The sequence below is a fragment of the Gorillibacterium terrae genome (assembly GCF_051594785.1).
GTDB lineage: Bacteria > Bacillota > Bacilli > Paenibacillales > NBRC-103111 > Gorillibacterium.
On the sequence record NZ_JBPPGI010000001.1, the window covers coordinates 2,061,609 to 2,117,863 of the forward strand.

The window sequence follows — 56,255 nt, forward strand, 5'->3', positions numbered from 1 at the left end:
ATACCGGTCGCTTCGATCAGGACGTTCTCTCCGGGCTCCAGCTTCACGGAGTACCCGACAAGTCCTTCAGCCAATTGGGTGAGTCTGGGATCTACCATAAGGTTCTACTCCTTTTTTTCTCATAGTGTCCCTTCTGATCCGCACATCGCGAACGGGAACTTATCTATTCTATCACGGATCGGCGGAAATGAAAGCGGACCGGGCGGGGGCCGCCCTTAAGGCCGTCTCACTCCCAATCCGGCATTTCCGTCGTACCGGGGAGATCCAGAAGCTCGGGGACGGTCACCAGCCTATAGCTGCGAGCGTTCAGCTCGTCGATGATCCGAGGCAGCGCCCGAATGGTCCCCCCTAACCGTTCTCCCGCTCCCCCGCCCGCATGCTGGAGAACGATCACCCCCGGCCGGATGCTCTTCATCACGTTGGCGTAGACCCGATCCGACGGCAGATTGCGCCAGTCGAGCGAGTCCGCGCTCCAATTGACGGTATAATAGCCGTGTCGGCCCAGCCACAGCAATTGCCGTTCGCGGATCTCGCCGTAGGGGGGGCGGACCAAGTTGGGGCGATTCCCGGTGAGCTCGGTCAAGATGGAGCTGGTCCTCTCGATCTGCGCATGAAAGCGGGCATCGCTGAGCCGAGTCAAGTCGGGGTGATCGTAAGAATGCCCGCCGACGACATGCCCCTCCCGAATCATCCGCCGTACCAGATCGGGATGCTTCTCGGCGCGGGAGCCGACCACGAAGAAGGTAGCTTTAACCCCGCGGGCTTTCAGCACATCCAGAATTTGCGGCGTAAACCGCGGATCGGGGGCATCGTCGAAGGTGAGCGCAATCTGACGCTTGGCAGGGTCTCCCCGCAGGAAGAACAGCCGGGGATACTTTGCCGTCAGTTGGGCCAGGCTCAATTCGCCCGTCCGCTGCGTTCGCACCGTTTCCTTCGGCTGCTCGCCGATCAGGAGGCCAGGCCCGGACAAGACTAGGGTTGCGGCCAACAGGGCCGCCTTCAGATGGAGCATCGAGCATTCCTCCTCCTTGCCGGATTCCAGTTGCCAAACACCCCATTAGCCTGCCCGAACCTTCCTACGGAAATGTAAGAAAAACCGGATTTTCAATCGTGAAGATTTTTTGAAATCGCTTACTTTAACCGTTTTTTCCCTTTCTTTTTGCCGAGTTGGTGATATAATTAATTTGTAAGCCTGATAAATGGAGGTTATCCACTATGAGTTTCCAAACGGTCTTGGACGAAAGAAAAGTGCAGCTCGGCGCGCAAATGTTTCAGCTCGTCTCCGCCAAAGTCTTGATGCTCCTCGACTCCGGACAGATGGATGCCCGCTCGTTCGGCGAGATGGCCAAGGCGGAAGGAATCACCGACCTGGGCAGCCTGCGGGACGGTTTCCTCCGCGAATGCTCCCGACACCATCTGAGCCGCAACGAAGCGGAATATCTCTTTGCCAGCACCAAGCGTCTGGTCGAGAGCAAGATGAAATTTTAAACCAACCCCTTCCTAAATAAAACGGCATTCAAACGCTTAAACGTTTGAATGCCATTTTCTTTTTGCGCGCTGCCGCCGAATTCGGGTGCAATAAAAGGGAACGTACATTCCCTTTTATTGCAGTGATTCGTCCCCGTGTACCCGGGATAACGCGTTTGCGTTCTTCGGACTAAGTCCAGACGGAACGGCCGTTACCGGCTAACCGAAGCGCCCAGCTTGTGCTTGATCTCCCGAATGAACGCCGGTTCGTCCTTGGGCGTGCGGGAGGTGATGAAGTTGCCGTCCACGACAACCTCCTCGTCGACGAAGTTGGCTCCGGCATTGACCATATCGTCCTTCAGCGGCGGATAGCTGGTGATCGTACGGCCCTCCAGCAGTCCGGCGCTGATCAGAATCTGCGGACCATGGCAGATCGCCGCAATCGGCTTACCGGCTTCGTTCAGCTCCTTCACGAAGCGGAGAATGCTTTCGTTCGTCCGAAGCCCCTCCGGCGAAGAACCGCCCGGAATCACCACGGCGTCAAAATCGGCAGCCTTAACGCTCTCAATGGCTTCTTCCGCCTGATAGGAGGCTTCCCCATTCTTTCCTTTCAGCTCTTCTCCCTTTTTCAAGCCGATGATCAGGGTATCGTGTCCGTCGCTTTTTAATGAGTCATACGGCACCTTCATCTCTGAATCCTCGAAGCCGCCGGCCAGCAAGAATGCGATTTTGCTCATGATCTTCACTCCTCTTGAAGGTAATTTGGAACAAACACCTTCTTTATTTACCCCTAAACTACGCGCGTTCAAACAAAAAAAGCCCGGCCGGCGCCGGGCTCTTCCTGTCTATTCATCCAGAACGGCGCTCATGTGGGCCTTGGTGATGGACCAGTGCGAAGCGTTCCAATAAGGCTCCTGCTTCTTCAGGCAGATGATCTGCGGGGATTCGTGCTTGATGCCGGTATCCTCCGCGATCCGGTTCGACACCGGGCGCGATTCGATCACCTTCACTAGGTAATACTGGGCATTCGGGTCCGGCTTGTCCGCCAGATAGCTCTCGAATTCCCGGTACGCGTTAGCGCTGACCGGGCAGGTGGTGCTGTGTTTGAACACCACCACGGTTTGGTCCTTGGATTCGTCCCGGGCTTTCGCCCATTCGTCGGCGGTCGTCAGTTCCGTCCACTTCATGATCGCATCCTCCTTCGGATTAGGATTTGTCCGCATAATAATGATGGTGAAGCTCAAAGCCGCTGCCGCCGATCTCCAGAATTCCATACGAATACCGGCTTTCGCGGCGCTTGTCGCATGCCGAGCCGGGGTTGAACAGCAGCACGCCGTCCAGCTCGCCTTTCCAGGGCTTATGGGAATGCCCGAAGACGATCAGGTCCACGTCCTCCTTAGCAAACGCGCGGCGGGCGTTCTCCTCGGTCGGCCGGGAATACCCGTCGCCGTGAATGAGGCCGATTCGCACGCCTTCCACGGTGACGATCTTACGCCGTCCCCATCGGGCGATCAGGTCCGGCCCGTCATTGTTGCCGGCTACTCCGTCGACCGGAGCGATCTCGGACAACCGGTCGATGACGAAGGGAGCGGTCCAGTCGCCGGCGTGAAGAATCAAGTCCACCCCCTGCAAGCCGCGCACGAGCTCCTTCGGCAGCTCCTGCCCGCGGTGGGGCATGTGGGTATCGGAGATCAGGCCAATCCGTTTGCTTTCGCTCACCGGGCTCATCCTTTCCTATCGCAGCTTCGGAGCTTCCTCCGACTCGGAGCCATTCTTCTCCAGTATACCGGGAACCCGTTTCCTTCACAAATACGGGCAAGGCGCCCCGCCTCGGATAACCGAAAGCGGGGCGCCTTGCAGGGTTGCCCGAGCTGCTTAGCAGATCGGCACACGCAGGATAATGACCAGCAGGACGAACAGCACGAGAACGTACTCCAGGTTGCTGCGGACGGGTGCGACCGGGGTACAGGCGGAAACGGCAGCTACGGGCATGATCGGCATGTTGCTGGTGTACGGCGAGACCATGGGGGCATTTTCATACGGCGAAACCATCGGGGCATTCGCGTACGGAGACACCATCGGCATGTTGGCGTAGGGAGTCACGGCTCAACCTCTCCTTTGTCAGTGGACTGTGCGGAACACACGATATCCTATGTCAGGAGCGGAAGGGCGCTTGTGCACCCACCTAGGACCCGGCCCAAATATTAAGCGTTCGCCTCTGTCCGGACCGTACGGGCAAACCATTCCCAGCCGGAGCCGACGTCTTCCGGTTTGTGGGCATCCGAACCGAAGACGAACGGAATGCCTTCCTCGCGGCATACCGCAAGCAGCCATCCGGGAACATAAGCCTCCCCGCAGGTGGGAACGCGGAAGCCCGCGGTGTTTACATCCAGGCCGATGCCGTATCGCTTGAGCGCGGGAACCAGCTTGCGAAGCCTCTCGTCAAGCTGCCCGGGGTCCATGGCCGGAAGCGCCGTCTGAAACTTGCGGATCAGGTTGACATGGCCCAGCCGCTTGCCGCAGGACAGGCTTCCCGCCCATTCCACGGCCTGCTCGACCTGATCGAAGTAAGCTCCTACTACCGCTTCCATAGAACCATAATACGAGAGCAGGTTATCGCGGAAATCCTGCGGCGTATAGTCAATAGAGCGCATTCCGCCGCGGCCCCGCAGGTAATGCACGGAGACCAGGAGATCGTCCAGCCGGCCTTCCGTCTGTTCCAGCAGCCGTTCGGAATAGCCGGTGTTCCCTTCGAGATAATCCAGCTCCAAGCCGACCCGAATGTCCAGACGGCCCTCATAGCGCCGTTTTACCCCGAGAGCCGCTTCCATATACCCGGGAAGCTCCTCCTCCCGCATCGCCAGCTCGCGCATGAGCGGCTCGTCGGGAATCCAGCCGGCGGGCAGCGGCGGATGCTCGCTGATCGTATAGCGTTCGAACCCGTGCTTCAGGGCTTCTTCGAGGTAGGCTTCCATGGGAGCGGGGCTGCCATGCCGGCAGAAATTCGTGTGGGTGTGCCCATTCCATTTGAGCAGGGATTCGTATGAGTTCATATCAGTCTCCGTCCAGCAGGTTACCGATCCCGCCGAGGATGCTCCCTTCTTCCTTGCGTCCTCCCATACGGGAAGCGGAAATAATCTTGTCGGCCATTCGGCTGAAGGGCAGCGACTGTACCCATACCTTGCCGGGGCCCTTCAAAGTGGCAAAGAACAACCCTTCTCCGCCGAACACGGCCGTCTTGATGCCTTTGACAAATTCGATATCATAGTGAACCTCCTGCGTCATCGCCACGAGACACCCGGTATCGAGTCTCAGCGTTTCGCCCGGAGCCAGGGTTTTCTCCAGCACGAAGCCGCCGGAGTGGACGAAGGCCAACCCGTCGCCCTCCAGCTTTTGCATAATGAAGCCTTCTCCGCCGAAAAAGCCGACTCCCAGCTTCCGCTGGAACTCGATCCCCACGGATACCCCTTTCGCGGCGCACAGGAAAGCGTCCTTCTGACAAATGACCTTGCCGCTATACCTTCTCAGGTCAAGCGGAATGATCTTACCGGGATAAGGAGCGGCAAACGTGACGCTCTTCCGTCCATAGCCCCGGTTGGTATAATGCGTCATGAACAGGCTCTCGCCGGTAAGCAGCCGTTTGCCTGCGCCCATCAGCTTGCCCATCAAGCCTCCCGATCCGGCCGAGGACCCGTCTCCGAAGATGGTCTGCATCTGGATGCCGTCTTCCATCATCATGAAGCTTCCGGCTTCGGCGACGACGCTCTCGGAAGGGTCCAGCACGATTTCCACGCATTGCATTTCTTCCCCTAGGATCTGATAATCAATTTCATGAGCGTTCATGGCTCATCTCCCCTTCTCATTCGGCTGGGCGAAAATAATCCTCCTCCAGCGCTTTCAGCTCCTGAAGCGCCCGGCTGGCGTAATTCCACTGCTCCTGCAGACCGCGCACCTCGCGATCGAGCGCCGATCGGAGAGAGGCTCGGTAATCGGGAATCTCTCCGCTGTACAGCACCACCGTCGGCAAGGGCATGAGCGCGATTTCCTGAAAAGCCAGCGCGCGCCGCTGGTGAAACAGAAGCACATCCGCCCTCCCCGGGTGATGCAAATCGCCCTGAGCCGGGTGTTTGAGCACGGCGAGCACCCGCACGGCGGCTTTGCGCTCGGACAGCTCCATCACTTCGCCGATGTATTCCCCGCTCTTGAAGGACGCTCTAACCCGGTCTCCTACTGTGATCACTGGCATATCCGAATTCCTCCTCATGGCATCATCCGGATGGTCTCTCTCCTGGCTGGTTTCTCTCTCTAGGCCTTGCCGTAACGGGCTTCAAACGCGGCCTTGCCCTCCGCGACTTCGTCGAAGGGAAGTCCTCCCTGCTCCAGCTCTTCCGGGTTGCGATCCAAGAGCCCGGCATAAAAGCGCTCCCCGATGGATGCGGCAGGCCCATCCTCGCTCTGCTCCGCCAGATCGAACAGGCAATCCTCCGCAGCGGCGAATTGGCGGGCGCTCACGTAGTGCCCGAGCAGCCGTTCCAGCAGAGAAACCGGCAGCTCGTAATTCTTCAAGGTCTCATGCAGCTCTTGAACCGTCTCCTTGCCCATGTCGGAAGGCTGCTCCTCCAATTCGGATACCCCGAGCGCGAGCAGCAACCCCTTCCGGTAGCGGCGGACCGCTTCCTCGTCGTCGCCCAGGCTTTCGTGAAGCAGGCCCTCCTCCTTGAGGATTCGGGCCAGCGCCAGAACCTTCTCCGCCTCCAGAAAGCCGTTCGTCGAGAACATGGACAAGAGGTCTTTGTCCGAGAGGGCGTTCAGCAGCTTCGAGTTCATTCGGAAGTACCGTCCCAATAGATCGTCGATCTCGGAAAAAGCCAGCTCCTGCTTCTGCTGCTTCTTCAAGTCCGAAACCGTAGCGATCATCTCGGTCAAATCCTGGATCATTCGTAAAATCGTATCGCGCTGAAACATGAGTTGACCTCCTTGCGGCAGCTGATCATTCGTATGTACGCGGATGAGGGCGGTGCGGTTTCAGGAGAGACGGGCCAGCCGAACCAAACTCTCGGCGATATGCTCCAGGAAGCCGGGCATATCCTGGATGACGCCTTCGTCGAACCGGCGGCGGAAGTCAATCTCGATGGAGTTGAGGTAGCCCTCCGCTTCTCGGCCATAGAGCTGGGACAGCGTCTGAGCGATCGCGGGACCGGGTCCCCACAGCTCTCTCAGAATCTCCTCTGCCCGCTTGCATTCCCGGACAGGATCGGTTACCCGGCATATAAAAACAAGCCCCAAGCCGCAGCCCGGACGCCGGTCCCTCAGTTCGAGGATCTCCGCCGCCAGGTCCTCCGTGCCCGCCGAGAGGGTGAGCTTCGCTTCGGGCAGCGGGAGCCGGACGGAGCGGATCAGCTTCAGCCGAAAGGTCCGGGACATGGCCGCCAGGTCCAGCAGGTCCTCCCGGCCACCGATATACCATCGGCCGCCTTCGTCCAGCTCATAGGCGGCTCCTTCCAGAACCACTTTCACATTCTCGTAAACGGTGGGATCGAACATGGCTCTCCTTCCTTCTCCGGCGGCTCCTCTTTGGCTATAATGATGCTTTATCTTGCCTAGACGCAGCGGTTGTCATACAATAACACTATATCACAGATGAAGCAGGTGATAGTATGGCAAACACTCCGCAAGATCAAGAGACCACCCAAGAGGACGGACAGTCGGAACCGAAGAAAGTCAGCCTCGCCGAAGCGATCCGCAAGCAGCTGGAGCAGAAGAAAAAGAACCAGCAGGCGGACAAGGGTTCCCATCAGCGGGCCGGCAATATGTCCGCCAAGAGTCAGATGACCAAGAAAGTCAACAATCAGCGACGCCGCACCGGCGGAAGCTAACCGCGCTTCATTCGTCCGTTGCCGCAGAACGTTTGCAGCGGACCCGTCCCATGGCCAAGTTCAGGACCGTTCCCCTTTCGGGGGGACGGTCCTGATTTGATAGAGGCCGCTTTTGCATCTCAGGCGAGGCTCAACTCTTCGTAATCGAGGGCGTTCCGCGCTTGCTCGACCAGAGCGAACCGTTCCGGCGGCAACGCGGATAAATAAGCTCCCAAGTGCCGCCCCCATTCCGCCTCGGGATCGCCGCCGTCGCGAATGGCTTCGGCCAGAGTCGCCTGCTCCTCCCGGAGCGCCTCCCGGTAGACGATGGCGCTCAGGATCGCCAGCTCCGAATTCCCCAAGCCTCGGAAGAGCTGAGCATATTCGTTTCCGTACAAAACACCCATGTCCAGAATATCCAGGTAATCGTGCAGGGAAACGATTCGGCTGAGAATCAGCCTTGCCTTCTCCTCCCCGTTCCCGCACTCTTCCAGTGTATGCAGCAAGCTCCTCATCTCAGCATCGCTCATCCGGTCCTCCAAGCTCGCCGTAAACGAAGCGGAGGCTTCCGGCTCGGGAAGCAGCGGGACGAGGAGCCGGTCCAAACGACCGAGCGCGCCGGCATGCGCGATCCGCTCGGCCAGCTCCCGGCCGCAGGCGGCGGCATAAGCCGCAAGGTCGGAGTCCTGCCGGCTCAGTTCGCAGCGGATGGCCTCCACGGCCGATAGAACCTCGTCCCGGATAGGGGCGGCGGTGGAACCCGACCAACGCCGCTTAAGCCCGTCGAGCTTTTCCGGCGGCAGAAGCAGCTTCTCCCTCGGAGTGCCGCAGAGGTATCCGGCGATCCTCTGCCCGAGCATCAGCTCGAACAGGTTAAACAGCTCCAGCCGGTAATCGAACCGTCCCATACGGCCGTATCCGGCCAGAAGCGCGAGCCGTTCGTCCGGAGCGAACCGGCGGCAAAACCGCGTTTCCAGCTCCAATCGTTGCAGGTAGCCCCGAATGTAATAGACCCCGCTCAATCCGGACACGTCCAGCGCCAAGGGATAATCGATGCTCGCCATCGTGTTCCCCGCATCGAAGACGGGATCGTATTTCCGGAAGAACAGCGGCAGCGCTTCGTCCAGGGTCAGCCGATATGCATCGACAGGCAACTCCAGCCGCCTCCGGCTTACTTCCAGGTAGAGGCGCTTCGTCTCATCTAGGTCATTTTTCACCCGGGATATCCCGCGTTCATGCAAGTCCCTGAACGGCGTCCTTCGCAGGAGGGCCAGCGCGGTTTCCGGTCCGCTCTGCTCCGTAAGACATGCGTCGATCGCATAGAGGAGCGAACCCAGCAGCGTCTGAGCCGTCTCGGCCGGAACCGAAGAGCTTCGACCGCCCGTGTACCGCCGAATAAGTTCGCCCAGGACGGGCATCAGCGCGGCTTGAATCGCCGCCGCCTCCGACTCGCTCATACGGCCGGTTCGGAGCGCCATATTGACCAAGGCGTTCAGTACGGAATGTGCTTCCGGTTCCTGCTCACACAGCTCGGCAAAGGTGAGCGGCAAGTCCGATTCTTCCTGCCTTATCAGTTGGTTCATTCTTCTCCCTCCGCTTCTCTTCGCGCAAGCTCCAGCCGCAGCTTTCCCGCATATAGCTCCACTCGGTCGCGCAGCAGCTCGATCGACCCCTGGCACACACCGTCATACCAGTGGCGAAGAAGCTCCAGCAATCGGTCATCGCTGAGCCGGTCTTCCGTCTCGTTGCGCGCATAATAGAACAGCTCCAGCAGTTCTGGCAGGGTTGAGCCCGGGCTGTTCTTCTCCAGATACGGCGAACCGCCAAAGGCGCGCAGCAGCTGCTTGAGCGGCCGAATATCCAGCTCCACCCGGCCGTAAGCGGCAAGAGACCGGCGTCGTGCCGCAAGCAACAGACGAGCTTCCTCTGCCGTGAGTAGGATGGTGGAAGTTCCTTCGCGGCTTCCCAGACGGAGAAGCTCGCGGACTTGCTCTTCCTCGGCGGCGGCGTTGAGTCCGTTCCAGATCAGGGAAAGTTTCACGCATATCCTTCCTTTCGCCATGGGCTTGCGGGTTTGGGAGAAGCTTATCGTTGCGGTTTTGGTACAATCATTTCGGAAGCCCAGAAAAATACTGTTGACATTTCATTTGAAATATGATACAATATAATTTTATAATTTATTCGAATATTTATTATATCATATTCTCCTTGTGCGTCAATCTCCCTTCAGGGAGGACGAAACCCAAGCGAACCTAAAAACGCCTGCTCTCCTTTTTGGAGGGCAGGCGTTTTTCCGTGTATCCAGTTCTGCTTGCTTACGCGTAGTACTCTTCCCGCAGCTTGAGCACATCGGGATTTTCCAGGTACTCGTCGAAGGAAGACAGCCGGTCGATGATTCCCTTCGGGGTAATCTCGATAACCCGGTTGCCGACGGTTTGCAGCAATTGATGGTCATGGGAGACGATCATCAGCGTTCCGTCGAAATCGGACAAGCCGTTGTTGAGCGAGGTGATCGATTCCAGGTCCAAGTGGTTGGTCGGCTCGTCAAACAACAGGACGTTCGAGCCGGTGAGCATCATTCGCGCGAACATGCAGCGGACCTTCTCTCCTCCCGACAGGACGCTCGCCTTCTTCACCGCTTCTTCTCCGGAGAAGAGCATGCGGCCGAGGTAGCCGCGGATGAACTGCTCATCCTGCTCCTTGGAGTATTGGCGCAGCCAGTCCACCAGGCTCATCTCGACGCCGTCGAAATACTTCGAGTTTTCCTTCGGGAAGTAAGCCTGCGTCGTGGTCACGCCCCAGGAGAAGCTGCCGCTGTCGGCTTCCAGCTCGCCCGTCAGGATCTGGAACAGCGTCGTCTTGGCGATGCCGTCCGGACCGGCCAGCACGACCTTGTCGCCCTTGTTCAGCACAAAGCTGACGTTGTCGAGCACCTTCACGCCGTCGATCGTCTTGGTCAGGTTTTCGACGGTGAGAATCTGCTTGCCGGCTTCGCGCTCGGGCTTGAAGTTGATGAACGGATACTTGCGGTTGGACGGCCGGATGTCTTCCAGCGTGAGCTTCTCCAACTGCTTCTTGCGGGAGGTCGCCTGCTTCGATTTGGAGGCGTTCGCGCTGAAGCGGCGGATGAACTCTTCCAGCTCCTTGCGCTTTTCCTCGATCTTCTTGTTCTTGTCCGAGATCAGGCGAGTGGCCAATTGGCTCGACTCGTACCAGAAATCGTAGTTGCCGACATATAATTGAATCTTGCCGAAGTCGATGTCGGCAATGTGCGTGCAGACCTGGTTCAAGAAGTGGCGGTCATGGGAGACCACGATGACGGTGCCTTCAAACTTGGCGAGGAAGCTTTCCAGCCAGTTGATCGATTCCAGGTCCAAGTGGTTCGTCGGTTCGTCGAGCAGCAGGATGTTCGGGTTGCCGAACAGCGCTTGGGCGAGCAGCACGCGCACCTTCTCGTTGCCGTCCAGCTCCTTCATCAGCTTGTCGTGCATCGGCTTCGGAATGCCTAGGCCGATCAGGAGCTCCGCCGCATCGGCTTCCGCTTCCCAGCCGTTCAGGTCGGCGAAGTCGCCTTCCAGCTCGGCTGCCCGCATGCCGTCCTCGTCGGAGAAATCGGACTTCGCGTAGATCGCGTCCTTTTCCTCCATAATCGCATACAGCTTGGCATGGCCCATGATAACCGTCTTCAGGACCGGGAATTCGTCATACTCAAAATGGTTCTGCTTAAGCACGGCCATCCGTTCGCCCGGGGTGATGCTGACATCTCCGCGCGAAGGCTCGATCTCTCCGGAGAGGATCTTCAGGAAGGTCGATTTGCCCGCTCCGTTGGCTCCGATAAGGCCGTAGCAGTTGCCGGGAGTAAACTTGATATTGACGTCCTCGAAGAGGGCGCGGCTTCCGTATCGGAGGGTAATTCCATTTGTACTGATCAATTTACATACCGCCTTTAATAGAATGAATTTGCTATTGCTTGGGTCGTCAGGGGTTGGACAGCTGCTCGATCAGCTCGGACAGCTCGGTCCAGCGCTCCATCGCCCGATCCAGCTCTTCGGTGGTCTTGCGGTCCTCTTCGAAGAGGTCCCGCACCTTGTCGTAATCGCTGCCGGAGGCTTCGATCTGCCGCTTCAGCTCGGCGCTCTTCTCCTCCAGCGCGGCTATCCGGTCTTCGATCTCGTCCCATTCCTTCTGGTCCTTGTACGAGAGCTTGCGCGGCTTGTCGTGGCGGCTGCGGGTATCGGACTGCCCGGCCGCAGAGACCGCGGCCGAAGACGGAGCCGAAGCGGCCGTTTGCTGTTCGCGGGCGGACGCTTCCAGGTACTCGCTGTAATTGCCCTCGAACTTGCGGATTCCGCCCTTGCCGTCGAATACGAACAGCCGGTCCGCCGTCCGGTCGAGGAAATACCGGTCATGGGAGACCGACAGCACCGCACCGGGAAAGTGATCGAGGTAGTCCTCCAGCACCGACAGGGTTTGAATGTCCAGATCGTTGGTCGGTTCATCCAGCAGCAGAACATTCGGTTCCCCCATCAGGGTGCGGAGCAGGTACAACCGGCGCTTCTCTCCGCCGGACAACCGGGAGATCGGCGTCCACTGCTGCGGCCCGGGAAACAGGAAGCGCTCCAGCATCTGCGAAGCCGTAATCGTCTCTCCGTCCGCCGTATGGATGACCTCGGCCGCTTCCTTTATATATTCAATGACGCGGAGGCTTCCGTCAAGCTCTTCATTTTCCTGGGTGTAAAACGCGAGCTTGACCGTCGAACCGGTATCGACTGTTCCTTCGTCGGGCGCGAGCCGGCCGGCGATGAGATTCAACAGTGTCGTCTTGCCGCTGCCGTTCGGTCCGACGATGCCGATGCGCTCGCCGGGCAGTACGATATGCGTGAAATCCTTCACCAGCATGCGGTCGCCGATGCGTTTGCCGACTTCGTTCAGCTCGACGACCTTCTTGCCCAACCGGCTCCCGGCGAGAGCAAAATCCACCGCCTCGTCCGGCCGTTCGGTCTTGCGGTCGCGCAGCTCTTCGGCCCGGTCGATCCGCGCCTTCTGCTTGGTGGTCCGGGCCTTCGCTCCCCGCTTCAGCCATTCCAGCTCGCGGCGCAAGAGATTCTGCCGTTTGGCCTCCGACGACGCTTCCTGCTCCTCGCGTTCCGCTTTCTTCTCCAGGAAGACGGAATAATTGCCTTCGTAGACGAACAGCTTGCCGCGGTGCAGCTCGAAGATGCGGTTGGTGACCCGGTCGAGGAAGTAGCGGTCGTGGGTCACCAGGAGCAGGGCTCCCCGGTATCGCCCGAGCTCTTCCTCCAGCCACTGAACGGTCTCGTTGTCGATGTGGTTGGTCGGTTCGTCCAGCAGCAGCAGGTCGGCCGGATGGATGAGGGCGCTCGCGAGGGCGACCCGCTTGCGCTGTCCGCCCGACAGCGCCGCCACTTCCTTGCCGTACTCGCGGATGCCGAGCTTGCCGAGAATCGTCTTCGCCTGGGCTTCCGCTTCCCAGGCCTTCTCCGTGTCCATCCGCTGCTGGACGGCGAACAGCTTTTCCTGCTTCCGGGTATTCGCCGGATCGCTCTCCAGCTCCGCGAGCGCCGCTTCATACTCGCGGAGCGTGCGCATCAAGGGATTGTCGCCGCGGAACACGTGTTCCAGGACGGTGATGCCGGGGGCGAATTCCGGCGTCTGGGCGAGGTATTCGATCCGGTAATCCTTGGCGTGCAGGGCCCTGCCGCCGTCCGGCGGCTCCAGTCCGGCGATCGCCCGAAGCAGCGAGGACTTGCCGGTTCCGTTCACGCCGATCAGGCCGACGCGCTGTTTGTCTCCAATGGAGAAGGAGATGGAATCGAACAGCACCTTTTCCCCGTAGCTCTTGGTGAATTGCTCAATGTTCAGCACGCTCATCGGCTCACTCCGTTATATACGCCGCAAGCAGCGCAATCGTATTCCACAAGGCTTCCTCATGCGTGCGCTCCATGCTGTGGGAGGCATGGACGCCCGGGCCGATCAGCGCCGCGCGCAGGTTGCTGCCACCTCGGAGAGCGGCCGATGCGTCGGAGCTGTAGCTCGGGTAGATATCGACGGCAAAGGAAAGGCCGTCGCGTTCCGCCAGCCGGATCAGCTTCGAGGTCATCTCATAGTCGTAAGGCCCGGATGAATCCTTGGCGCAGATCGAGACGTCCTTCTCCGTACAGGACAGGTCGTCGCCCATCGCGCCCATGTCCACGGCGAGCAGCTCGCGGATCTCCTCCGGCATATAAGAAGCGCCGTGGCCTACTTCTTCGTAAGTCGTAATGCATACCTTCAAGGTTTTCTGTGGAGTCAGGCCCTCCCGCTTCAACAGCTCGAGCAGCCCGAGCAAGCAGGCTACACCGGCCTTGTCGTCCAAGTGGCGGGACTTGAGATAGCCGTTCTGCCACTCCGTGCGCGGATTGAACGAGATGATGTCGCCGACGCGGATGCCGAGCTTCTGCACATCCTCGCGGCTAGACACGTCCGCATCCAGGCGGACCTCCATGTTGGCTTCCTCGCGCTTTTGATCGCGGGCGTCGGCATAGACGTGAACCGACGGGTGTTTGGTGAGAATGGTGCCGGTTACAACCTTCCCTTCGCGGGTATGAACCTGCACGTATTCGCCTTCGATCGAGTTCATCATGAAGCCGCCCAAGGAGGTCAGCCGAAGCCGGCCGTTCGACTTGATCGAGCGAACCATCGCTCCCAGGGTATCCACATGCCCGGTCAGGCCCAGCACTTCCTCGCCTTTCCCCGGAACGGTGAGGATGCCCATTCCCTTCGGTGTGGTTTCGAAGGCGACTCCCAGCTTTTCCGCTTCCTCCCGAACTTTCCCGATGGCGCGATGAGCATATCCCGTCGGACTGGGAATGGCCAGCAGGTCCTCCAGCACTGTCTTGACATAAGCTTGATTGATCCGATTCTTCATCGATTCCGCTCCTTCGCGGCGATGGCGCCGCCCCATGATGACCCGCATACAGCAAAACAGTGTAGCGCCCCCGAGAGGGACTACACTGCGTGACCTCTTTTATTGTCCGGGGAAGGAGGCCGAGCCGGCCGGCCCCGTTCACCGGGCTCTATTGTTCAAGCAGTCGGTAAAGCATTGCCCATCATCGGGGTCTTAACCAGGTTAATCCCGAATTGGGTGATTTTAGCGACTAACTGACCATTCTCCGCTTTGAACCGAATGAGTCCTTTATCAGCCAGGTACTCCAGCGCGAAAAACTTCTCCGGATCCCGATCCTCGAGGTTTCCCGGAATGAGCGCCTTCTTCCCTTTCTCGGTAAGGTGGAATTGATAAAGCTCATCCAGCATATCCATTCTCAGCTTCTTCCGCTTTTCCGAAGCCATGGCGTTTCACTCCCTTATCGACACATGTTAGCCCCCATAATGAGATGAAATTCTTCACTAAAAAAACTTCAGTATCTATGATATATGAAGTTGACCGCCACGTCAATTGTATGTACAATAGTGGGCAAACTTTTTGGGACAATCGAAAATGATCCGAAACCGCGATTCGACAGCCAGACAGCCTTTTTTGGCAGATTTGTCAAGGAAGGGTGTCACATCTTCCCGCATCCCGTCGAATCAACAACTCCCCGCTCTGCTAGAGATCCTTCGGTTCCGATTCATAATCGACGGAGACGGAGGGCTCTCTCAGCGCTTCTTTCATATACGCCAATACCTTCTGGTGCTCCGGGTGAACCTGATAAGCATCCAGCGCTTCCCGGGTCGGGAACTTGGTAACCAGCGCTATATCGTAAGCTCGGCCTTGGGGAATGACGTTGATTCCGGCTTCCAGCTCCAGCAGGTCGGGAATCTTCCCTTCCATGTCGAGCAGAACGCCGCGGGTTCGCGCTAAGCCTTCCGGGCTCGTATCCTTCAAGCGAAAAAAAACAAGGTGAGTGATCACTGTGAGCAGCTCCTTTCGTCGTCGCTTTGCCTATCGAGGCATCGGCAAGCTTTGAACTCTCATCAGTAGTATACCACTTCCTTGTACACAATCAAATCCTTACCCCCGAAAGAACAGGACAATTCCGGCCAGCTCCAGGCAGTCTCCTTGCGTTAAGGGATATTCTTTAAAAGGAATGAGCGCGGTACCGTTAAGCTGTGTTCCATTCTTGGACCCCAAGTCCCGTATGAAGCAGTCCCGTCCCGTTCGGATGACCTCGCAATGCTGGCGGGACAATTCCCGAAGCTCTCCGCTCGCCGCAGGCCATTCGGGCGAATCGCGGCCGATTAGAAGGCCTTTATCCGGAATGGATAATCGGATCGACTGACGCTCGCCTTCCTTGCTCTCCAGAAACGGATCGGGCTCCGCCTCTGCAATGGCAGCCGGTTTCTTCAGCAGCACCGTGGCATTCGGGTCGGACAGCAGTACGGTTCGCTCGGAGAGATCCGAATCGATTTCCGGGTGCAGCGCAGGCGGCGTCAGAGGTGTCGTGAAGACCGCCGGAGAAGGCTGCAGTATGCGGTTTCCTGGACGTACGGGGCTGTTCGCCGCTTCGAAAGCTTCGTTCGCCTCCGCCGATTGCGGCTTGCGCATCAGATGATAGCCGACGGATGCGACGAACACGGTGAGCCCTGCCGCGATATAGAGCGCCGTTTCCGATAACAGCCAAGCATAAGCTCCCCAGCCGGCGAGTAGCGGAAGGGCCAGCGTCAACAAAGTGCGGTCCGACAGCTTGGCTCTCGACGGCGTTTCAGACGGAGAGGAGCCCGGGTCTCCCTTCCCTGACGCAGGCGTCTTTCCCGACGCAGGCGGCTTCTCTTCCGATCCGGCTGGAGCCGGGTGGAGCTTGCCCGATTCCGGCGAACGGGAGGGATCGAAGACGGGGGACGCTGCAATGCCCGCAGGACGGCGCGATTGGTGGAGAGATGCCGACTCGGAGTTGGTACCGGCCTGAGACATTTCGCGAAGGACGCCCGGCTCCGGCGCCCCGGCGGAATCTGTCAACCCGGCAGATTCCGCCATCCTCGACGCTTGCAGCGCCGCGAGCAGCTTTTGTTTGTACTCGGCGGGCGGAGCCTCCCGTTCCAGCAGTCCGTGAAGGGCTTTTGCAATTGGTCCTTCCAGCTCGCCGCTTATGGAGATAAGCGACCGCACCAATCGGTTCCAGCGGGTTGTCAGGTCGGGCTCCCCGTCCATGCGGGAGAGCGGCAGATAAACCAGTTCCAGGCTGCGGATTTCCCCATCGGCATAAATGTGGTCCGGCTCCAGCACGAAACGGTGAGCCTGCAGCAGGTAAGCCAGCGAATGATCCAGAATGAACACGATGTCGATTAGCAGCCGGGCCATTTCGTCCGCCCGCAGCGGGTGAAAGCGCAGCTCCTGGGACAAGGGTCTTTTGGCCGTATAATTGTAGAAAAGCGCGATTTCGAGGTCCTGTTCTTCCGCTGAGAAGGGCAGCAAGCCTTGAATCGGGCTCAGCTCGAGCATTTTCCGCTCCGTTGAGTTCAGGTCGGCTGCCGTCAAGGGACGCTCCGCTTGCCGCAGCACGAGCGAGTGCCCGTTCCTCTCCACCTGATCCCAGATCAACCCGTGAAGCTCGTTCATAGAACGCTCCACCCCTTTCCCGCCAATTGGTCGACAATCATCAGCAAGACCGCCGGAAGAACGGCATACATAAAAGGAAACCTCAGCATATTCTTCTGCCCGGCGGAGGTTAACACTTGGAAGTCTCCCAACCGGACCATCGACAGGATGGAATAGCCGATCCGCTTCAAGCCGGGCCGCAGAAGTTTCTTGGCCGCGAGGATGCCGATTCCGATGAGTCCGGCGATGAGCAGAGCGTAGATAGCGCAGTTCAGTGCAAACGCTCCTCCCGAAATGGCTCCGATCGCCGCAAACAGCTTCACGTCTCCTCCGCCAAGCGCACCGATCAGATACAGCAGGAACAGCGGAACAAAGCCGACAGCAAGTCCCAGGAGCGAGCTTCCCGCCCCATGCAAGCCTCCGCTGATTCCTTGAAGGAGAATTCCGGCCCCCGCCCCCGACAGGGTAACCCCATTGGGTATCCGGCTGCCGCGCAGATCGGTGTATGCGGCCGCCATGACAAGCGCCCCCAGCAAAATCCAACTCATGTTTTTCCTCCCCGATTCCGTTGTTGCCTGGCACTTGCAAAAATCCTCATATCCGATGCGGTTCGGTTGTTACTCCCGCTTGCCAACCCAGGCCCGTTCCATCGCGCTCTTGCGAATGGTAATGGTCTTGGTCAAGAACGGGATGGGCAGCCGGTACTCGTATTCCACGCTTACGCCGAACCAGGGCTCCTTGTCCGCGTTCAGATCGGGCAGAGTGACCTTGGTAATGCGGAAACGGTCCTTTTGCAGCACTCGATTGTCCGCATAATGCCAGACGATAGGCTTGAACGCAGCGTTTAACACCGGGTCCACGTATTCCTGCACAATTCCGTCGGCCGCCGCCTGTCCCCTGGCTTCCAGCTCCATCCGGCTATTCCGCTCCCATTCCACCAGTTCAAGCAGCGGCTCGGGAATCAAAGCGGCGTAATTCTGTGCGCCTTCCTCCGCTTGAATGGCCGCTTGGCGCGCCGATTGGATTTGGCCGATGACGGAGTTCAGCACCTGCACCGTCTTCGTTCCGCCCAAGGCTTGCTTGGCTTCGGCATAGAGGCGATCAATCGGAGCGTAATGTGTGGACACTTCCTTGACCGTTTCGGAAGCGGCTCCTTGCACCTTGATTTCGACGATCGAGAGACGGAGCAAGGCATGAAGAGCCAACAGAAAGGCAAGGAAGAACGGCAGCAGAATGGCCGCCTCCAGCGTCAAGCTGCCCTGAGTGCCGCCGAGAAAAGACCGTTGCCCGGTCGAACGTTTCCGTTTAATACGTCATCACCGCCGCCGCTTCGACCTGAAAGAGCCCGCCGGGCGCTCCCTTCCAAGCCTTGCCCAATGTCGCTGCCACCTTCGGCAAGAACCACAGCCTAAAGGAGGACTGCGCGGTCGCCTTTACGTAAGTCGTTTGATGGGCCAAATCCAGTCCGGTATTCAGCTCGATCAGTCCTTGTATCCTCGCCATCATCTTCTTGTCGCTGCTGTGCAGCAGGAAGAACAGCCGCAGAAAATCCGCATACGTCACTGTCACCGCGGGCATTTTCTTGATAAGCGGAATGGCTTTTCCGTCCGTCAGCTTCTCCATATCCCGAACCGCTTGTCCGGCTCCCTCCACGGCCGCCACCAGCAGGACCAAGAGGGGCGAGCCGACGTTCAGCAGTTCGTTCTTCGGATCGAGCATCGCCTCGGTGGTGCGGATGCCGAACAGAAGCAGATACATCTCTCCGTAAGCCGCGGCATTGTTCTTTTGGCAGGAGTTAAAGCCGTAGAGGATGTACTCCCCTTCCTGACCGGCCAAGGGTCGGTTGGCGTACGAGCTTAGATCCGCGGTTCGGTAGGAGAACCGCTGCATCGCATACTCATTCAGATAAAGCTCCCCCCGGGCGCTTGCCAATAAATTCTGTACCCGCTTGCCGAAGGAGAGCGCCTTCTTGATATTCGTCCGGGCTGTCGAGTCGTCCGCACTCTGCAAACCGCCGGTTCCTTCCTCGATTGAGCCGGCCTGGTTCAGCCGCATGTATTTGCCGTATAAGCCGGCATCCCCATTGTCGCCGGTTCCGCTTAGGCGCCGGTAAGCTTCACTGTTCGTATCGGTACAGGTACCGGCGATGGAGGAGGACCCGCTAAGCAGCTTTTTTAGGTCGGATTCCGCGTTCTTCTGCTGCTCGGTTTGATTCTTACGCTTGGCCATGCGGGCCGTCTCCAGCGGTTCCTGCCTGGCGATGAACTGGTCGGCCAGCTTCGCTACTTCTTCGCGCGCTGTTTTGAGCGAGTCGTAGTCAGCCCCTGTGAAGAACGCGGCTGCTTTCCAGTGAATCGCCAGCGCCGAGAAAGAGGACACCGCCTTGCCGCTGTCGATCTGGTAATGCATGAAATAATCGTCCGACAGCACCGGAACCGCTTGATAGATCCTTGAAGCGGTACTGTCTCCTGCGGTCTCCGCGATTAAGCGCTCCTTTTCTTTGCGCAGCGAAGTGTTCAGATTCTGGGCGATTCCGATTTCCTGATTGAGCTCCCGTCCAAGTCGGGTCAGCTCGGTTTGGTCGCGCTCCATCTCCGAACGGGAGGCTGCCGCTTTAACCGCATAGTCCGCCAGGTCCTTAAGCAGCTGCTGTGCGCTCTCTTTCCGGCGATCCAATTCGTTCAAGGAGGACCGCAGCTCGGACATCTGACTATCGAGCGCTGCGATGGAGCTTTGCAGCTCTTTAATTTTCGCGGCATTTTGTTTGGCGTGCTTCTTTAGCTCGGTAAGCGAACTTTGCTGCTGCTGCATCGAGATCGCCAAGCTTGTAAGCGAATTCTGAGCCGCCGTAATCGATTGCCCGATTTCCGAAATCGACTTCTCTACCTCTACTGCCGTCGTCAGGCCGGTTTTATCGGAGAGCGCCTTCAATTCCTCCAGCTTGCTTTCGTAACCGGCGGCAGTGCTCTTGGCTTTTTCGCTAAGCTCACGGGCTTGCTTCCAGCACTTGTCCAGTTGGTTGTTCAGTTCCTCCCAGCGCTTCTCCAGATCGGTGGAATGGTCATACAGCTCGGAAGCGGAATCCATCCCTTCCAGGGAACCGGGCTTGCGGAATTTGTCCACCAGTCCCAAAGCAAATTCAATCGGGGCTTGATACTTCATGTCCTCATTGACCTGGTCGCGAAGAATCTGTTGATTCCCCAAGCTGTAGAGGGGCGAGACGGAACCGCTGCCCGCTTGATAGGCGATGTCGAGGTAGGCGAAACCCGTCTGCCGGTCCTTCGCGACGAAATTCCGTTCCAAAATGGAAGCAAACAGCTCGTTCATCTCGGCTGTATCGTCGTCCCGGCCAAACAACCCATACTCTCTCAAGGGAGTCTCGTATTCCGACATGACCGAACGAGCGGCCGCCTTGACCGCCCGCTCCGTCTGCCGTTCCGCCAATTCATAGCGAACCAGGTCGATGAGAACGGCGTGAAAGAGGAAGACCGGAAGCAGAATCGCGATCAGATAGACCGATACCGAACCGTCCTCCTTGACGAACAGCCGCTTTAACCTCCGCCGCATACCGATCTCCCCCTTTACAATTGATGGATGACGACGGTAATGCCGTTCTTCTCTAGTTCTGCACGCAGGGAAGGAGTCAGATCGGCACCTTTGTTGTTTCGTTTGATCTGGAAAAAATGCCAGACGCAGCCTTTGATTTCTCCCCGCTTGATCAGCTCAACGTCCTTTTTAATTTCTTCCAATGCCAACTCCTTCCTTAAATTATATTTGGCATCGTGAGCAATTCCATCCGAGTCAATAGCATCATACCTACGTTCAGTTCCAATTGGATAAGTCTTAATAACTTTAGGCTTTCCGTTCACCAACTCTTGAATATAGATCTTCGCATCATTTTCCTCGTCTATATAGGGGGCCGGTTTATCTTCCGAAAAGGCGTCCAGGGAGCCAACCTCGTCCTTCTTGCTCAGGTAGTCGCGGAGCCGTGAGGCGTAACCGGTCAGCAAATCCAGATTGCGCAGGAACTCGGCAGGCTCCGCGATATACGATACCGCCGCCCCCCGCGTCTGCCTGTCTGGCATCAAGCTTACGAGGAAGCTCGGGATACCGGCATCCCGATGCAAGTCCGCCTGAACGCTTCTCTCCAACAGGGAACTCCGATAGGTCAGTTCCCCGCCGATGTCCGCCGACAAGGTCTTGGCCTGCACGTACAGCTTCCGCTGGTTAAGGGTCAATCCTCCGTTACCTGACGCCGGAACGGCCAGCTTGCCGGAGGAGTTGCCGGATAAGCGGAATAACGACGAAATCTCCCCGAGCGACAGCCTCCAGTACAACCCATCCCTTTCAGGGACCGGATAAGCCCCGGTTACCGGATCGCGATAGGAATTGTCCCAATTGAAGGCCGCCCGCTCGGCTGCCGCATCCGCCCGAAGCTCCAGCTCCGACGTTCTCCAGACGGACAGCGCGATGAACAACAGCAGGAAGGTCAGCAGCAGGATGAGCGGATAGACCATAGCGGCTTCCAGCGTCACGCTTCCCTCTTGTTTATTCAGGAAGGTTTCGGTGTTGGAACGAAGCAAGGCTCTCGGACGGGCAAGGAGATTCTTCATAGGCGGTTCTCCCATGCAAATTGCAAAATTATTTTCCTGAAGGAGCTGGAGTACTCGGATTATCGGTATTTTTGAAGATCTCCGTATTCGTATCATCAAAGATTTTATTAACCCACTTAACAATCCACTTGCGGAACGCGATGGCGATCAGAACCAGAACCGCCAGGATAAGCAGCAGCTCGAGCGTGCCCAAGCCCTCTTCATTCTTCCAAAATGCCGACAGCATCTTTTTCATCGTCAAATCCCTCGTTTCATTAGAATTGCATCATAACTACCGCAGGCGCGGCGACGATGACGGTCACGATCAGGAAGATAAGCACCATGGGAAACACCAGCTTCGACGAAGCCTCTTCTCCCATCGTCTTCGCTTGCGCCTTCCTTCGCTCCCATAGGCTCCGATTCAGCTCCCTCAGGCTGGTTACGAATTCGTCTCCGCCCCGCCGATAGTTCAGAAGAATCGTATTGCTGAAGAGCGAAACCTCCTGAACGCCGCACCGCTTGCTGAAATTCTCCAGAGCGATGGGCAGCGAAACCTGATTCTCCATGTCCTGCCGAAGCCGGACAAGCTCTCTATCGAGAGGGGATTGCTCTGAAGGGTCGTCGCCGATCCGGCCGAAGCCCTTCATTAATGCCTGCTGTACCGTTTCCCCCGCATTCACGAGCAGCACGACCTGGTTCAGCAGTTCGGGAAGCTCGGTGATCACACACCGCTTCTTCGCCTCAATCCGTTTGTTCAATTGAAGATACAGCACGATGGGGAGCGTGCAGGCCAGCAGCAGCGCACCGGCAAGCAGAGCGCTGTCGCCCAAAGCGGCTCCAAAACCGGCGGCCAGCAGCATAGAAATTAAGGTCTTGGATAGGGCATCCCGGATAAACTCGTGCGCCCGGTCTCTGCCGGGCTCGGGTCCTTCCAACTGAAGGAAAGCCAACTGAATTTTCGTATACAGAGAGGGAAAGCGAGACTCGACCTTAAGCATCCGCATGATTCGCTCGGTTGCCGGTGCGAGTCGGTCCCATAGCGTTTTCGAAGCCAACGGGTACCCCCTTCTTCCTTGCGCGATTAGATGTCCAGGTTCATCCACTTCTGACTGATCCAGAAGCAAAAGAGCAGCGCCGCCAGACTTACGGTCATGATGGCGATCCCCCTCGGGTTGCCGTATAACGGCTGCATGTAATCGGGAGAGCTGAGGGACAGAAAAGCCACAATCACCAACGGAGCGCAGCTCAAGATGCGCGATTCGAATTTCTTCTGGGCCATCATCACGGCGATCTCCTGCTTGACCTCGATTTTCTCCGCGATGATTTGCGAGGTTCGGCGGACGACCTCCACCAGATTGCCGCCGGTGCGTTTGCTGACCGCAAATACTCCGGCGAAATTCACCACATCCTCCAAGCCGCTGCGCTCGGCGAAATCGCGAAGCGCCTCCTCGACGGTAATGCCGTGGTCCATCCGGCGAACGACCCGCTCCATCTCCCGGATAATGGGGGTGTCGGGGTGAGGATAAATCAACAGCAGATCGCGGGATACGCTGCGGAAAGCATTCTCGACCGATTGGCCGGCCGACAGCAGGGAAGACAAGGAATACAAGGCTTGCTTGAACTGCATGTTCAATTCTTCGCGCCGCTTCCTGGCGACTTGAACCGCCCGTCGCTTGGGATACAACAACCCCGCGAAGAAGAATGCCGCGGCCGCGAGCCAGCTATGATAGAACAGCATGGCCAGCAGCGAGGCGGCAAGCCCGGCTCCCATCCACGACAAGGCGTATTCCTTGCGCGTCAGCCGGTAGCTGCGGTAATCCCATTCGCCGGATGCCGGCGTTCCTTCGGTTTTTGCGGAAATGTCCGGCATCTCCACCGCCGCCGCTGCTTCCTCGGGCTTGGCGGCAGCTCCTCTTCCCTTCAGCCGGCCAGCCGCGACCCGCCCGCCCAACAGCAAAATGCAAAGAACCAATAAGCCCATGGCAAGCTTCACCCTACGTCCATCCTCCCTTCGGAGAAAGACGTCCCGGCGAATTCAAGCTTGCGCGCGTATACAAGCGGATTGCCGGTACGGACGAGCCCGGGAGGTTTTCCCGAAACTTCTTCGTACAGGTACAGCGGATTCAAGCGGATTTCTCCGTCCTCGACTCCGAGGACCTCGTGAATCTCGGTAACCCTGCGCGATTTGTCCCGCATGCGGCTCAAGTGAATCAAGATATCCAAAGCGGAGGCAATCTGCTTGCGGACCACGGCGAGCGGGAGCTCCGCGCCGCTCAGCACCATGGTCTCCAGGCGGCTCAGCATATCCGCCGAAGAGTTGGCGTGCCCCGTACTGATGCTGCCTTCGTGGCCGGTGTTCATGGCCGACAGCATGTCGAGCGCTTCCGCTCCCCGGACCTCCCCCACCAGGATGCGGTTCGGCCGCATCCGGAGAGAGGACCGGATTAAATCCCGAATGGAGATTTCCCCCCTTCCTTCTGTGTTCGCGTTGCGGGTTTCCAACCCGACGAGATTGGGAATGTTGCGGATTTGAACCTCCGCGGAATCCTCAATGGTGATGATTCGTTCGTCCGCCGGAATGTAACCGGCAAGCGCATTGAGGAATGTCGTTTTGCCTGAACCTGTACCACCTCCAATAAAAATATTGTACTTGCCCTCCACCAGCTTCTTCAGATCCTCGGCAGCTTCCGCCGTAATCGCACCCTTGGCGATCAGGTCGCCGATGGTCATCGGATGCGGCGGGAACTTCCGGATCGTCATCGTCGGCCCCTTAAGCGCGACCGGGGGAAGCACGACGTTCACCCGCGAGCCGTCGGCGAGCCTGGCATCCACGATCGGGCTGCTCTCGTTCACCGTCCGGTTCACCTTGGCCACGACGGCCTGAATGACATCCTCGAGCTTCTGCCGGCTCTCAAACCGGTCCTCGCAGCGGGTGACGATCCCAGCCCGTTCGATGAAGATTTCCTCGTGGCTGTTGATCATGATCTCGGTGATCGTCGGATCTTCGAGAAGCGGTTGCAGGATGTCCAAGCCCCGGAAGGAATGAAACACCCGCTCCACCAGTTTCCGCTTCTGGTCGGCGGAGAGGTGGCTGTGCCGGGAGAGACGAAACACTTCTTCTTCGATGGCCTCCCGCAATTCCCCGTCCGACTTGGATGAACCGCCTTCGAGAAAACCGAGCATGCGAGCGCGGATCTCCATGGCCGCTGCTTCAAGCACGGGCGAATTCCTCCTTTTCGGCAAAATAGGCTTGGACCGCTCCTGCAAGCAGGTCCTGGAAGCCCGGGTTCAACAGCTGGGCGGGCGAAGCGACATTCTTCCATTCCGGCACATACGGAAGGCGAAAGGCCGGAACCAGACCCGCCGCCGCTTCTTGGCTCATTCCCGGCGCTCCCGTGAACCGGTTGACGCCGAGCACGATGCGGTCCTTGAACGGCTCGCCGAGCCGGCCGACCCATTCGACGATAGCCCTGGCGGTCTTCTGGGACGAAACCGCATCGTCGGTAATCAGCCAGAGAACCGCGTCGCTGCTCCGCAAGGCGGCCTCGGCCCGTTCATCCAGGGATGCGGGCAGATCCAGCACGATATACTGATAGCCGGCAGCGCGCATCCCGTCGATCAAGCCGGAAGTCTCTTCCCTCGTCAAGGAGTGGATATCGCCGCTGTGCGCGAGGGACTCGACGGAGAACAACCCGGACTTGGGGTCCGACTGAACCAACGCCCCGAGACGGGTAGACAAGCTCTTCGGGTCCGTCTTCGCGTAATAGAGCAGTCTGCCGTACCGGTCTTCTTCGCTCGCTTCCGCAAACGGATGCTCCGATTGAAACTCTTCCAGGCTGGCATACAGGGTCCGGCTGCCGTAATACGCCAATCCGGCTGCGAGATTCCAGGCCGCCATCGATTTACCGCAGCCGCCTGCTGCGGAATAAACGGCAACCGTCCGAGTGGATGGTCCCGGGCGTCCCGGTTCCTCCTTCAGCCGTTCGGCGGCGATCGTCCGCAAGGCGGCGGTCAGTTGATCGAGCGGCTGGTACTTGGCGACGAACGGAATTCGTTGGGCCGGCTCAGCCGTCCGAGCGAGCGGGGCTTCGCCAAAGTCGCAGCAAACCGCCGCGAATTCCGCCAAGGTTGCCAACTCGCCGGTAAACCCGCCGCCCACCAGCAGAAGATCGAGCGTGCCCGACTCCGCGTGGTAAGCCTCCAGCGCTTCTTTTCGGGTAAACGCCGCGAGCCGAAAAGCCTTCGCCGTATCGCCCCCTTCGCTGCTCCGAAAATAAGCCTTCAGCGGCTCCAAATATTCCAAATCCCGATCCAGCACACCCAGCCGGATTTGCCGCATGCGGTATCCCTCCTGATCGATGATCTGCTCCAAGCTCAAGCCATGCTTTTCCCGCACAGGATGGACTAGAAGACGAAGTGCCAGTACTGGGTAAGAACAACCCCCATCGCCAAAGCCACAAACATGAATTTAAAGCGGTCGCGAAACCAATGCTCCACCTCGAACGCCTCCTTCCGGCCGGTTCGACAAAAGAAAAAACGCCGCCAACACAGAGCCTAAGCTTCTGTATCGGCGGCGCTTCCGCACGAAGAATGAAATTGGTTTGAGTATATCACATCAACCGGAGATTACAAGAGGGCGGCATGGTTTTTTTGCTCAGGCCCGGCGAAACCACCCTCGCAGGCCCTTGCGGCTGCGACGGTCGCCTCCGTCCGGCAGCAGCTCTGCGAGCAACGGCCGCAGCGCTTCCTCCAGCCGGGGGCCGAGCACGGGATCGTCCTGAACGCGCTTGCCCTTCCATTCGGCCTCAAGGACCGCTTGGGCCGGCAGCTCGGGAAGCACGGCGGAAGGACTGAAGGGAAGGGCCTCCAGCCACTCCTTGCGCCCGGCGAATCCGGAATCGCGGGTACCGGCCAGATAGACCGGACGACCCTGCTCCTTCCATTCGGCGAGAAGCCGGACCCGGCTCCGGCAGGAAGGCGCTGCCAGCTTGGCCGGATGCGGGCCCGCCACGCCGATGATACCATCGGCCATCGCGATCCATTCCCGGGCCGCCGGATGGCTCCAGTTCGACGAAAGATCCAGAATGGCGATGCCGTTCTTGACCGAGGGCAGCAGGCGGATGAACGAATCCGCCGCCTCCGCCGGCCGCTCCGGATCGAGCGGCAGCCACTCGGTGAAACGATCGCGCCACGGTCTTCGCTCGTCGCCCAGCTGCCTCTGGAGCAGCTCTTGGACGGACCGATAGCGGGGCGGAGCGTGCTTTTCCCCGTGGAGAAGGGAGTACAGCTCCGGCTCGTTGGCGGGAAACTCGATCAGCGTGTGGGCGAGGCCCAAGCTCGCCAGCGACCGGCACAAAGCCACCGCGAAGAAGGTGGAGCCCGCCCCCGGGTAGAGGCTGCCTGCGATCAACATCTGCCGCCGAAGCTGCGCGGCGGCGGGTGCGGCCGGGGAAGCCGGGAAGCCGGCGGGCCCGCCCCCGACGGAAGCGGTCGGCCGGTTCAACACATCGGCGATCGTCGCCGACAGCTCCCGGGCCGTCTGAAAGCGGCGGTCCGGATTCCTCTGCAGCAGCCGGACCAGCAGGGCTCTCAGTTCGGGCGGCACATGCCCGGCTTCGGAGAGTTCCCCTCCCCGATAGTGCGCCCCTTGATAAAGCAGATAATGGCACAGGGCCCCGAGGGAATACAGATCGCTGCGGGCGTCGGTGGTACCCTGCTCCAACTGCTCGGGAGATGCGAAGCCCAGGGTGCCGAAGCTCACGGTATCCCCCGCGGAGCCGGCAGAGTAATTGCGGGCGATGCCGAAGTCAATCAAGCGAACATGACCCTGTTCGTCGATCATCACATTACCCGGCTTCAAGTCCCGGTAGATGACAGGCTTCGGCTCGAGATGGTGCAGGTAGTCGAACAGGCTGCTAAGCTGCCCGGCGATCTCCATGACCCGGCGCACCGTCAGCTCCCCCTGCTCGAAGCAGGCCTGCAGTGTCTTGCCCTTGATGTAATCGGTCACGAGGAAGCTGTAGCCGCGCTCGTCCGGCGGAAAAAAGTCGACCGCCTTGAGCAAAAAGGGATGCTCCAGATGCGACAGCATCCGGGCTTCCTCCTCGAAGCCGCGCGGGTCGCAGGCATGGCGCAGCGAAGCCTTCAGCGCCCAAACCTTCTCCGGCAAGCGGGTATCTTCGGCCAAATAGACGGTGCTCATGCCGCCCCGGCCGATCTCGGACAGAATGCGGTATCGGTTGCCCACCAGGTCGCCGGGCTTCAGCGGCTCCTGGCGGATGTGCGGTTGCTGCAAAACGCAAATATCCCTCCTTTGCGGACTGATATGTCCCACAGTATAGGGTCGATGTGGGAATATTGTCCATCTTTAATTCCCCAAAGGGAACGCAAGGAGGGATAATTAACGCAATTAAATTATTTGTTTAATGTCATGAATTAGTTCAGATCGCCAAGCGATTCCACTTTCACCCACGGCCTTCCCTGGAACCAATCAAGCCGGACGGGAACGCCGAACGCTTGGGACAGCGTATCGGAGCGAAGCACCGTCTCCTTCTCCCCCGCTTTGACGAGTGCCCCGTCGTCCAGCAGGGCGCAGTGGGTGAAGGCGGGCATGATCTCTTCCACGTGGTGCGTGACGTAAATCATCAGCAGCTTCGGATCACGTCGATGCAGCTCGCCGATATTGGCGAGAAACCGCTCGCGTTCGTACAGATCGAGCCCGGCGCAAGGTTCGTCCATGATCAGGACGGCCGGTTCGCTCATCAGCGTTCGGGCCAGCATGATCTTCTTGCGTTCCCCCTGGGACAGCGTCCCGAGCGGCTGATCCTTCACCTTGGCCAGACCGACAAACTCGATCAGCTCCAGCGCTTTCTCCTTCACCTCGGCCGGAATCCGCTGATAAAAGCGCAAAAAGGCATACGCGCCGGTTGCCACCACTTCCCAAACGGGATCGGAGAGCGACATTTTCTCGAACAAGGCCTGGCTGATGTAGCCGATCCGCTTGCGCATCTCCCGCACATCGGTCTCCCCGTACCATTCCCCCAACACCCGGACTCTTCCCGATGTAGGAAACAGGTAGCCGTTGATCATCTCGAGCAGGGTGGTTTTTCCCGAGCCGTTGCGGCCGAGAATGACCCAGTGCTCTCCTTCCGACAAGGATAGGGAGATATCCCGCAGAATGGTTCGCTCCGAGCGAATGAAGGTAATGGCGTTCAGTTCTATGACAGGCTTCATGGCTTCCCCTCGCTTTATCCGGATTGGGCTTTTTTTCTCGGATTTCTCCATTGTAGCCCGGCCGAACAAGCATTTCCAGCCATTTTGCGATGAAAAATTCCTGGTGCGACGATAACCTTCGCCTAGTCCTCTACGGCGGCTTCTGCCCACCTCCGGGCTTCCGCAATCTCGGCCCGATGCGTTCCGTCCGCTCCTGCTCCTGTCTCCAGGACAAAGGGAATTTCCCGCAGTACAGGCGTCTGAAGGACCTCGCAAAGCTGTTCGACTCCGACGGTTCCCCGGCCCAGGTTGGCGTGGCGGTCCTTGCGCGAGCCGCTGGGGTAGACGGAATCGTTGAAATGGACGGCCTTCAACGCCTGCCAATACCCCAGCTCGTTGCCGATGCGGACCACCTCCTTCCAGCCCCCCGGACGCCAGAGTCCGGACGCATAAGCATGGCACGTATCGAAGCAAAAGCCGATTTTGTCGGGATAAGCGGACAGGGAGCGGATTTGTGTCAGCTCATGAAGCGTGGTGCCCATCGGGCTTCCGTCGCCGGCCTGATTTTCGATTAAAATCTGGGTCTTCCCGTTCCAATCAGCGAGAACCGAATCAAGCAGGTTGAGAATGCGCCGATAATCGGTCAGCGGGTCGGCGGACTTTCCCTTGCCGAAATGCACCACCACTCCGAGCGAGCCGCAGGCCTCGGCGATCTCGAGGTCGTTTCGCAGAGACTGACGGGTGACCTCCGCAAGGTGCTCGTCCGGCGTAGCGAGGTTGACCGGATAGGGAGTATGGGCGATGGACAGGAGCCCGAACTCCCGGCTGAACGAGCCGCAGGAAAGCGCATCGGCTTTGTTGAAGGCTTTTACCGAAAGGCTGCGGGGGTTCTTGGGAAAATACTGAAAGGCGTCTGCGCCGAGCTGCTTGGCCAAATGGGCAGCCTCCAGGTATCCCCGGCGTATGCTGATATGGCAGCCGATCCTCGGCATCCTCCGTTCCCCCTTCTCAATGTTGGCAGACCGGGCAGTAAAACAGCTTGCGCCCCGCCAGCTCCGTTTGTACGATCGAAGCGCCGCAGCGGAGGCACGGTTCTTCGCCGCGGTCATAGATTTGACAGAGGTCGTTGAAGCCTCCGGTCAGATGGTCCCCTGAATAGAGGGGGTGCTCCATGTACCCTCCGTGGGCCATCGCCTGCCGCAGAATGGTCTGCATCGACCGGTAGAGGCTGCCGGGTTCGTCCTCCTGCAAGTCGGAAATCCGCCGATCGGGCCGGATTCCGGCATGAAAGCACAGCTCGTCGGTATAGCAGTTCCCGATCCCCGCCAGAAACCCTTGGTCGAGGAAGGCCGCTTTCAGCGTGCCACGACGCTTCCTCAGCCGGTCCTTGAACTCGGACTCGGTCAACTCCAGCGGATTCGGCCCCAGTCCGGCCAGCTTGGCCTCGGCTTCCTTCCGGTCCAGCAGGTGCAGGTAACCCAACCGCAGGCCGATAAAATACAGCTCCTCCGCGCCGAAGCTCAGCTTCACCTGAACGGTTCGGTCCGGCTTGTCGGAAGGCGAGCCGTAGAACATCCAGCCGCCCAGCATCAGATGAAGCAGCAGCAGCCGATCGTCCGGCAGGTGAAACAGCAGATGCTTCCCGCGCCGCTCGATCCGCCGAACGGACGAACCGATCAGCGTCTCCTTCCAACGGCCGACCGGAACGTTGATCGTTTTTTCGCGGGTGACTTCGGTATCCGCAATCGGCTTTCCGACAATTCGCGGCTCCAGCAGCGTTCGGTAGGTCTCCATTTCCGGCAGTTCGGGCATTTGATCGGCTCTCCTTTTCTAACGGACATTCATGAACTTGGCTATCGTCCTTTTTGGTATGTCCTGCCAAGGAGCCGTTTAACCGGAATTCGCCTACAAAATAGCCGCCGAACGAAACTCATCCCAAATCAAAGGCTTACGCTTCGCTTCTTCACGGCCTCTCTCTTCTCCGGCTTTCTTTTGTTCGTCGATATAGCAAAAAAACGCCCCGTCGCCGGAGGCGTTCCTTCGTTAAGCGGTCATGGCTAAAGCACGGTTTCTCGGAATCGGTCTCCGAAGAGTTCAATCGAACAGGCTTCCCGCATAGCACGGGGGAGCCGCTTTTCCTCCGCTTCTTGCCGGACGAGCAGCCGGGCGGCCGGCCTTGGCGGCAGGACGTTGGCGCGGGTCTGTCGACTGCTTCGCGGCTACTTTCCGTCTCAGCCGCTCCGCCCGCTTCTCCAGGGCAGCCAGCTCGGCGCGCTGCTTGTCGGATGCGCGGGACAGCGACAAGCGCCGCTGGGCGGCGGCCTGCGCATCCGTTACGTAAGCCAACGCGGTACAGTACTCTTTAAGCGCGTGCTCATGGTACATCGACAGCTCCACGAAGGCTTCCACCGGCGTCCAAGCCTTGTCGCCCTGCTCTCCCACCGCTTTTCGCCACAGCTCCGCCGCTTTGTCCAGCTTTCCCTGCTTCTTATAATAGAGGCCAAGCGGGTGCCAATAGTCCCCGCTTTCCTCGGGAGGCCGGGCGAGCAGCCGTTCAAAGGCTTCCTCGGCGAGGGCGAGCTTGCCCATCTTGGCCAGCCACAGCCCGAGCCGGTATTCTTCCTCCGCCACGGTATCCGCATGCGGCAGTCCGCCTTGCAGAAGCCCGCCGAAATGAATCGCAAGCCCCGCCAACGACAGCAGGTCCCATTCGTTATGGACGAACACCCCGCGCATGATCTCCGGATCCTGCTCGGCCAAATACCGGAAGTACAGCGTTGGCGCCAGCGAACCGGGCACATCCTCCACCCGATGGAAACCGAGCCGCTCCTCCTCCACCTTGCCGAGCTTGCAGGAAGGCAGCGTATGCTTCCACAGACTGCGGGAGGGATGAAGAAAATCGAGATGGACCGCCGGAATCCGCCCCGGCCGCATCCGGTTCATCACGAAGCGGTTCAGGACGAGCGGCCAGTCGAACGATTTGCCGTTGTAGGACACCAGATGGGTGTGCTCGGTCAGCTTCCCGTTCAAGTAGACGAGCATCGCCAGCTCCTCCGCCGGATTGCGGATGAACAACTGCTCGATGACGAACTCTGCTTCCCGGTAGAAACCGAGCCCGATCATAAACGGAACGTTGCCCGCTCCCTGGCCGAGTCCGGTCGTCTCCGTGTCGAAGAACAGCAGCGATTCCGGCCCCTCGGCAACCGGCTCCCCGAAAGCGTTAAGCCCGGAGAGCCTAGCTTCAAGCGCTGTCAACCGATGGTCTCCGTGGCCGTGGCTCAGCGGATACACCGTGGTTCTGCGGATGAACGGTCCCGCCTCCGTCTCCACCCATTCCGCAGACAGCCTGGCCCAATCCGCAGCGTCGGGCGGAAGAGCGGAATTTCCCGCCGCAGCATCGGCGCTATCGGCATTCCCGCCGCCTCGCCGCCCGCTATCCCTTATCCTGCTGTCTTCTATGCCACGATCACCTTGCCCGCGGCCTTCCGCTTCTTCGATGGAACGCTCCGCGCTCTCTCCGGCCGAAGCCGGCTCCTCGCCGTCAAGCGACGAGCGCGCGGCGGATCGCTCGTCCGCCGACAATTCGGCCGTTCCCTCGGCTCCTTTGCCGCCCGCGCCCTTCAGCCGGTTCAGCCGCTCGCGCAGGCTGCTCATGGCCGTTCCTCGCCCGCCATGCGGCGGAGCAGCTTCAGCGCCTGCTGCTTGCCGAGCAGGCCGACCTCCTCGATCGGCCCAACGCAGGCCGGGCAACCGCTGAGGCAGCCGCAGCGGGAGATCAGCTCCTCCGCCTGCCTCAGCAGAGTGCCGTGCACCTCGTACAACCGCTCGCTGAGCCCCACACCGCCGGGATACCGGTCGTAGAAGAACAGCGTCGGCAGCTTGTTATGGACCGCCCGGACCTGGGCGACCACCCGAATGTCCTGCGGATCGCACATCAGGTACAGGGGGGCGATATGGACGAGGACGTTGGACAGACCGAGCAGCGCCGACTGCACATCGTTCGGGCTCATGCTCGCGGTCAGCTCCTCGCCCAGGGTGATCCAGTAGGAGCTGGTATGCAGCTCCTCTTCGGGCAGATGGATCGGGCCGGAGCCGATGTTCTCATGCGTACGCAGGCGAAGCTTCTTGAAGATCGTCGGCTTGGCGTTGACCGTGACCTCGCCGTACTGGCGCTCGATGCCGCCAATCTCTTCCTCGCGCATGACATGCAGCACCTTGAGCTGCACCGCAAGCGAGGCATCCGTGAAGTAGTCCACGCTCACCTCCCGGACATACGCCTTCTTCTCCTCCCAATCGAGCTTCTCCACCTGATACTGGACGCCCTCGTGGATGTAGATCGCCTCTTCGTGGATAAGCGTCGGCGCGCCGAACCGGTCGACCTCGCCGAGCACCCGGCTGCCGTTCGTCGTGTCGATGATGATGAAGTTCTCCTGGGCGGCCGAGCGCAGCGAGATGTCGTGGGCGGGAAAAGACTGCTCCATCCAGTACCAGCGGCCGCGCACCCGGTGCAGCACCTTCTCGTCGGTCAGGAATTCGAGGATGTCGGACAGCGATTCGCCGCCGAACGTCTCTCCCTCCTCGAAGGGCAGCTCGTACGCAGCGCATTTTACGTGGTCCACCAGAATAATCAGGTTCTCCGGATGGATCAGGGCCCGCTCCGGCGGGTTGTTGAAGAAAAAGTCCGGATGCTCGATCACGTACTGATCGAGCGGGTTGCTGCTCGCCACGAGGAAGGTGATCGAGCTTTCCTGCCGCCGTCCGGCCCGCCCCGACTGCTGCCAGGTGCTGGCGATCGAGCCCGGGTAGCCGTTCAGCACGCAGGCCTGAAGCTGGCCGATGTCGATGCCCAACTCGAGCGCGTTCGTGCTGACGACGCCCTGAATCTCGCCGTTGCGCAGCCCGCGCTCGATCTCGCGCCGCTCCTTCGGCAGGTAGCCTCCGCGGTAGCCGCGGATCGTCTTCGGGCCAAGCTCGTGCTTGATCAGATCCTGCAGGTAGGTGAGCAGGATCTCCATGCGCACGCGGCTGCGGGCGAAGACGATGGTCTGCACGCCGTTCTTCAGGAGCGAGCCGGCGATCTTGCGCGTCTCCAGCACGCTGCTCTTGCGGATGCCGAGCTGCGGGTTGACGACCGGCGGATTATAGAAGACAAAATGCTTCTCGCCGGTCGGAGCGCCATTGTTGTCCACCAGCGTCATCGGGCAGCCCGTCAGCCGCTCGGCGTGCTCCTTGGGGTTCTCGATGGTCGCCGAGGCGCAGATGAACTGCGGCGACGATCCGTAGAACCGGCAGATCCGCAAGAGCCGGCGGACGACGTTGGCCACGTGGCTGCCGAATACGCCCCGGTACGAGTGCAGCTCGTCGATGACAATGAAGCGGAGATTCTCGAACAGCTTCACCCACTTCGTGTGATGCGGCAGGATGGCCGAGTGCAGCATGTCCGGGTTGGTCACGACGATGTGCCCGGCATTGCGGATCGCTGTCCGCACCGTCGGAGCCGTATCGCCGTCGTAGGTGTGCGCCTTGATATCCGCGCCGAGCGCGTTGACCACCTCGAGCAGCTCGGCCACCTGGTCCTGGGCCAGCGCCTTGGTCGGGAACAAATACAGCGCCCGGGCTTCCGGGTCCTTCAGAACCGTATTTAGCACGGGCAGGTTGTAGCACATCGTCTTGCCGGAGGCGGTCGGCGTCACGGCTACGACATGCTCTCCCCGCGCGGCGGCCTCGAAGGCCGACGCTTGATGCGTATATAAGGCGGTCACACCCCGCCCCCTCAGCACCTGGGCGATGCCCGGATCGAGCGCTTCCGGAAACTCGGCGTACCGCGGCGCTTTGGGCGGAATCGTCCGCCAGTGGGTAACTTGACTCATGATCTCCGGCGTATTGCGGATGGTCTCGATCATTTCGGCGATATTCGCCGCTTTGCCGGTGAGTGGGTTCATGGCTGGATGCCGCCTTCCCTCTTCATTCCCTTTTCGGGTATCCCCTCCAGTTTACAGAATGTACGTTCGCCCGGCAACCGAAAAATCGGGGAACGCGGGTATTTTTTCTTTTATTGTTTTTTCTGTTGCCCCCGTTCGAAGCGGAATGATAAGATGCCTTTGAGCTTGAAGAGAATTCGCTTACAAACAGAAAGAAAAAGGGGGGAGACCCACATGAAGCTGTATTCGCGCCTCTTCGGTTACGTCAAACCGTATGCGGGCCGAGCTCTGTTTGCCTTGGTGCTGATGACGCTCGGCGTTTCGTTCGACCTGATCTCGCCGTGGTTCCTGCAGCTTGCCGTGGACAACGGGATCAAGCAGGGCAGCATGAAGGTCGTCATTTTCTTCTGCTTGCTCCTGGCAGGCGGACAATTAATGAAGACGGTAATCAGCTACCTGCAAGGCTACACCCAGGAGCTGGTCGGCCAGAACGTCATTTTTGACATGCGTCAAAAGCTGTACGCCCATCTGCAAAAGCTGTCCTTCTCGTATTACGACAAGGCCCAGACCGGGCAGATCATGTCGCGGATGACCGGCGATATCGATTCGATCAAGAATTTCATCTCCTTCGGCTTCATCAATCTCGTCCTCGGCATGCTCACCTTCGTCGGCACCATCGTGGTCATGATGCTGCTCAACTGGAAGGTGACGCTGATCAGCATGGTTACGGTTCCGCTGCTCATCGCGGTTCTGTACCAATTTAACAAGAAGGTCGGTCCCGCCTGGGGCGATATCCGCGAGCAGATGGGCAAGCTGACGGCCACCCTGCAGGAGAACATCGCCGGCATCCGCGTGGTCAAGGCGTTCGCCCAGGAGAAGCTGGAGCGCAAGAAGTTCGGTTCCCGCAACGAGGACAACTTCGAGACCAACATGAACCGCGCCAAGCTCGAAGCGAACTCCTTCCCGGTGATGAACTTGTTCGGCGGCGCCGTGTTTCTTCTGATGAACTGGGTCGGCGGCATTTACGTGGTCCGCGGCGAGATGTCCATCGGCACCCTGACGGCGTTTCAATGGTACGCCTGGGGTCTCATCTGGCCGCTCAATATGATGGGCTGGATCATCAACGTCATGCAGCAGGCCTTCAAGGCCGCGCCGCGCGTGTTCGAAATTCTCGACACACCGGTCGAGGTGGAATCTCCGCAGGACGGAGGACGCTCCGCAGCGGCGATCAAGGGCAACGTGGAGTTCCGGAACGTGAGCTTCCGCTACGCTTTGCGCAAGGACCCGGATGCGACGTTCCCGGGAGCCGATCCGGAAGGCGAGTCCTTGGCGACATCGTCCCCGGAGCCGGAAGCGCAGGCCAAGGCTGTGCTCGATTCCGTCAACCTGAACGTCAGAGCGGGCGAAGCGATCGCCGTACTCGGCGGAACCGGATCGGGCAAGAGCTCGCTCATCCAGATGCTGGCTCGCTTCTACGACGTCACGGAGGGCTCCGTCGCCATCGACGGCGTCGATGTCCGCGACTATAACCTGGAGGAGCTGAGAAAATCCATCGGCATCGTGCCGCAGGAGACCTTCCTCTTCTCCGCCACTATCCGCGAGAACATCGCCTTCGGCTGTCCGGACGCCTCTCAGGAAGAGATCGAGGAAGCCGCGCGCCGCGCGCAGATCCACGACTTCATCCTGACGATGCCGAACGGCTACGACACGATCATCGGCGAGCGGGGCGTCGGCCTCTCCGGCGGCCAGCGCCAGCGCGTCGCCCTCGCCCGCGCCGTGCTGCTCAATCCGCCGATCCTCGTGCTCGACGAAGCGACGGCGAGCGTCGATACCGCCACCGAATCGGCCATTCATGAAGCGTTAGCCGATGTCATGCAGGGCCGCACGACCTTCATCGTCGCCCAGCGGCTCTCGTCCATCCAGCGGGCCGACCGCATCATCGTCCTGGAAGACGGCCGCATTGTCGAACAGGGAACGCACCGGGAGCTGATGGCCCGGGACGGCTTCTTCCGCAACCTGTACCGCCTCCAGCAGGATGCGGCCGGCGATCCCGAGCTTGTCGGGAACCCGGGAGTCCCTGCCGGAAATCCGAACGCCAGCATAGCCAGCACGGCCAGCCGGGAGGTGAACGCATGAGCCAGATTGAATGGGATTCCGATGAAGAAGAGTCCGAGAAGGGCTTTAATAAAGAATACCTGGTTCGCATGTTTGGCTACCTGAAGCCCCACAAGAAGACCTTGTCGGTCGTGGCCGTCGTCGTCATTGCCGGCATGCTGCTCAGCCTGCTTGAGCCGATGCTGATCCGATACGCCATCGACGAAGGCATGGTCAAGAAGAACATGCGCGTCATTCATATTTTCGCATTGTCCATTCTGGCCATCCGGGTCGTCTCGTTCTTCCTGCAGCGGATTCAGATCCGCCGGGTCAACTACACCGGCCAGCGGATTCTCTATGAAATCCGTCGGCAGCTCTTCGACCACCTGCAGACCTTGTCGTTCCGCTTCTTCGACGGCCGGCCCGCCGGGAAAATCATGTCCCGGGTGACCAACGATACGGGGGCCATCGGCGAATTGATCAACGGCGGTCTGGTGACGATCATCATGGAGCTGACGCATCTGGTCGGCATCGTCGTCATCCTGCTCTACTGGGACTGGAAGCTGGCGCTCATGGCCTTCACCGTCCTGCCCTTCCTGGTGCTCCTGGTCACCGGCTTCCGCACCCGGATCGAGAACGCCTGGACCCGCTCGCGCAAGACGATGTCCGCCATCAACGGCAACCTGAACGAGACGATTCAGGGCGTTCGGGTCATTCAAGCCTTTTCGCGGTCCAAGATCAACGAGGGCAAGTTCACCGACATCAACAACCGCAACCGCGGCGCTTTCATGCGAGCCATCAGCCTGGAGCTCACCGTTTGGCCGCTGGTCGAGCTGATCGGCATGCTCGGCACCGTCATCGTGCTCTGGTACGGCTCCAGCCGGGTCATCTCCGGCGAACTGACCGTCGGCTTCATCGTCGCCTTCATCAACTACCTCTGGCGCTTCTGGGGGCCGCTGTCGGCGCTCTCCAAGGTCTACAGCCAGCTGCTCTCCGCCATGGCCTCCGCCGAGCGAATCTTCGAGATTCTCGACACCGAGCCGGAGATTCAGGACCGCGTGAACGCGCCCGACATGCCGCCGATTGAGGGGCGGGTTGTCTTCGACAACGTCAAGTTCCGCTATGAAGCGAACAAGCCGGATGTCATCAAGGGCTTGAACTTTGAGGTAAGCCCGGGGCAGCGGATCGCCATTGTCGGGCCGACCGGAGCGGGCAAGAGCACGATCGTCAACCTGCTGATGCGGTTCTACGACCCGAGCGAAGGGCGGGTGCTGATCGACGGCATCGACCTGAAGGAGGTCTCTCTTCCCTCCCTGCGCAGCCAGTTGGGGATCGTCCTTCAGGACTCCTTCATCTTCTCCGGAACGATTGAGGAGAACCTCCGTTACGGCAAAAAGGACGCCACCGACGAAGAGCTGCGCCGAGCCGCCGCCAGCGTCCGCGTCGACCGGATCGCCGAGCGCTTTCCCGAGGGCTATCAGACGCAGGTCGAGGAACGCGGCTCCAAGCTGTCCGTCGGCCAGCGCCAGCTGCTCGCCTTCGGCCGGGTCCTGCTGGCCGACCCGCGCATCCTGATTCTCGACGAAGCGACCTCCAGCGTCGACACCGAGACCGAGCAGCACATTCAGGAAGCGCTGGACACCTTGCTGGAAGGACGCACGTCCTTCATCATCGCCCACCGCCTCTCCACCATCCGCAGCGCCGACAAAATTCTCGTCATCCGGGACGGCGAGATCGCGGAGAGCGGCAATCACGAGGAATTGCTCCGGCATCGCGGCATCTACGCCAATCTGTATTACACCCAGTTCGCCATGCAGCAAAAGCTGGCGCAGCGGGCCGTAGGCGAAGAGTGACCGGGCCAACGGCTGGCACGGCAACAAAACGGCAGTTTGGACGTTTTCTGTCCAAACCGCCGTTTTCCTTTGGAATCCCCCGGCCATGGCTTACAATAGGAGATAAACCGGAGACCGGACAACGTTTCATCTAGAGAGGAGCGACCGTTCCATGCGGAAGTTGGAGAGGGACTTTTACAGCCGGGATGCCTTACTCGTAGCCAAAGAGCTTCTGGGCAAGGTGCTTGTCCACGAAATCGAAGGGAAACGCCTTGCCGCGAAGATTGTGGAGACGGAGGCGTATCGGGGAATCATGGATAAAGCCGCGCATTTTTACGGCGGCCGAAGAACGCCCCGGGTGGAGGTCATCTATGGAGCCCCTGGCTTCTCTTATGTCTACCTCATCTATGGCATGCACCACTGCTTCAATATCGTGACCGGCGGCAACGAAGAGCCGGAGGCCGTCCTGATCCGGGCGGTTCAGCCGGTTGAGGGTTTGGAACCGATGGCCGGGCACCGCTTTGCGAAGCCGTACGGTCAGTTGACTCCCAAGCAGGCACTGGGACTGACGAATGGGCCGGGGAAGCTCTGCAAGGCACTGGCGATCGATAGAAGCCTCAACGCGGAAGACTTATGCGGAAGCCGACTCTATGTGGAGGACGGGGATACGGATACGGAGCCGGTTTCCGTCGTTACGGCGAAGCGGGTCGGCATCGACTACGCCGAGGAAGCCCGGGACTATCCTTGGAGGTTCTACGTGAAGGACAATCTTTATGTGTCCGTCTTATAGCCCCAATCAGACAGGGATCGACCGGCTGTCAATTCCTGCGATTCCCCGGGAAAAGATTTATTTCCCTCTCCCCAGCATCGGCTCCAGAATCGCCCGGTGAAACAGCTCCTTCGACCGGATCGCATCGCTTCGGCCCTTTAAGCTCTTGCGAACGACCGCCGTCAGGTGCAGCTTGGGCACGACAAACAGATATTGCCCCCCATAGCCGAAGGCAAAATAGTAATCGCAGAGCCCGTTCTGCTCGCTCGGCGATACCCACCAATGATACCCGTATGACGCATAAATCGGCGGCTCGTACAGCGCGAGCCCCTTATGCCGGACGCAGATCGACTCCCGCACCCATTCGGCGGAGATGAGCCGCTTGCCTTCCCATTCCCCCTCCTGCAGATACAGCCGGCCGAAACGGGCCAGCTCTGCCGCGCTCAGGAACAGACCGGCACCGCCCTCTCGGATTCCGCCATTCTCTCTCCAGGCAGGCGGATGAATTCCGAGCGGCGCAAACAGCGCTTCCCGGGCAAATTCCAAGAGATCGCCGTCCACCACCCGGGTCAGCACGGCCGCAAGCAGATGCGAACCGCCGGAGTTGTAAGCGAAGGCGTGGCCCGGCTCTTGGGCAAAAGACCGGTTCAGGACATAAGCGGCCCAATCGGGCTGCCGCTTCATCTCCCAATACGGCTTGTCGAAGTCCGGCCAATCGAAGCCCGCCGTCATGGTCAGCAGATGCTCCAGGGTGACCGCCTCCCGCTGCGGCTCTCCCTCCGCCCATTCGGGGAAGAAGGCCGCCAGCGGCTGGTCCACGCCCGTCAGCAGCCCGCGGTCGAGGGCGATGCCGACCAGAGCCGACAGCACGCTTTTCGTGATTGAATACACCGCCTTGACCGTATCCCGCCTGCGGTCGCTCCATTGAAAGAGCTCCTCTCCCCGGCTCACCACGAGAACGTTCTTGAAGCCCGCCCGCCCCAATGCTTCGCTCTGCAAGTCGGGAACCGTTGCCATACCCGCCGTTTGGTCCATGCGAATTCCCCTTTCCGGCTACTAAAAAAGGAATCGGCCGTTACTCCGATTCCCCTTATGCTCTTCTGATGGTCCGTTTATCAAGAGTTCAGCTTTAGATCCCCGCAACCGCGATGGACGAAACGGCAGCGACCGGGCTTTCCGTCTGGAAGAGATCTTCCGTGTAGCGAAGACCGGCGCCGAGCTGGTTGAACAAGCTGATGACATCCTCGTAACCGCGCTCAATGTGCTCCGTACCGGCGATCAGCGTCTTGCCTTCGGCGACCAGACCGGCCATGATAAGCGAGGTTCCCGCCCGCACATCGGATGCATGGACGAGGGTGCCGACGAGCGGCGCTCCTCCGGTGATAAAGGCGGAACCGCGGCGCACGTCGATGCGCGCCCCCATCTTCCGCAGTTGCGGCACATGGCTGAACCGCTCCGGATATACCTTCTCGGTGACGATGCTGCGGCCCTGCGCCATGAGCAGCAAAGCGGTGATCGGCTGCTGAAGGTCGGTGGCGAACGCCGGATACATGCCGGTGCGCACCCTTGCCGCATGCAGCCTCACGTCGCCGTAAGCGGTGATGCTGCTGTCGCGCACCTCGATCTCCAACCCGATCTCCTTCATCTTGGCGATGGCGCTGCCGAGATGCTCGGGGATGACATCCTCCACCGTCACCGTTCCGCGTGTAAGGCCGGCCGACATCAGGAAAGCCCCGGCGATCAGACGATCGGGAATGACGGTGTATTCCACGGCGCTCAGATGCTTGACGCCCTCGATGCGAACCGTATCCGTCCCGGCTCCATAGATCCTGGCACCCATCTGGTTCAGCAGATTGGCCGTATCGACGACTTCCGGGTCTTTGGCGGCATTGCGCAGTTCGGTCACGCCTTCGGCGCACGAAGCGGCAAGCAGCGCATTGATCGTAGCGCCCATGGTGATCGTATCGAAATAGATCACGGCCCCTTGCAGCCGTTTCGCTTCTACGGTGTAATATCCTTCGCAAAAGGTAAACTTGGCGCCGAGCGCCTCAAGCGCTTTGATATGCTGGTCGATGGGCCGCGATACAAAATTGTCGCCGCCGGGATACCCGATCGTCACCTTGCCCATCTTGCCGAGCAGAGCTCCCACGAAATAATAGGAAGCCCGGTACGAGGAGGTCTTCTCGCGATTGAGGTCGCTGGAGGTCATCCGGGAGGGGTCGATTACGACGTCCCGGTTGGGCTCGCGGACCATCGAAATGCCGATGCCGGTCACAATTTCCTCAATGTAACGAAAGTCCAAAATATTCGGAATTCCCTTCAGCCGCACCGGACCGTCCGCCATGCAGGCGGCGGCCAACAGGGCGAGGGAACTGTTCTTGGAACCCGATACTTTCACGCTGCCGCTGAGCGGTCCTGACTGCCCCACTTCAATATACTTCATCTCGGCTGCCTCCCCCGATCTCTCTCACGATATGCTCTTATCTGTATTGGCTAAATAGTCGGAATTTAACCGCATCGGTCATGCAGCCAATAGGGACGGATTGTGTCCCATGGCAGGCCGAGGGCAGGTCCCGCTCTCCGGTTCCCACTCCCCCATATGACGATTCCCGGCGTTCCGGTGTTGCAGATGCCGCCATATGCGGCTTCCCAATCTATAGTTACCCTCATCGGGGTCCGCCCGAATCAAGCACCCGCTTGAATTCGCCGACCTGAGGGATTTTGTTCCGAAATCTGCATTTACGTCCGATTTAGCTGCGGCTTTTCCGCCGCACACCCGCCGTTTTCGCGATCTTCTTTTCGATCGGTCGGCGGTCCAAGGAAATTCGCTGCCAAAAACTCAGGTTTTAGCTTACCACATTTTTATACCCGGGGAAATGATTAATTGTGTAAAGAATCAACTATTTTTCGGCTGCGCGGGCCCCCCGCGTTTCCGCTCTACCTCAACGGTCATGAAATCCTCCGCGTAGTCGCATTTCGGGAATACCTCGCGCGCCTCTTGAAGCAGCGCATCCTCCGCTCCTTGGTAACGGGCGCTCACATGGGTCATCACCAGCCGCCGCGCCCCCGCTTGCAAGGCAATTTCCGCGGCTTGCCGGGCGGTGGAATGCCCGTAGTCGGCCGCCATCTGTGCCCGGTCGTTGGTGAAGGTCGCTTCGTGCACGAGCAGGTCGGCGCCTTGCGCCAGCTTTACGGCGGCGGGATGCGGCCGGGTGTCGCCGATGATCGCCACGATGCGCCCGGGCAGGTTCGGACCGACGTAGTGTGATCCGTCAATGTCTCTGCCATCCGGCAGCGTCACCCTCTCCCCTCTCTTCAGCGCGGCAAAATGCGGTCCCGCGGCGATGCCGTCCGCTTTCAGCGCCGCGGCGTCCAGCGTGCCGGGGCGGTCCTTCTCGCGGATGCGGAAGCCGAAGCATTCGATCCGATGATCGACCCGGGCCGCCTCGACGGCAAAATGCGCATCCTCGAAAATGACACCGTCGGCGATTTCCGTAATCGTGACGGGGTATTTCATCCGCGATTCGCTCAGCCGGAGTGAGGTTTGAATGAAATCGGCGATCCCCTTCGGCCCGTAAACGGCAATCGGCAGCTCGGCGCCGTGATTCGAGCGGGTCGACAGGAGGCCGGGAATGCCGAACAGATGGTCGCCGTGCAGATGGGTCACGAACAGCTTCGTGATCCGGCTCAGCCGAAGCGGCGTATGGAGCAGCTGATGCTGGGTTCCTTCGCCGCAGTCGAACATCCAGGAAACGCCGCATTCCTTTTGCAGATTAAGCACCGAGGAGGTGACATTGCGAAATTTCGTCGGGGTTCCGGCCCCGGTGCCGAGAAAGGTCAGTTCCATCTCGTTTGGCGTCGCTCCTTTATCATAATCCGATCAGGGGAAAAAAGTGCCCATCCTCAGTCATGGACACCTCTGTCCGCCTTTAAACCTTTTCGACGTTGAAATAGTGGGCCTGCGGGTGGGCAAAAACCATCGCCGATACGGAGGCCTCGGGGTCCATCATGAATCCTTCCGTCAGGTGAACGCCGATCTCTTCGGGCGCGAGCAGCCTGAACAGCAGCTCCTGGTCTTCCAGATTCGGACAGGCCGGGTAGCCGAAGGACACGCGGATGCCCTGATAGCGCGCGCCATGCCGCTGCTTCATCGTCATCTCGGCCGGGTCGGGGAAGCCCCAATTGTCGCGCATGATCTGATGCACACGCTCGGCGAACGATTCGGCCAGCTCCAGCGCACAAGCCTGTACCGCATGGGAGCGGAGGTAATCGCCGTTCTGCTTATAGTGCTCGGACAGCTCATGGACGCCGTGTCCGGCCGTTACGGTCAAGAAGCCGACATAATCCATCTCGCCGCTGTCGACGGATTTGAGATAGTCCGACAGGCACAGATAGGGTTCGACCTCCTGGCGCGGAAAAGAAAATCGCTCCAGCACCCGGGTAGGGTCCTCGGGATCGTAGACGAGAATATCGTTGCCGTCCCCTTGCGCCGGGAAGAACCGGTAGATCGCATGCGGCTTGATCAAGCCCTCTTGCTCCGCCTCGGCCAGCAGCCGGTCGACGGTTTCCTTAAGCTGCACCGCTTTGGTATCGCCTTCCTTGAGCAGCTTCTCTACCGAGCCGCGCAGCCCGAGGTGCTTGCCGAGCAGCATCTCCCAGTTCACATAGGGGATGAGATACGGCAGCGGGTAATTGCGCAGGATGTGCCGTTCCGTATCCGGCGGAACGAAGACCGGAACGGTCCGGTCAATGGTCGTGTTGCGGGCGCGGGTCAGCGCGGGACCGTCCGGGCTCTTGCGTCCGGATTCCTGCACATAAGAAGCCTTCGCCTCCCGCAGCTCTTGAATGATCAGCTCCCGCTTCTCCGGATCGGTGAGGCGGTTCGCCAGATCGAGCCCTTCCATCGCGTCCTTTGCATAGAGCACCGCGCCGTCGTACTCCGGCTGAATGCGCGTCTTCGTGAATTTGCGCGTCAGCGCGGCGCCGCCCACCATAATCGGCGCATCGATGCCGGCATGCTGCAGGTCTTGCGCCGTCACCACCATCTGCTGGGCGGATTTGACGAGCAACCCGGACAGGCCGATTACATCCGGACGTTCGCGGTTAAAGGCTTCGATGATCTGCTCCGGCGGCACCTTGATGCCCAGGTTGATTATCTTGTAGCCGTTGTTGGCGAGGATGATTTCCACCAGGTTTTTGCCGATGTCATGCACATCGCCTTTGACGGTGGCAAGCAGGACCTTGCCCTTGACGGCGCTGTCTTTTTTCTCCAAATAGGGCTCCAGGTACGACACGGAGGCTTTCATCACCTCGGCGCTTTGCAGCACCTCCGCCACGATCAGCTCGTTGTTGTTGAACAGCCGGCCGACCTCCTCCATCCCCTTCATCAAGGGCCCGTTGATGATGTCGAGCGGAGCATACTTGACGAGCGCTTCGTCGAGATCGGCGGTGAGGCCGTCCTTCGAGCCTTCGACGATGTAACCGGCGAGCCGCTCCTCCAGCGTCAGGTTAGATACCTGTACCTCACGAACGACCTTCTTCTCGCGGAAGGCAGCCACGAAGCGGGCCAGCGTCTCGTCGCCTGTGCGGAAAATGAGGTCCTCCGCCAGCTGCCGCTCTTCCTCGGGTATGGAGGCGTACCGCTGCAGCTTCTCGGTGTTGACGATCGCATAATCGAGGCCTGCTTTGGTGCAGTGGTAGAGGAACACGGCGTTCAGCACCTCGCGCCCCGCTTCCGGCAGGCCGAACGAGACGTTGCTCAGGCCGAGAATCGTCTGGCAGCCGGGCAGCGCTTCCTTGATTAGCCGAATGCCCTCGATGGTTTCGCCCGCCGAGCCGATATACTGCTGATCCCCCGTGCCGACAGGAAACACGAGCGGATCGAAGATCAGGTTCTCGTCCTTCAGTCCGTACTTGTTCACGAGCAGCTCGCGTGAGCGGAGCGCAACCTCCAGCTTATCCTGGGCGGTGATCGCCTGCCCGCGCTCGTCGATGGTACCGACGACAACGGCCGCTCCGAAGCGGTGGATGAGCGGAGTCACCCGGGCGAATTTCTCCTCGCCTTCCTCCAGGTTAATCGAGTTGATGATCGATTTCCCCTGCGTGTAGGTCAGAGCCAGCTCCAGCACCTTGGGGTCGGTGGTGTCGATCATCAGCGGAACCTTGACCTTCTTCACCACAAGGCGCAGGAACTGCTCCATGTCCGCCGCTTCGTCGCGGTCAGGGTCCTGCAGGCAGACGTCGATGACATGAGCGCCCTTCTTGACTTGGGCTCGGGCGATTTCCGAGGCTTCCTCGTATTTGCCGTCCGCGATCAACCGCTTGAACTTCCGGGAGCCGAGCACATTCGTCCGTTCGCCCACCATGTACGGGCGGCCTTCCGGCTCAATGTAAACCGTGTCGATGCCGGAGACGGCGGGAGCGTGCCCGCCTTCCGCCTGCCGCGGCGGGTAAGCGCTCAGGGTCTCGGCGAGCGCGCGAATGTGGTCCGGCGTCGTGCCGCAGCAGCCCCCGGCCACGTTCAGCCAGCCCTGCTCCGCGAAGCCGGCCATCTTCTTGGCGAGCGAATCCGGCGATTCGTGGTAATGTCCGTCTTCGTCGGGCAGGCCGGCGTTCGGGTAGCAACTGATCGCCGCCCGGGAAATCTGGGCCAGCGTACGGATATGGTCGCGCATGAATTCCGGTCCGGTGGCGCAGTTCAGCCCGATGGAGACCGGATTCAGATGCTCCAGCGAAATATAAAAGGACTCGATGGACTGGCCGGCCAGGGTCGTGCCCATCGGCTCGATGGTGCCCGAGATCATGATCGGAACCCGGCGGCCCGTCTCTTCCATGGCCCGGCGGACGGCGATGCTCGCCGCCTTGACGTTAAGCGTATCCTGCGAGGTCTCGATGAGCAGCGCATCCACACCGCTCTCGATCAGCGCCAGCGCCTGTTCGCGGTAGCTCGCTTCCAACTGCTCAAAAGTCACTCCGCCGGTGACGGACAGCGTCTTGGTCGTCGGCCCGAGCGCTCCGGCCACGTACCTCGGCCATTCGGGCGTGCTGTAGCGGGCAGCGGCCTCTACGGCCAGACGGGCGGCGACCCGATTGATCTCATCGGCCCGATCCTCCAGCCCGTACTCCGCCAGCACGACGCTGGTCGCGCCGAAGGTATTCGTCTCCAGGATATCGGACCCGGCCTCCAGATAGGCCCCGTGAATACGGGAGATGACATCCGGGCGGGTCAGCACGAGCATTTCGTTGCAGCCCTCCAGCTCTTCGCCGCCGAAATCGGCGGCGGTCAGGGGCTCCCGCTGAATCATGGTGCCCATCGCCCCATCGAGTATCATGATTTTCTTGGCCAATTGTTCCTGCAAGGATGGTTTCGCCACGTTTATGTCTTCCTTTCCGCCCGATCCGACTGGCATGCGCTTCTGATTCAACTTCAATCCGTGATCTTAATCCGCGATCTCCCCCACTTTCCAACGATGGAAACGGATTCTGCAGCTCCGATTGGAGAGAGGGCGCGCTTGGATGTTATTCCTCAAAGTGTATCACGATCGACCGGGGAACAAAAGAGGGCCGGCGTATTATTCCGACCCTCTTGAGGGGAATTAATGGCGGTGCTCCGACGCCAGTATTTGCACCAGCTCGGGCAGCCAGTCGTCCAGCTTCAGGAAACCGAAGCCCGCCTGCTTCGCCTTCTCGTTGCTCGCTGTCCAGGACTCCTCCACTCCGAAGGGGGACATGTCCTCCTCTTCGGTTTCGGCTGCCAGCCGGGCCCTAGCTCCGGTCGCCTGTTCGATGAGCCCGATCAGCCGGTCCAACCGGATCGTTCCGTCCGAGCAGGCATTGAAAGGGCCGGTGAGCGCCGCATCCGCCTGCCAGCGCAGAAACCGCGCCGCCTCATCGGAGCGGATAAAGACCATCTCCGCCTGCGGGTTGGGCAAGCCGATCGGCCGGTTCTCGGCCACCCGCTCGACATGGAAATGCAGCCGCCGGGTGTAATCATCCGTTCCGAGCACGATGGGGAACCGGACCGTACTGACCGGAAAGGAGGCTTGCTGAACGAACACCGCTTCGGCCAGCCGCTTACCCTCTCCGTATGGGAAGTCCTGCCGATTCCCCATTCGGATCGGATAGCGGCAGGGATCGAACGCTTCCTCCGGGATTCCGCACCCCAGGTCATACACGCTCATGCTCGAGGTAAACACATACTTGCCCACGCGATCCCGGAACAGCCGGCTGGCGTCGGCTGCAGAATCGGGCGAGTAGCCGATGTTGTCGAACACGACATCCCACTCACCGCCGCCGAGCCCGGCAGTTAGCGCTGTCCGGTCTTCCCGGTCGAGCGTAAGCCGGTTCACCCGATCCCCGAAGGAATCAGCCGTTTGGCCGCGCGTCACGATGGTCGTCCGGACGCCTTCCTCCAGCAGCATTTCCACCAGCCGTTTGCCGAAAAACCGCGTTCCGCCAAACACCAAAGCCTGTTTCATTCGCTTCGCCTCCCCGGAATGGTCCTTGCGTTTCTTTTACCAAAAATTCCTTTACCAAAAAAGCGAATCCCCTTCGCCCTTGCTCCGAGAGAGATTCGCTTGGATGGTCTTAAGTCCTGGCGCGTGAGCGCACCGCTTCGCCGCTCAGGCTTGTTGGATGGCAGGCAGCTCCAGCAGCTCGCGCAGCCGCTTAATTTCCCAGGTCGGCTCGGCCTCGCCGGTTCTTGCCGCCCCATGGGCGTTGATCCAGACGTTCGGCATGCCGATGGAACCGGAGCCGAGGATGTCCGTCGTCAGCTTGTCCCCGACCATGACGCCTTCCTCGGGCGCGATGCCCAGCAGCTCCACGGCCCGGCGGAAGATAGCGGGCGATGGCTTGCCTTCGCCGAATTCGCCGGAAATGAGAATGTGGTCGAAATAACCGGCCAGCTCGGGAAAGCCCGCGATCTTTTCCTGCTGCAGATCGGGCGCTCCGTTGGTCAGGAGCAACAGCTGAAACCGGCCGCGCAGCGCGTCCAGCACTTCGAAGGTCTCCTCGTAGGCCAGCGGACGGGCGCGCCGCTCGGCGGGAAACCGGGCGGCCAATTCCGCCGCAAGCGCCTCGTCTTCGACGTCCAGCGCGCGCAGGCCGCGCGACCAAGCCTCCGACCGGTAGCCCGGCGCCAGCGTCTGCAGCTTGCGGAAGCTCTCGTGCTCGCCGCCGCTGAATTCGGCCCATAGGGCTTCGAACGGATTGATGCCGATCATCTTGGTGAACGGGAAGGTCTCGTAGGATTCGTAGAGAGCCCTCGCCTCCCGGCGCACCTCCGTTTCCAGCCGCTCGGGATCGAGGCCGGGCGAGCGTTCGGCGGCATAGCGGCAGGTGGCCGCGAACGCCTCCTTCACGCTTCGCTCGTCCCAGAGCAAGGTATCGTCGAGATCAAACAAAACGGCCTTCGTCCCCATTCCTCTCCCACCCCTGTTCAGATATCGGCATGTCCAATGCTTATTTCGAACCTTCTCCCGTTACGGGAATATGGTTTAATTCCGCAAACTGCCGGAGCCGCACGGATACGGCTTCAATGGGGAACCAGTGCGTGATGCGGGTATAGACCCAGCGCTTCTTCTTGGCTTTCAGGCGAATGACCACCGCGCCCTTCACCAATTGGATCTCTTCGATCTCCCCCGCGGAAGCCGTCTGAAAGCTGGCGAACCGCCGGGACGTGATCGAGCTCTTGCCGATGGTCAGGGTAGGCCGGTTCATGAACAGGAGCAGAACCGCCAGCAGGATATAGACGATAAAGGTGATCAGGTTCCCCCTCGTCAAGGTGTTCTGCTGAAGGAACATGACGATGTTCAGGATCGTGATCAGCACGAGAAAGAACGGCAGCATCCAGTTGATTCCCTTGAAGACGTCCTTCGTCTCGGCTTTCGCCTTGGCCTGCATCGGCGAAAGGCCTTCCTTCTTGCGTTTGGCGTTGATGGTTTTCTGGTTTTTCTCAACCATGCGTTCCCATTTACGGGACATCGTTTTCTTCATCCTCTACGTATTTGATGGAGTCCAATTGATATTTCATGGACCTCTTAAACGCGTCGATGTAGATTCGGCGGAGGGTGTTGCGCTCCTCCAGCTCCTCGTCGGTCAGCCCAACCGTTTTGGCCTTGCGGGCCAGCTCATTGATGCGGGCCACCGTATCGTCCATGCTCATGCAAACACCTCCCTTGATGCGAGTTTCTCTATTACTTTGCCATTGCCATAAAGCCTTGTCAAGCGGTCATTCTGGCGGTGTCGCGGCCCCCGGGATGGCGGCCAAGAGGGCTTGGTTTCCTTTGATCGGCCTTCACGGGTTTACCGTTCGTTTTGGCCTTCTTGGTTTCTTGCTTTCTTCCTGTTGGGTTTTCCTCACCTTATTTCCTGTCCTCGTCTTCTTACTTGTCCCAAAACGTTAAAAAAGCAGCGTCGGCTCCATGCGAAGTTAACTCCGCCCGGTCCATCGCTGCTTGCTTCTCAAGTGAACTTTATGCGTAAAAGAAAATCGCTTCCTCACGTCGCCCGCACCCGGCAGTCGCCAGTCGCCGCTTGGCCAAGAGCCTGCAAGCCTGCGGATAAACGCTTGGTCTTTGGGCTGAACCGCCGAGCGCCCCTGCACCGGTTACTTGCTGTCAGGCAGCCGCAGAATCTGTCCAACCTGCAGCTCGTTGGAGGTCAGGTGATTGATTTTCTTCAATTCCTTCATATAGGAACGGATCGACCGCCCGTCGGCGTAGCGGCTGGAAATGCTCCACAGGCTGTCTCCGGGAGCTGCGTCAATGACGACTCCTGTGCCTTCGGCTGCCGCCGGCTTAGAGGCGGGGATGACGCTGGCGGAAGAAGGGCTGTTATCCGAAGCTCCTGCGGTAGCATAGGCCGTCATCAGGAAGCCACCGAACAGGAAGAACGTAATCAGAAGCCCAAGGACCACCGTTCTCGACGAAAAGGACAGTCTCCGGCCTTCATGATCGGCTTTCCGCGAGCCTGGTGGGGAATAGCGCAATGCGGCTTTGACGCTCCCGCTGCGCCCGTCTCTCCCGATTCGATGATCCATACCGGCAGGTTCACAGATATAGTAAGCACTCATCTTCACGACCCCCAAACGTTTGTTCTGTTCTCACTATAAGGCGAACACATGTTCATGTCAAGTGAAAAACGAACTTATGTTTGTACGAACTTTCATTCTATGGTATACTTTGCTTATAAATTCCCTGATGGAGTGATCATACGTGACGAAATTATCGGGCCGCCAACAGGCCATTCTCGAATTTATCGCTAGCGAAGTCAAGGCCAAGGGATATCCGCCCTCCGTCCGCGAGATCGGAGAAGCGGTGGGCCTCGCTTCCAGTTCGACCGTTCACGGCCACCTTGACCGTTTGGAAAAGAAGGGAATGATCCGCCGCGACCCGACGAAGCCCCGTGCTATCGAGCTGCTCGGCACGAATGACGACTCCGTCTCGCAATTTTCCTTCTCGGTCGCCCGCGTTCCCCTGATCGGCAAGGTGACGGCAGGCGTTCCCATCACCGCAACCGAGAACATCGAGGACTACTTCCCTCTTCCGGAGCATTATGTCGGCGACCATACCGTCTTTATGCTGACCGTGCAGGGAGACAGCATGATCGATGCCGGCATCCATGACGGCGATTACGTCATCGTCCGCCAGCAGCACACTGCCAACAACGGCGATATCGTCGTCGCCATGACCGAGGAAGACGAAGCGACGGTCAAGACCTTCTACAAGGAGAAGGATTACTTCCGCCTGCAGCCGCAGAATCCGACGATGCAGCCGATCCTGCTGAAGACGGTCTCCATCCTGGGCAAGGTCGTCGGGGTATTCCGCGACATTCATTAAGGTCCGCCTCGTTCTCCCGCTTTATTCGAAGCTAACGAAAGCCTCTTCGCACGCGAATGTGCCGAGAGGCTTTTTTTGACGGGTACGGGTTCCGACGGAACTACACCGGGCAATTCGATCGCCAGCTCGGTTCAATCCGGCCAGGTTCCCTGTGACCGCCCAAACCCAAAAAAAACGCCAGCCCAAGCCAGACAGCCCGGCAACCGACCGTTCCTCCGCCCTACTGGGCGACAGGGGACGTTTGTCCGAGCTCCCGGAGCGCCTTGTTCAGATCCCCGATGTATCGCCCCAGCTTCACGCTCAGCTCGGAACGCATCACCTCGCGGACGATGCCGAACCGGTCCGTATAGCCGCGGCAGACATAGCTGTAGTAATACACCATCTCGCCGTCGTATTCCTCGCCGGTGACTTTGATCTGCCGCCGGGCCAATTCTTTGCGCAGCGAGCGCATTTCCTGCGCCGCCCGGTCCAGCAGCGCATCCGTCGCCCCCAGATACGCCGACTTGAGCAGGTGCGGCAGGCGCTCGATCTCGCCGCGGCTGCGTTCCAGCATGGTGATAAGATGCGGCAGGAGAATCGAATCGCGCAGCATTTCCAGCTCCTCCGCATCCGGCAATCCGGTGCGCGGATGCTCGTTGCGGCGCTCGTAGCGCTCCTGATGCTCGGTTAACAGCATCTTCGAATTCCACCTTTCGTTCCCGTCCAGCTTGCTCATCGGTAATGGCCTCCTATCTGTTCCGCCCGCTCCAGCGCGACGCCCGCTTTCAGCAGCGAGGATGCCCGCAGAATCGCGGCGCTTCCGTAACGGTCCTGAATCCGGTCGATCGCCCGCTCCCGCCGGTAGGTTCGTTCGCGGTCCTCAAACAGCGTGAGCTGCATCGCTTCGTCCGACACCAGCGAATCGAGCGATACGAACACGCGGCTCACCTCTCCCCCGCTCCAATGCTTGGCGAACAGCGGCAGTACTGCTCCCGCCATCTCATGGGCAAGCGAGGTCGGCTCGGGCAGCGTCATCTGCCGGCTGAACCCCCAGGACCGGCTGCCGTCGGTTTCAACCGCTCCTACGGAGACGACCCGCCCCATGTAGCCCCGCCGCCGGGCGCGGCGGCAGACCTCCGCCGTAAGCTCCAGCAGCACCACCTCGATGTCGGCCAGCTTGCCGTAGAGGCTGCTGCGCAGGGCTTTTCCGTGGCTGATCGACTTCAGCTCCTTGCGGATGCTGGGGACGACCGGGCTCGGATCGATGCCTCGGGCAATCTGCCAGTAATAATCCGCCTGGACATCGCTCTGCTTGCCCATTTCCCGCCGCATGCGCCGGCGGAACTCCATCTGGTCGAGCCGGGCGATATCGCCGATCCGGGTAAGCCCCATGCGGTAAAAGTGCCGGGCCATCCGATTGCTGACCATGAACATCTGGTGCACCGGCAGCTCCCAGAGCACTTCGATGTTCTCCGGCCCCAGCGTAAAGACGCCGTCCTCCCGCTTTTTGGCGAAGTTGTCGGTGGCCGTCTTGGCCAGAATCTTGTTGGGTCCCACGCCTACCCGGCACCGGACTCCCGTGGACAGCAGCACCCGCTTCTGCAGTCTTCTCACCAATTCCTCCGGCGGCAGCGCCGAGCCGGTTATGTCGAGAAACTGTTCGTCGATGCTGTACGGCTCGACTTTGTCGGTAAACGATTCGTAGATCTGGGTGATCAGCAGCGACACGTTGATGTACGTCTGCATCCGCGGTCGGATGACCGTGAGCTCCGGGCATTTGGCCAGCGCCTCGCCTACCCGGCAGGCGGTCGTTACGCCGCGGGCCTTGGCAAGCGGGCAAGCAGCCAAAACGATGCCCGAGCGCCGCGACGGATCGCCGACCGCGACCGGCGCGTTCTTCAGCTCCGGGCGGCCCGCCTTTTCCACGGACGCGTAAAAGCTCTGGCAATCCGCCAGCAGAATGACACGTTCGGTTTCGGACATCAAGTCCGCCTCCACATGAGAACAAATGTTTGTATCCTTATTATATGCACGAATGTATGTTCTGATACAAGGGTTAATTTCTGGAACTTGCACGCCGGGGGAAGAAGGCTATACTGAAGAAAAAGGAGGAGTGCCGCATGTGCGGACGCTATACCATCACCGTAACCATGGAGGAGCTGGAAAGCATGCTGCAGGTCGGCCCCTGGGAGAACTACCGTCCCCGCTACAACGTCGCCCCCGGCCAGATGATACCGGCGGTCGTAGCCCAGGACGGGGCAAACCGGCTGGGCGAACTGCGCTGGGGCCTCATTCCTTCCTGGGCCGCCAGTCCCCAGGAGGGGCTCAAGCTGATCAACGCCCGCTCCGAGACCGTCGCGGACAAGCCGTCCTTCCGGCGCCTGTTCGAACGCAAGCGGTGCGCCGTGCCGGCCGACGGCTTCTACGAATGGGACAAGCGCGGAGGCACACGCCAGCCCTACCGCTTCGTACGGAAGGACCGGTCGCTGTTCGCCATGGCCGCGCTCTATGATACCTGGGTCGGCCCGGACGGAGCCAAACTGTCCAGCGTGACGATCCTGACTACCGAGGCGAATGCGCTCATGGCGCCGATCCACGACCGGATGCCGGTGATTCTCCGCCCCGAGGACCTCTCCGTTTGGCTGGACCGGACCCGCTTCGATTCCAAAGCACTCCAAGCGATGCTTCGTCCGTTCGACGCCGAAGCGATGCAGGCCTATCCCGTTTCCTCGGCCGTCGGCAACGTGAAGAACGACACGCCGGAGCTGCTCCGGGAAATCGGCTAGACGGCGGCCGACTGTGGCGATGGATGGTCCCGGGGCTGCCTGGTTAAGCTGGCCAGCTTTACGATACCCGTGTCGAACGAAAAAGAACCCCTCGACCGAGTGGCCGAGGGGTTCCTTCATGTAGTGGTCGCGTTCCCATTGGTGAACAGTAGGATTAAACGGTCCACTGGCATTTTCTCCCATTTTTCCATGTGGAGGAAATCTGTATAGAAAAAGAGCAGCGAGCCTCCCTTGCTGCACTTTTCTTTAACCCTGCTTTCGCTTGATGAGCCTCAATTCGTAGTCCGTTTCCCCGATCTTTCCCGCTAAGTATTTCTGGGAATCTCGGATCTCGTCCAGCGCCTCCCGAACTTCCTTACGGAAGCCTTCATTCGCCGCCGACTCCGCCTCGACCCGGGCGAGGATCGCTTTCAGCATTTCCTGCGTTTCGTCCATTCCCTCATCTCCTTTTTATCAAGCATTTTTTGTACTAGCGCAAGTATCGTTCTCCCGCTCGATCTTCTCCTCGAGCGCCTGAATAAGGTAATCGTTCAGGCTTACCTTGGCTTTCCGGGCCGCCGCCTCATACACGGCTTTTCGGCCCTTCGGTACATAAGGATAGAGTCGGTCGTAATTGGCGGCATTGTATTTATTTTTAGCCTTCGTAGCGGCCGTGCCTTTCGGTTCCTCCATATTTCGACTTCCTTCTTTTGAACTTATACTACCACATAAATTATACTCACGCTAGTATATAACTAAAGTCTCCTCGTCGGCCAGCAAAAGCGGGATCAGCAGGTTTTACCCCCATAAAAAATGCACCCCTAAGAATGATCACTGGATATCCCAAGAGGTTTTTCCAATGTTATCCTTAGGGGTGCACCTTCAAAGAGCCGTGCGGGTTCTATCCTTTTAATACAGCGTCATGTAGTGGTCGCGTTCCCATTGGTGAACCTGGGTGCGGTACATGTCCCACTCGATCTCCTTCAGCTCGAAGAAGTAGGACAGTGCGTGATCGCCCAGCGCTTCGCAGATGACATCGTCGCGCAGGAGCTCGTTCAGCGCTTCCTTCAGGTCGTTCGGCAGGCTCGGAATGCCTTGTTCGATCCGCTCGTCCTCCGTCATCACGTAGATGTTGCGGTCGACGGGAGCCGGAAGCTGCGTCTTGTGGCGGATGCCGTCCAGGCCCGCCTTCAGCATGACGGCGAGAGCCAGGTACGGATTGGCCGCGGGGTCGGGGTTGCGCACCTCGATGCGGGTGCTGAGGCCGCGGGACGCCGGAATGCGGATCATCGGGCTGCGGTTGCTGGCCGACCAGGCCACGTAACACGGAGCCTCATAACCCGGTACCAGCCGCTTGTAGGAGTTGACCGTCGGGTTGGTGACGGCCGCGAACGAACGGGCATGCTTCAGGATGCCGGCCATGTAATAGCGCGCGTCCTGGCTGAGTCCCAGCTTGTCGCTTTCGTCGTAGAAGGCGTTCTCCTTGCCGCGGAACAGCGATTGGTGACAGTGCATGCCGGAGCCGTTTACGCCGAACAGCGGCTTCGGCATGAAGGACGCATGCAGGCCGTGCTGACGGGCAATCGTCTTGACGACCAGCTTGAAGGTCTGAATCGAATCGGCCGCTTGCAGAGCGTCCGCATATTTGAAGTCGATCTCATGCTGACCGGGAGCTACCTCGTGATGGGAGGCTTCGATCTCGAAGCCCATCTCTTCGAGGGTGAGGACGATCTCGCGGCGGCAGTTCTCGCCGAGGTCCGTCGGCGCCAGATCGAAATATCCGCCCTGGTCGTTCAGCTCGGTGGTCGGGTTGCCCTTGTCGTCGGTCTTAAAGAGGAAGAATTCCGGTTCCGGCCCTACGTTCATCGTCGTATAGCCCATCTCTTCGGCTTCCTTCAGCGCCCGGCGCAGAATACCGCGCGGGTCGCCGGGGAACGGCGTTCCGTCCGGGAGATAAATGTCGCAGATCAGCCGGGCGATCCGGTCTTCCGTGACCCAGGGGAAGATAACCCAGGTGCTCAGGTCCGGATACAGATACATATCGGATTCTTCGATCCGCACATACCCTTCGATGGAAGAGCCGTCGAACATCATCTTGTTGTCGAGCGCCTTTTCCAGTTGGCTTACCGGAATTTCCACATTCTTGATCGTTCCGAGCAGATCCGTAAACTGCAGGCGGATAAACCGGACGTTCTCTTCCTTCGCAATGCGAAGAATATCTTCTTTGCTGTACCCTTTGGTCGTCACGAAACCGATTCCTCCCTGTCGCATGTCCTGATTCGTCTACTATTATAATGCATGAGGTGAAGGCGATACCATCCAAATACGCCGAAAAACGAGGGCGAATGCCCCCTAACGCCGAAAGCCGGCCCCGCTGGGGAACCGAACGATGGC

At 59.6% G+C, this 56,255-nt stretch carries 55 protein-coding genes (1 of these 55 only partly in view); 7 read left to right on the forward strand and 48 right to left on the reverse strand.

Annotated features, from left to right (window positions below):
- Both ACSEXS_RS09155 and ACSEXS_RS09160 read right to left on the reverse strand, forming a co-directional pair.
- Positions 1 to 98: the 5' portion of an aminopeptidase gene (locus ACSEXS_RS09155; RefSeq protein ID WP_438432850.1), read on the reverse strand. Its footprint begins 1,018 nt before the window's first position; the window shows 98 of its 1,116 coding nt (coding positions 1-98); the start codon lies at positions 96 to 98; the stop codon falls past the left edge of the window.
- Positions 99 to 226: 128 nt separating this feature from the next.
- Complete coding sequence (locus ACSEXS_RS09160; RefSeq protein ID WP_438432851.1) at positions 227 to 1,012, reverse strand: polysaccharide deacetylase family protein; 786 nt, start codon at positions 1,010 to 1,012, stop codon at positions 227 to 229.
- A gap of 203 nt (positions 1,013 to 1,215) precedes the next feature.
- Between ACSEXS_RS09160 and ACSEXS_RS09165 the strand changes: the two genes are divergently transcribed.
- Complete coding sequence (locus ACSEXS_RS09165; RefSeq protein ID WP_438432852.1) at positions 1,216 to 1,488, forward strand: hypothetical protein; 273 nt, start codon at positions 1,216 to 1,218, stop codon at positions 1,486 to 1,488.
- A gap of 191 nt (positions 1,489 to 1,679) precedes the next feature.
- On the opposite strand, the gene ACSEXS_RS09170 is transcribed toward ACSEXS_RS09165, so the two are convergent.
- The 9 genes from ACSEXS_RS09170 to ACSEXS_RS09210 all read right to left on the reverse strand — a co-directional run bounded on the left by ACSEXS_RS09170 (position 1,680) and on the right by ACSEXS_RS09210 (position 7,011).
- A complete protein-coding gene (locus ACSEXS_RS09170) occupies positions 1,680 to 2,204 on the reverse strand; it encodes a type 1 glutamine amidotransferase domain-containing protein (RefSeq protein ID WP_438432853.1) in 525 nt (174 codons plus the stop codon).
- A gap of 108 nt (positions 2,205 to 2,312) precedes the next feature.
- Positions 2,313 to 2,654 (reverse strand): bacillithiol system redox-active protein YtxJ, encoded by a 342-nt coding sequence (gene ytxJ, locus ACSEXS_RS09175; RefSeq protein WP_438432854.1) that lies wholly within the window; start codon positions 2,652 to 2,654, stop codon positions 2,313 to 2,315.
- Between the two features lie 19 nt (positions 2,655 to 2,673).
- Positions 2,674 to 3,186: a metallophosphoesterase family protein gene (locus tag ACSEXS_RS09180; protein WP_438432855.1), complete on the reverse strand. Its 513-nt coding sequence runs from the start codon at positions 3,184 to 3,186 to the stop codon at positions 2,674 to 2,676.
- 156 nt (positions 3,187 to 3,342) lie between these two features.
- On the reverse strand, positions 3,343 to 3,570 hold the full coding sequence (locus ACSEXS_RS09185; RefSeq protein ID WP_438432856.1) for a hypothetical protein: 228 nt from the start codon (positions 3,568 to 3,570) through the stop codon (positions 3,343 to 3,345).
- 101 nt (positions 3,571 to 3,671) lie between these two features.
- A complete protein-coding gene (hisJ, locus tag ACSEXS_RS09190) occupies positions 3,672 to 4,520 on the reverse strand; it encodes a histidinol-phosphatase HisJ (RefSeq protein WP_438432857.1) in 849 nt (282 codons plus the stop codon).
- Position 4,521: 1 nt separating this feature from the next.
- Positions 4,522 to 5,310, reverse strand: a complete 789-nt coding sequence (locus tag ACSEXS_RS09195) for a TIGR00266 family protein (RefSeq protein ID WP_438432858.1) — start codon at positions 5,308 to 5,310, stop codon at positions 4,522 to 4,524.
- Positions 5,311 to 5,326: 16 nt separating this feature from the next.
- Entirely contained in the window at positions 5,327 to 5,713 is a 387-nt protein-coding gene (kapB, locus tag ACSEXS_RS09200; RefSeq protein WP_438432859.1) for a kinase-associated lipoprotein KapB, read from the reverse strand.
- 59 nt (positions 5,714 to 5,772) lie between these two features.
- Positions 5,773 to 6,432 (reverse strand): DUF6483 family protein, encoded by a 660-nt coding sequence (locus ACSEXS_RS09205; RefSeq protein ID WP_438432860.1) that lies wholly within the window; start codon positions 6,430 to 6,432, stop codon positions 5,773 to 5,775.
- Between the two features lie 60 nt (positions 6,433 to 6,492).
- Positions 6,493 to 7,011: a hypothetical protein gene (locus ACSEXS_RS09210; protein ID WP_438432861.1), complete on the reverse strand. Its 519-nt coding sequence runs from the start codon at positions 7,009 to 7,011 to the stop codon at positions 6,493 to 6,495.
- Between the two features lie 113 nt (positions 7,012 to 7,124).
- Here ACSEXS_RS09210 and ACSEXS_RS09215 point away from each other — a divergent pair, with 113 nt between their 5' ends.
- Entirely contained in the window at positions 7,125 to 7,343 is a 219-nt protein-coding gene (locus tag ACSEXS_RS09215) for a hypothetical protein (protein ID WP_438432862.1), read from the forward strand.
- A 119-nt stretch (positions 7,344 to 7,462) separates the two neighbouring features.
- Here the strand turns inward: ACSEXS_RS09215 and ACSEXS_RS09220 are convergent, their stop codons facing one another.
- From ACSEXS_RS09220 to ACSEXS_RS09330, 23 genes are all read right to left on the reverse strand, one after another.
- Positions 7,463 to 8,905, reverse strand: a complete 1,443-nt coding sequence (locus ACSEXS_RS09220) for a DUF6179 domain-containing protein (protein WP_438432863.1) — start codon at positions 8,903 to 8,905, stop codon at positions 7,463 to 7,465.
- Positions 8,902 to 9,363, reverse strand: a complete 462-nt coding sequence (locus tag ACSEXS_RS09225) for a DUF6323 family protein (RefSeq protein ID WP_438432864.1) — start codon at positions 9,361 to 9,363, stop codon at positions 8,902 to 8,904. Before ACSEXS_RS09225 ends, ACSEXS_RS09220 begins: the two co-directional genes overlap by 4 nt.
- Positions 9,364 to 9,637: 274 nt before the next feature.
- Complete coding sequence (locus tag ACSEXS_RS09230; RefSeq protein ID WP_438432865.1) at positions 9,638 to 11,254, reverse strand: ABC-F family ATP-binding cassette domain-containing protein; 1,617 nt, start codon at positions 11,252 to 11,254, stop codon at positions 9,638 to 9,640.
- Between the two features lie 46 nt (positions 11,255 to 11,300).
- Positions 11,301 to 13,214 (reverse strand): ABC-F family ATP-binding cassette domain-containing protein, encoded by a 1,914-nt coding sequence (locus tag ACSEXS_RS09235; protein WP_438432866.1) that lies wholly within the window; start codon positions 13,212 to 13,214, stop codon positions 11,301 to 11,303.
- A gap of 4 nt (positions 13,215 to 13,218) precedes the next feature.
- Positions 13,219 to 14,250 (reverse strand): M42 family metallopeptidase, encoded by a 1,032-nt coding sequence (locus ACSEXS_RS09240; protein ID WP_438432867.1) that lies wholly within the window; start codon positions 14,248 to 14,250, stop codon positions 13,219 to 13,221.
- Positions 14,251 to 14,405: 155 nt separating this feature from the next.
- Positions 14,406 to 14,672, reverse strand: a complete 267-nt coding sequence (locus ACSEXS_RS09245; RefSeq protein ID WP_438432868.1) for a hypothetical protein — start codon at positions 14,670 to 14,672, stop codon at positions 14,406 to 14,408.
- A 256-nt stretch (positions 14,673 to 14,928) separates the two neighbouring features.
- A complete protein-coding gene (locus ACSEXS_RS09250) occupies positions 14,929 to 15,234 on the reverse strand; it encodes a Dabb family protein (RefSeq protein WP_438432869.1) in 306 nt (101 codons plus the stop codon).
- A 99-nt stretch (positions 15,235 to 15,333) separates the two neighbouring features.
- The gene (locus tag ACSEXS_RS09255) at positions 15,334 to 16,878 is read right to left on the reverse strand and encodes a DUF6382 and FHA domain-containing protein (protein WP_438432870.1); all 1,545 of its coding nucleotides are present in this window, start codon (positions 16,876 to 16,878) and stop codon (positions 15,334 to 15,336) included.
- Positions 16,875 to 17,405, reverse strand: coding sequence for an A24 family peptidase (locus ACSEXS_RS09260; RefSeq protein ID WP_438432871.1), 531 nt, complete (start codon positions 17,403 to 17,405; stop codon positions 16,875 to 16,877). The genes ACSEXS_RS09255 and ACSEXS_RS09260 overlap by 4 nt, the downstream gene beginning before the upstream one ends.
- 69 nt (positions 17,406 to 17,474) lie before the next feature.
- Positions 17,475 to 18,110: a hypothetical protein gene (locus tag ACSEXS_RS09265; RefSeq protein WP_438432872.1), complete on the reverse strand. Its 636-nt coding sequence runs from the start codon at positions 18,108 to 18,110 to the stop codon at positions 17,475 to 17,477.
- Positions 18,111 to 18,162: 52 nt separating this feature from the next.
- Positions 18,163 to 20,424, reverse strand: a complete 2,262-nt coding sequence (locus ACSEXS_RS09270) for a hypothetical protein (protein WP_438432873.1) — start codon at positions 20,422 to 20,424, stop codon at positions 18,163 to 18,165.
- A gap of 14 nt (positions 20,425 to 20,438) precedes the next feature.
- Positions 20,439 to 21,470: a hypothetical protein gene (locus ACSEXS_RS09275; protein WP_438432874.1), complete on the reverse strand. Its 1,032-nt coding sequence runs from the start codon at positions 21,468 to 21,470 to the stop codon at positions 20,439 to 20,441.
- A 28-nt stretch (positions 21,471 to 21,498) separates the two neighbouring features.
- The gene (locus ACSEXS_RS09280; protein ID WP_438432875.1) at positions 21,499 to 21,705 is read right to left on the reverse strand and encodes a Flp1 family type IVb pilin; all 207 of its coding nucleotides are present in this window, start codon (positions 21,703 to 21,705) and stop codon (positions 21,499 to 21,501) included.
- A 19-nt stretch (positions 21,706 to 21,724) separates the two neighbouring features.
- Positions 21,725 to 22,504: a type II secretion system F family protein gene (locus ACSEXS_RS09285; protein ID WP_438432876.1), complete on the reverse strand. Its 780-nt coding sequence runs from the start codon at positions 22,502 to 22,504 to the stop codon at positions 21,725 to 21,727.
- A 26-nt stretch (positions 22,505 to 22,530) separates the two neighbouring features.
- Positions 22,531 to 23,442, reverse strand: coding sequence for a type II secretion system F family protein (locus tag ACSEXS_RS09290; RefSeq protein WP_438432877.1), 912 nt, complete (start codon positions 23,440 to 23,442; stop codon positions 22,531 to 22,533).
- Complete coding sequence (locus ACSEXS_RS09295; protein WP_438433118.1) at positions 23,439 to 24,632, reverse strand: TadA family conjugal transfer-associated ATPase; 1,194 nt, start codon at positions 24,630 to 24,632, stop codon at positions 23,439 to 23,441. Before ACSEXS_RS09295 ends, ACSEXS_RS09290 begins: the two co-directional genes overlap by 4 nt.
- Before the next feature lie 28 nt (positions 24,633 to 24,660).
- Positions 24,661 to 25,827 (reverse strand): AAA family ATPase, encoded by a 1,167-nt coding sequence (locus ACSEXS_RS09300; protein ID WP_438432878.1) that lies wholly within the window; start codon positions 25,825 to 25,827, stop codon positions 24,661 to 24,663.
- A 276-nt stretch (positions 25,828 to 26,103) separates the two neighbouring features.
- A complete protein-coding gene (locus tag ACSEXS_RS09305) occupies positions 26,104 to 27,744 on the reverse strand; it encodes a serine/threonine protein kinase (RefSeq protein WP_438432879.1) in 1,641 nt (546 codons plus the stop codon).
- Between the two features lie 140 nt (positions 27,745 to 27,884).
- Positions 27,885 to 28,682 carry an ABC transporter ATP-binding protein gene (locus tag ACSEXS_RS09310; RefSeq protein ID WP_438432880.1) on the reverse strand — a complete coding sequence of 266 codons (798 nt, stop codon included), beginning with the start codon at positions 28,680 to 28,682 and terminating at the stop codon, positions 27,885 to 27,887.
- 122 nt (positions 28,683 to 28,804) lie between these two features.
- Positions 28,805 to 29,653: a deoxyribonuclease IV gene (locus ACSEXS_RS09315; protein ID WP_438432881.1), complete on the reverse strand. Its 849-nt coding sequence runs from the start codon at positions 29,651 to 29,653 to the stop codon at positions 28,805 to 28,807.
- Positions 29,654 to 29,669: 16 nt separating this feature from the next.
- A complete protein-coding gene (locus ACSEXS_RS09320) occupies positions 29,670 to 30,473 on the reverse strand; it encodes an Fpg/Nei family DNA glycosylase (RefSeq protein WP_438432882.1) in 804 nt (267 codons plus the stop codon).
- A gap of 282 nt (positions 30,474 to 30,755) precedes the next feature.
- Positions 30,756 to 32,315, reverse strand: a complete 1,560-nt coding sequence (locus ACSEXS_RS09325) for a ribonuclease H-like domain-containing protein (RefSeq protein ID WP_438432883.1) — start codon at positions 32,313 to 32,315, stop codon at positions 30,756 to 30,758.
- Positions 32,312 to 34,603 (reverse strand): DEAD/DEAH box helicase, encoded by a 2,292-nt coding sequence (locus ACSEXS_RS09330; protein ID WP_438432884.1) that lies wholly within the window; start codon positions 34,601 to 34,603, stop codon positions 32,312 to 32,314. Before ACSEXS_RS09330 ends, ACSEXS_RS09325 begins: the two co-directional genes overlap by 4 nt.
- A 213-nt stretch (positions 34,604 to 34,816) precedes the next feature.
- On the opposite strand from ACSEXS_RS09330, the gene ACSEXS_RS09335 reads away from it, so the two are divergent.
- The 3 genes from ACSEXS_RS09335 to ACSEXS_RS09345 all read left to right on the forward strand — a co-directional run bounded on the left by ACSEXS_RS09335 (position 34,817) and on the right by ACSEXS_RS09345 (position 39,298).
- Positions 34,817 to 36,718, forward strand: coding sequence for an ABC transporter ATP-binding protein (locus ACSEXS_RS09335; RefSeq protein WP_438432885.1), 1,902 nt, complete (start codon positions 34,817 to 34,819; stop codon positions 36,716 to 36,718).
- Positions 36,715 to 38,529 (forward strand): ABC transporter ATP-binding protein, encoded by a 1,815-nt coding sequence (locus ACSEXS_RS09340; RefSeq protein ID WP_438432886.1) that lies wholly within the window; start codon positions 36,715 to 36,717, stop codon positions 38,527 to 38,529. Before ACSEXS_RS09335 ends, ACSEXS_RS09340 begins: the two co-directional genes overlap by 4 nt.
- A gap of 151 nt (positions 38,530 to 38,680) precedes the next feature.
- Positions 38,681 to 39,298: a DNA-3-methyladenine glycosylase gene (locus tag ACSEXS_RS09345; protein ID WP_438432887.1), complete on the forward strand. Its 618-nt coding sequence runs from the start codon at positions 38,681 to 38,683 to the stop codon at positions 39,296 to 39,298.
- A gap of 57 nt (positions 39,299 to 39,355) precedes the next feature.
- On the opposite strand, the gene ACSEXS_RS09350 is transcribed toward ACSEXS_RS09345, so the two are convergent.
- From ACSEXS_RS09350 to ACSEXS_RS09390, 9 genes are all read right to left on the reverse strand, one after another.
- Positions 39,356 to 40,312 (reverse strand): serine hydrolase domain-containing protein, encoded by a 957-nt coding sequence (locus ACSEXS_RS09350; protein WP_438432888.1) that lies wholly within the window; start codon positions 40,310 to 40,312, stop codon positions 39,356 to 39,358.
- A 94-nt stretch (positions 40,313 to 40,406) separates the two neighbouring features.
- Complete coding sequence (murA, locus tag ACSEXS_RS09355) at positions 40,407 to 41,720, reverse strand: UDP-N-acetylglucosamine 1-carboxyvinyltransferase (protein ID WP_438432889.1); 1,314 nt, start codon at positions 41,718 to 41,720, stop codon at positions 40,407 to 40,409.
- 453 nt (positions 41,721 to 42,173) lie between these two features.
- Entirely contained in the window at positions 42,174 to 43,124 is a 951-nt protein-coding gene (rnz, locus tag ACSEXS_RS09360) for a ribonuclease Z (protein WP_438432890.1), read from the reverse strand.
- Positions 43,125 to 43,206: 82 nt separating this feature from the next.
- Positions 43,207 to 46,650: a methionine synthase gene (gene metH, locus ACSEXS_RS09365; protein WP_438432891.1), complete on the reverse strand. Its 3,444-nt coding sequence runs from the start codon at positions 46,648 to 46,650 to the stop codon at positions 43,207 to 43,209.
- A 222-nt stretch (positions 46,651 to 46,872) separates the two neighbouring features.
- On the reverse strand, positions 46,873 to 47,754 hold the full coding sequence (locus ACSEXS_RS09370) for an NAD-dependent epimerase/dehydratase family protein (protein WP_438432892.1): 882 nt from the start codon (positions 47,752 to 47,754) through the stop codon (positions 46,873 to 46,875).
- Positions 47,755 to 47,898: 144 nt separating this feature from the next.
- Entirely contained in the window at positions 47,899 to 48,699 is an 801-nt protein-coding gene (locus ACSEXS_RS09375; protein ID WP_438432893.1) for an HAD family hydrolase, read from the reverse strand.
- A 40-nt stretch (positions 48,700 to 48,739) separates the two neighbouring features.
- Positions 48,740 to 49,261: a hypothetical protein gene (locus ACSEXS_RS09380; RefSeq protein WP_438432894.1), complete on the reverse strand. Its 522-nt coding sequence runs from the start codon at positions 49,259 to 49,261 to the stop codon at positions 48,740 to 48,742.
- Positions 49,251 to 49,442 (reverse strand): DUF896 domain-containing protein, encoded by a 192-nt coding sequence (locus ACSEXS_RS09385; protein ID WP_438432895.1) that lies wholly within the window; start codon positions 49,440 to 49,442, stop codon positions 49,251 to 49,253. The genes ACSEXS_RS09380 and ACSEXS_RS09385 overlap by 11 nt, the downstream gene beginning before the upstream one ends.
- A gap of 444 nt (positions 49,443 to 49,886) precedes the next feature.
- Entirely contained in the window at positions 49,887 to 50,147 is a 261-nt protein-coding gene (locus tag ACSEXS_RS09390; protein WP_438432896.1) for a LysM peptidoglycan-binding domain-containing protein, read from the reverse strand.
- A gap of 346 nt (positions 50,148 to 50,493) precedes the next feature.
- Between ACSEXS_RS09390 and lexA the strand changes: the two genes are divergently transcribed.
- On the forward strand, positions 50,494 to 51,117 hold the full coding sequence (gene lexA / locus ACSEXS_RS09395; protein WP_438432897.1) for a transcriptional repressor LexA: 624 nt from the start codon (positions 50,494 to 50,496) through the stop codon (positions 51,115 to 51,117).
- Between the two features lie 220 nt (positions 51,118 to 51,337).
- On the opposite strand, the gene ACSEXS_RS09400 is transcribed toward lexA, so the two are convergent.
- Positions 51,338 to 51,832 (reverse strand): YhjD family protein, encoded by a 495-nt coding sequence (locus ACSEXS_RS09400; protein WP_438432898.1) that lies wholly within the window; start codon positions 51,830 to 51,832, stop codon positions 51,338 to 51,340.
- On the reverse strand, positions 51,829 to 53,079 hold the full coding sequence (locus tag ACSEXS_RS09405) for a DNA polymerase IV (RefSeq protein ID WP_438432899.1): 1,251 nt from the start codon (positions 53,077 to 53,079) through the stop codon (positions 51,829 to 51,831). The genes ACSEXS_RS09400 and ACSEXS_RS09405 overlap by 4 nt, the downstream gene beginning before the upstream one ends.
- A 137-nt stretch (positions 53,080 to 53,216) precedes the next feature.
- Between ACSEXS_RS09405 and ACSEXS_RS09410 the strand changes: the two genes are divergently transcribed.
- Positions 53,217 to 53,882, forward strand: a complete 666-nt coding sequence (locus ACSEXS_RS09410; protein WP_438432900.1) for an SOS response-associated peptidase — start codon at positions 53,217 to 53,219, stop codon at positions 53,880 to 53,882.
- 246 nt (positions 53,883 to 54,128) lie between these two features.
- Here the strand turns inward: ACSEXS_RS09410 and ACSEXS_RS09415 are convergent, their stop codons facing one another.
- The 3 genes from ACSEXS_RS09415 to glnA all read right to left on the reverse strand — a co-directional run bounded on the left by ACSEXS_RS09415 (position 54,129) and on the right by glnA (position 56,108).
- Complete coding sequence (locus ACSEXS_RS09415; protein WP_438432901.1) at positions 54,129 to 54,317, reverse strand: hypothetical protein; 189 nt, start codon at positions 54,315 to 54,317, stop codon at positions 54,129 to 54,131.
- A gap of 18 nt (positions 54,318 to 54,335) precedes the next feature.
- On the reverse strand, positions 54,336 to 54,554 hold the full coding sequence (locus ACSEXS_RS09420) for a transcriptional regulator (RefSeq protein ID WP_438432902.1): 219 nt from the start codon (positions 54,552 to 54,554) through the stop codon (positions 54,336 to 54,338).
- A 216-nt stretch (positions 54,555 to 54,770) separates the two neighbouring features.
- Positions 54,771 to 56,108: a type I glutamate--ammonia ligase gene (gene glnA, locus ACSEXS_RS09425; RefSeq protein ID WP_438432903.1), complete on the reverse strand. Its 1,338-nt coding sequence runs from the start codon at positions 56,106 to 56,108 to the stop codon at positions 54,771 to 54,773.
- Positions 56,109 to 56,255: the final 147 nt, after the last annotated feature.

Excerpts from the sequence above, each read along its gene's own strand:
- rnz (WP_438432890.1), bottom strand. The coding sequence starts at position 43,124 with ATGGAACTGACCTTTCTCGGCACCGGGGCCGGAACCCCGACGAAATTT.
- ACSEXS_RS09420 (WP_438432902.1), bottom strand. The coding sequence starts at position 54,554 with ATGGAGGAACCGAAAGGCACGGCCGCTACGAAGGCTAAAAATAAATAC.
- ACSEXS_RS09310 (WP_438432880.1), bottom strand. The coding sequence starts at position 28,682 with ATGAAGCCTGTCATAGAACTGAACGCCATTACCTTCATTCGCTCGGAG.
- ACSEXS_RS09390 (WP_438432896.1), bottom strand. The coding sequence starts at position 50,147 with ATGACGGCCTATGCTACCGCAGGAGCTTCGGATAACAGCCCTTCTTCC.
- ACSEXS_RS09380 (WP_438432894.1), bottom strand. The coding sequence starts at position 49,261 with ATGTCCCGTAAATGGGAACGCATGGTTGAGAAAAACCAGAAAACCATC.
- ACSEXS_RS09320 (WP_438432882.1), bottom strand. The coding sequence starts at position 30,473 with ATGCCCGAACTGCCGGAAATGGAGACCTACCGAACGCTGCTGGAGCCG.
- ACSEXS_RS09215 (WP_438432862.1), top strand. The coding sequence starts at position 7,125 with ATGGCAAACACTCCGCAAGATCAAGAGACCACCCAAGAGGACGGACAG.
- ACSEXS_RS09370 (WP_438432892.1), bottom strand. The coding sequence starts at position 47,754 with ATGAAACAGGCTTTGGTGTTTGGCGGAACGCGGTTTTTCGGCAAACGG.
- ACSEXS_RS09165 (WP_438432852.1), top strand. The coding sequence starts at position 1,216 with ATGAGTTTCCAAACGGTCTTGGACGAAAGAAAAGTGCAGCTCGGCGCG.
- ytxJ (WP_438432854.1), bottom strand. The coding sequence starts at position 2,654 with ATGAAGTGGACGGAACTGACGACCGCCGACGAATGGGCGAAAGCCCGG.
- ACSEXS_RS09205 (WP_438432860.1), bottom strand. The coding sequence starts at position 6,432 with ATGTTTCAGCGCGATACGATTTTACGAATGATCCAGGATTTGACCGAG.
- ACSEXS_RS09195 (WP_438432858.1), bottom strand. The coding sequence starts at position 5,310 with ATGAACGCTCATGAAATTGATTATCAGATCCTAGGGGAAGAAATGCAA.
- ACSEXS_RS09270 (WP_438432873.1), bottom strand. The coding sequence starts at position 20,424 with ATGCGGCGGAGGTTAAAGCGGCTGTTCGTCAAGGAGGACGGTTCGGTA.
- ACSEXS_RS09295 (WP_438433118.1), bottom strand. The coding sequence starts at position 24,632 with ATGCTCGGTTTTCTCGAAGGCGGTTCATCCAAGTCGGACGGGGAATTG.
- ACSEXS_RS09245 (WP_438432868.1), bottom strand. The coding sequence starts at position 14,672 with ATGGCTTCGGAAAAGCGGAAGAAGCTGAGAATGGATATGCTGGATGAG.
- ACSEXS_RS09345 (WP_438432887.1), top strand. The coding sequence starts at position 38,681 with ATGCGGAAGTTGGAGAGGGACTTTTACAGCCGGGATGCCTTACTCGTA.
- ACSEXS_RS09280 (WP_438432875.1), bottom strand. The coding sequence starts at position 21,705 with ATGAAAAAGATGCTGTCGGCATTTTGGAAGAATGAAGAGGGCTTGGGC.
- ACSEXS_RS09340 (WP_438432886.1), top strand. The coding sequence starts at position 36,715 with ATGAGCCAGATTGAATGGGATTCCGATGAAGAAGAGTCCGAGAAGGGC.
- murA (WP_438432889.1), bottom strand. The coding sequence starts at position 41,720 with ATGAAGTATATTGAAGTGGGGCAGTCAGGACCGCTCAGCGGCAGCGTG.
- ACSEXS_RS09210 (WP_438432861.1), bottom strand. The coding sequence starts at position 7,011 with ATGTTCGATCCCACCGTTTACGAGAATGTGAAAGTGGTTCTGGAAGGA.
- ACSEXS_RS09335 (WP_438432885.1), top strand. The coding sequence starts at position 34,817 with ATGAAGCTGTATTCGCGCCTCTTCGGTTACGTCAAACCGTATGCGGGC.
- ACSEXS_RS09410 (WP_438432900.1), top strand. The coding sequence starts at position 53,217 with ATGTGCGGACGCTATACCATCACCGTAACCATGGAGGAGCTGGAAAGC.
- ACSEXS_RS09330 (WP_438432884.1), bottom strand. The coding sequence starts at position 34,603 with ATGAACCCACTCACCGGCAAAGCGGCGAATATCGCCGAAATGATCGAG.
- ACSEXS_RS09220 (WP_438432863.1), bottom strand. The coding sequence starts at position 8,905 with ATGAACCAACTGATAAGGCAGGAAGAATCGGACTTGCCGCTCACCTTT.
- ACSEXS_RS09415 (WP_438432901.1), bottom strand. The coding sequence starts at position 54,317 with ATGGACGAAACGCAGGAAATGCTGAAAGCGATCCTCGCCCGGGTCGAG.
- ACSEXS_RS09350 (WP_438432888.1), bottom strand. The coding sequence starts at position 40,312 with ATGGACCAAACGGCGGGTATGGCAACGGTTCCCGACTTGCAGAGCGAA.
- ACSEXS_RS09255 (WP_438432870.1), bottom strand. The coding sequence starts at position 16,878 with ATGAACGAGCTTCACGGGTTGATCTGGGATCAGGTGGAGAGGAACGGG.
- ACSEXS_RS09260 (WP_438432871.1), bottom strand. The coding sequence starts at position 17,405 with ATGAGTTGGATTTTGCTGGGGGCGCTTGTCATGGCGGCCGCATACACC.
- ACSEXS_RS09325 (WP_438432883.1), bottom strand. The coding sequence starts at position 32,315 with ATGAGCAGCCTGCGCGAGCGGCTGAACCGGCTGAAGGGCGCGGGCGGC.
- ACSEXS_RS09375 (WP_438432893.1), bottom strand. The coding sequence starts at position 48,699 with ATGGGGACGAAGGCCGTTTTGTTTGATCTCGACGATACCTTGCTCTGG.
- ACSEXS_RS09160 (WP_438432851.1), bottom strand. The coding sequence starts at position 1,012 with ATGCTCCATCTGAAGGCGGCCCTGTTGGCCGCAACCCTAGTCTTGTCC.
- ACSEXS_RS09275 (WP_438432874.1), bottom strand. The coding sequence starts at position 21,470 with ATGAAGAATCTCCTTGCCCGTCCGAGAGCCTTGCTTCGTTCCAACACC.
- ACSEXS_RS09240 (WP_438432867.1), bottom strand. The coding sequence starts at position 14,250 with ATGAAGAATCGGATCAATCAAGCTTATGTCAAGACAGTGCTGGAGGAC.
- ACSEXS_RS09405 (WP_438432899.1), bottom strand. The coding sequence starts at position 53,079 with ATGTCCGAAACCGAACGTGTCATTCTGCTGGCGGATTGCCAGAGCTTT.
- hisJ (WP_438432857.1), bottom strand. The coding sequence starts at position 4,520 with ATGAACTCATACGAATCCCTGCTCAAATGGAATGGGCACACCCACACG.
- ACSEXS_RS09315 (WP_438432881.1), bottom strand. The coding sequence starts at position 29,653 with ATGCCGAGGATCGGCTGCCATATCAGCATACGCCGGGGATACCTGGAG.
- ACSEXS_RS09400 (WP_438432898.1), bottom strand. The coding sequence starts at position 51,832 with ATGAGCAAGCTGGACGGGAACGAAAGGTGGAATTCGAAGATGCTGTTA.
- ACSEXS_RS09235 (WP_438432866.1), bottom strand. The coding sequence starts at position 13,214 with ATGAGCGTGCTGAACATTGAGCAATTCACCAAGAGCTACGGGGAAAAG.
- ACSEXS_RS09385 (WP_438432895.1), bottom strand. The coding sequence starts at position 49,442 with ATGAGCATGGACGATACGGTGGCCCGCATCAATGAGCTGGCCCGCAAG.
- ACSEXS_RS09170 (WP_438432853.1), bottom strand. The coding sequence starts at position 2,204 with ATGAGCAAAATCGCATTCTTGCTGGCCGGCGGCTTCGAGGATTCAGAG.
- kapB (WP_438432859.1), bottom strand. The coding sequence starts at position 5,713 with ATGCCAGTGATCACAGTAGGAGACCGGGTTAGAGCGTCCTTCAAGAGC.